52 protein-coding genes are annotated in these 57,671 nt (G+C 58.8%); 42 read left to right on the top strand and 10 right to left on the bottom strand.

Annotated features, from left to right (window positions below; all coding sequences use genetic code 11):
* Positions 1-32: 32 nt before the first annotated feature.
* The gene (locus ACO6VD_RS05510) at positions 33-1,655 is read right to left on the bottom strand and encodes an MFS transporter (protein ID WP_422417544.1); all 1,623 of its coding nucleotides are present in this window, start codon (positions 1,653-1,655) and stop codon (positions 33-35) included.
* A 100-nt stretch (positions 1,656-1,755) separates the two neighbouring features.
* Positions 1,756-3,405, bottom strand: coding sequence for a GMC family oxidoreductase (locus ACO6VD_RS05505; protein WP_422417542.1), 1,650 nt, complete (start codon positions 3,403-3,405; stop codon positions 1,756-1,758).
* A gap of 137 nt (positions 3,406-3,542) precedes the next feature.
* Between ACO6VD_RS05505 and ACO6VD_RS05500 the strand changes: the two genes are divergently transcribed.
* Positions 3,543-4,430, top strand: a complete 888-nt coding sequence (locus tag ACO6VD_RS05500) for a LysR family transcriptional regulator (protein WP_422417540.1) — start codon at positions 3,543-3,545, stop codon at positions 4,428-4,430.
* 3 nt (positions 4,431-4,433) lie between these two features.
* On the opposite strand, the gene ACO6VD_RS05495 is transcribed toward ACO6VD_RS05500, so the two are convergent.
* Genes ACO6VD_RS05495 through ACO6VD_RS05485 form a run of 3 tightly spaced genes read right to left on the bottom strand, consistent with a single transcriptional unit; the run spans position 4,434 to position 7,439 of the window.
* The gene (locus ACO6VD_RS05495) at positions 4,434-5,252 is read right to left on the bottom strand and encodes a sulfite exporter TauE/SafE family protein (protein WP_422417538.1); all 819 of its coding nucleotides are present in this window, start codon (positions 5,250-5,252) and stop codon (positions 4,434-4,436) included.
* On the bottom strand, positions 5,249-6,517 hold the full coding sequence (locus tag ACO6VD_RS05490) for an NAD(P)/FAD-dependent oxidoreductase (RefSeq protein ID WP_422417536.1): 1,269 nt from the start codon (positions 6,515-6,517) through the stop codon (positions 5,249-5,251). The genes ACO6VD_RS05495 and ACO6VD_RS05490 overlap by 4 nt, the downstream gene beginning before the upstream one ends.
* A 37-nt stretch (positions 6,518-6,554) precedes the next feature.
* Positions 6,555-7,439, bottom strand: coding sequence for an MBL fold metallo-hydrolase (locus ACO6VD_RS05485; RefSeq protein WP_422417534.1), 885 nt, complete (start codon positions 7,437-7,439; stop codon positions 6,555-6,557).
* A 246-nt stretch (positions 7,440-7,685) separates the two neighbouring features.
* On the opposite strand from ACO6VD_RS05485, the gene ACO6VD_RS05480 reads away from it, so the two are divergent.
* The 3 genes from ACO6VD_RS05480 (at position 7,686) to ACO6VD_RS05470 (ending at position 11,634) form a co-directional block, all read left to right on the top strand.
* Complete coding sequence (locus ACO6VD_RS05480; protein ID WP_422417532.1) at positions 7,686-9,002, top strand: sigma-54 interaction domain-containing protein; 1,317 nt, start codon at positions 7,686-7,688, stop codon at positions 9,000-9,002.
* Between the two features lie 197 nt (positions 9,003-9,199).
* Entirely contained in the window at positions 9,200-10,729 is a 1,530-nt protein-coding gene (locus ACO6VD_RS05475; protein WP_422417530.1) for a DUF3300 domain-containing protein, read from the top strand.
* A 14-nt stretch (positions 10,730-10,743) separates the two neighbouring features.
* Positions 10,744-11,634: a DUF2950 domain-containing protein gene (locus ACO6VD_RS05470; RefSeq protein WP_422417528.1), complete on the top strand. Its 891-nt coding sequence runs from the start codon at positions 10,744-10,746 to the stop codon at positions 11,632-11,634.
* A 78-nt stretch (positions 11,635-11,712) separates the two neighbouring features.
* Here the strand turns inward: ACO6VD_RS05470 and gyrB are convergent, their stop codons facing one another.
* The 4 genes from gyrB to dnaA are packed head-to-tail and all read right to left on the bottom strand — an operon-like array spanning position 11,713 to position 17,915.
* Entirely contained in the window at positions 11,713-14,130 is a 2,418-nt protein-coding gene (gyrB, locus tag ACO6VD_RS05465) for a DNA topoisomerase (ATP-hydrolyzing) subunit B (RefSeq protein ID WP_400171447.1), read from the bottom strand.
* A 4-nt stretch (positions 14,131-14,134) separates the two neighbouring features.
* Positions 14,135-15,238 (bottom strand): DNA replication/repair protein RecF, encoded by a 1,104-nt coding sequence (gene recF, locus ACO6VD_RS05460; RefSeq protein ID WP_400171448.1) that lies wholly within the window; start codon positions 15,236-15,238, stop codon positions 14,135-14,137.
* 19 nt (positions 15,239-15,257) lie between these two features.
* Entirely contained in the window at positions 15,258-16,361 is a 1,104-nt protein-coding gene (dnaN, locus tag ACO6VD_RS05455; protein WP_422417526.1) for a DNA polymerase III subunit beta, read from the bottom strand.
* Positions 16,362-16,400: 39 nt separating this feature from the next.
* Positions 16,401-17,915 (bottom strand): chromosomal replication initiator protein DnaA, encoded by a 1,515-nt coding sequence (dnaA, locus tag ACO6VD_RS05450; RefSeq protein ID WP_422417524.1) that lies wholly within the window; start codon positions 17,913-17,915, stop codon positions 16,401-16,403.
* Positions 17,916-18,496: 581 nt separating this feature from the next.
* Between dnaA and rpmH the strand changes: the two genes are divergently transcribed.
* The 27 genes from rpmH (at position 18,497) to hcnC (ending at position 45,486) form a co-directional block, all read left to right on the top strand.
* Positions 18,497-18,631: a 50S ribosomal protein L34 gene (gene rpmH / locus ACO6VD_RS05445; RefSeq protein WP_002551315.1), complete on the top strand. Its 135-nt coding sequence runs from the start codon at positions 18,497-18,499 to the stop codon at positions 18,629-18,631.
* 13 nt (positions 18,632-18,644) lie between these two features.
* Complete coding sequence (gene rnpA, locus ACO6VD_RS05440; protein ID WP_400171467.1) at positions 18,645-19,049, top strand: ribonuclease P protein component; 405 nt, start codon at positions 18,645-18,647, stop codon at positions 19,047-19,049.
* The gene (gene yidD, locus ACO6VD_RS05435) at positions 19,042-19,287 is read left to right on the top strand and encodes a membrane protein insertion efficiency factor YidD (RefSeq protein WP_400171451.1); all 246 of its coding nucleotides are present in this window, start codon (positions 19,042-19,044) and stop codon (positions 19,285-19,287) included. The genes rnpA and yidD overlap by 8 nt, the downstream gene beginning before the upstream one ends.
* A 2-nt stretch (positions 19,288-19,289) precedes the next feature.
* On the top strand, positions 19,290-20,972 hold the full coding sequence (gene yidC / locus ACO6VD_RS05430; protein WP_422417521.1) for a membrane protein insertase YidC: 1,683 nt from the start codon (positions 19,290-19,292) through the stop codon (positions 20,970-20,972).
* A gap of 84 nt (positions 20,973-21,056) precedes the next feature.
* Complete coding sequence (gene mnmE / locus ACO6VD_RS05425; RefSeq protein ID WP_422417519.1) at positions 21,057-22,427, top strand: tRNA uridine-5-carboxymethylaminomethyl(34) synthesis GTPase MnmE; 1,371 nt, start codon at positions 21,057-21,059, stop codon at positions 22,425-22,427.
* A gap of 516 nt (positions 22,428-22,943) precedes the next feature.
* The gene (gene mnmG, locus ACO6VD_RS05420; RefSeq protein WP_422417517.1) at positions 22,944-24,836 is read left to right on the top strand and encodes a tRNA uridine-5-carboxymethylaminomethyl(34) synthesis enzyme MnmG; all 1,893 of its coding nucleotides are present in this window, start codon (positions 22,944-22,946) and stop codon (positions 24,834-24,836) included.
* Positions 24,833-25,477, top strand: a complete 645-nt coding sequence (rsmG, locus tag ACO6VD_RS05415) for a 16S rRNA (guanine(527)-N(7))-methyltransferase RsmG (protein WP_400171455.1) — start codon at positions 24,833-24,835, stop codon at positions 25,475-25,477. The genes mnmG and rsmG overlap by 4 nt, the downstream gene beginning before the upstream one ends.
* Positions 25,478-25,495: 18 nt before the next feature.
* Complete coding sequence (locus ACO6VD_RS05410) at positions 25,496-26,287, top strand: ParA family protein (protein ID WP_422417515.1); 792 nt, start codon at positions 25,496-25,498, stop codon at positions 26,285-26,287.
* Between the two features lie 9 nt (positions 26,288-26,296).
* Entirely contained in the window at positions 26,297-27,169 is an 873-nt protein-coding gene (locus tag ACO6VD_RS05405; protein ID WP_400171456.1) for a ParB/RepB/Spo0J family partition protein, read from the top strand.
* A gap of 149 nt (positions 27,170-27,318) precedes the next feature.
* On the top strand, positions 27,319-27,726 hold the full coding sequence (locus ACO6VD_RS05400; protein ID WP_010222722.1) for a F0F1 ATP synthase subunit I: 408 nt from the start codon (positions 27,319-27,321) through the stop codon (positions 27,724-27,726).
* A gap of 16 nt (positions 27,727-27,742) precedes the next feature.
* On the top strand, positions 27,743-28,612 hold the full coding sequence (gene atpB, locus ACO6VD_RS05395; protein WP_010222723.1) for a F0F1 ATP synthase subunit A: 870 nt from the start codon (positions 27,743-27,745) through the stop codon (positions 28,610-28,612).
* Between the two features lie 143 nt (positions 28,613-28,755).
* Positions 28,756-29,013, top strand: a complete 258-nt coding sequence (gene atpE / locus ACO6VD_RS05390; RefSeq protein WP_003097235.1) for a F0F1 ATP synthase subunit C — start codon at positions 28,756-28,758, stop codon at positions 29,011-29,013.
* 57 nt (positions 29,014-29,070) lie between these two features.
* A complete protein-coding gene (locus ACO6VD_RS05385; RefSeq protein ID WP_422417512.1) occupies positions 29,071-29,541 on the top strand; it encodes a F0F1 ATP synthase subunit B in 471 nt (156 codons plus the stop codon).
* 12 nt (positions 29,542-29,553) lie between these two features.
* Positions 29,554-30,090, top strand: coding sequence for a F0F1 ATP synthase subunit delta (locus ACO6VD_RS05380; RefSeq protein ID WP_400171457.1), 537 nt, complete (start codon positions 29,554-29,556; stop codon positions 30,088-30,090).
* 21 nt (positions 30,091-30,111) lie between these two features.
* Positions 30,112-31,656, top strand: coding sequence for a F0F1 ATP synthase subunit alpha (atpA, locus tag ACO6VD_RS05375; RefSeq protein WP_028942551.1), 1,545 nt, complete (start codon positions 30,112-30,114; stop codon positions 31,654-31,656).
* Between the two features lie 50 nt (positions 31,657-31,706).
* Positions 31,707-32,567, top strand: a complete 861-nt coding sequence (gene atpG / locus ACO6VD_RS05370) for a F0F1 ATP synthase subunit gamma (protein WP_028942550.1) — start codon at positions 31,707-31,709, stop codon at positions 32,565-32,567.
* Between the two features lie 27 nt (positions 32,568-32,594).
* Entirely contained in the window at positions 32,595-33,971 is a 1,377-nt protein-coding gene (gene atpD, locus ACO6VD_RS05365; RefSeq protein WP_028942549.1) for a F0F1 ATP synthase subunit beta, read from the top strand.
* Positions 33,972-34,015: 44 nt separating this feature from the next.
* Positions 34,016-34,435: a F0F1 ATP synthase subunit epsilon gene (locus ACO6VD_RS05360; RefSeq protein WP_045186333.1), complete on the top strand. Its 420-nt coding sequence runs from the start codon at positions 34,016-34,018 to the stop codon at positions 34,433-34,435.
* Between the two features lie 123 nt (positions 34,436-34,558).
* Positions 34,559-35,926 carry a bifunctional UDP-N-acetylglucosamine diphosphorylase/glucosamine-1-phosphate N-acetyltransferase GlmU gene (gene glmU, locus ACO6VD_RS05355; protein ID WP_422417509.1) on the top strand — a complete coding sequence of 456 codons (1,368 nt, stop codon included), beginning with the start codon at positions 34,559-34,561 and terminating at the stop codon, positions 35,924-35,926.
* A gap of 233 nt (positions 35,927-36,159) precedes the next feature.
* Complete coding sequence (locus tag ACO6VD_RS05350; RefSeq protein ID WP_400171459.1) at positions 36,160-36,939, top strand: DeoR/GlpR family DNA-binding transcription regulator; 780 nt, start codon at positions 36,160-36,162, stop codon at positions 36,937-36,939.
* Positions 36,939-38,774, top strand: coding sequence for a glutamine--fructose-6-phosphate transaminase (isomerizing) (gene glmS, locus ACO6VD_RS05345; protein WP_422417507.1), 1,836 nt, complete (start codon positions 36,939-36,941; stop codon positions 38,772-38,774). The genes ACO6VD_RS05350 and glmS overlap by 1 nt, the downstream gene beginning before the upstream one ends.
* A 468-nt stretch (positions 38,775-39,242) precedes the next feature.
* Positions 39,243-39,968, top strand: a complete 726-nt coding sequence (locus ACO6VD_RS05340) for an asparagine synthase-related protein (protein ID WP_422417506.1) — start codon at positions 39,243-39,245, stop codon at positions 39,966-39,968.
* Entirely contained in the window at positions 39,952-40,674 is a 723-nt protein-coding gene (locus ACO6VD_RS05335; protein ID WP_422417505.1) for a lasso peptide biosynthesis B2 protein, read from the top strand. Before ACO6VD_RS05340 ends, ACO6VD_RS05335 begins: the two co-directional genes overlap by 17 nt.
* Entirely contained in the window at positions 40,671-42,416 is a 1,746-nt protein-coding gene (locus tag ACO6VD_RS05330; RefSeq protein WP_422417503.1) for an ATP-binding cassette domain-containing protein, read from the top strand. The genes ACO6VD_RS05335 and ACO6VD_RS05330 overlap by 4 nt, the downstream gene beginning before the upstream one ends.
* A gap of 104 nt (positions 42,417-42,520) precedes the next feature.
* A complete protein-coding gene (gene hcnA, locus ACO6VD_RS05325; RefSeq protein ID WP_400171461.1) occupies positions 42,521-42,835 on the top strand; it encodes a cyanide-forming glycine dehydrogenase subunit HcnA in 315 nt (104 codons plus the stop codon).
* Positions 42,832-44,226 carry a cyanide-forming glycine dehydrogenase subunit HcnB gene (gene hcnB / locus ACO6VD_RS05320; protein ID WP_422417502.1) on the top strand — a complete coding sequence of 465 codons (1,395 nt, stop codon included), beginning with the start codon at positions 42,832-42,834 and terminating at the stop codon, positions 44,224-44,226. The genes hcnA and hcnB overlap by 4 nt, the downstream gene beginning before the upstream one ends.
* A 3-nt stretch (positions 44,227-44,229) precedes the next feature.
* Positions 44,230-45,486 (top strand): cyanide-forming glycine dehydrogenase subunit HcnC, encoded by a 1,257-nt coding sequence (gene hcnC / locus ACO6VD_RS05315; protein ID WP_422417501.1) that lies wholly within the window; start codon positions 44,230-44,232, stop codon positions 45,484-45,486.
* A 17-nt stretch (positions 45,487-45,503) separates the two neighbouring features.
* On the opposite strand, the gene ACO6VD_RS05310 is transcribed toward hcnC, so the two are convergent.
* A complete protein-coding gene (locus tag ACO6VD_RS05310; RefSeq protein ID WP_422417500.1) occupies positions 45,504-46,379 on the bottom strand; it encodes a LysR family transcriptional regulator in 876 nt (291 codons plus the stop codon).
* 129 nt (positions 46,380-46,508) lie between these two features.
* Here ACO6VD_RS05310 and ACO6VD_RS05305 point away from each other — a divergent pair, with 129 nt between their 5' ends.
* The 11 genes from ACO6VD_RS05305 (at position 46,509) to catA (ending at position 57,645) form a co-directional block, all read left to right on the top strand.
* Positions 46,509-47,465, top strand: coding sequence for an AraC family transcriptional regulator (locus ACO6VD_RS05305; RefSeq protein WP_422417499.1), 957 nt, complete (start codon positions 46,509-46,511; stop codon positions 47,463-47,465).
* Between the two features lie 147 nt (positions 47,466-47,612).
* Positions 47,613-48,944, top strand: a complete 1,332-nt coding sequence (locus ACO6VD_RS05300) for an aromatic acid/H+ symport family MFS transporter (RefSeq protein WP_422417498.1) — start codon at positions 47,613-47,615, stop codon at positions 48,942-48,944.
* 122 nt (positions 48,945-49,066) lie between these two features.
* Entirely contained in the window at positions 49,067-50,320 is a 1,254-nt protein-coding gene (locus ACO6VD_RS05295; RefSeq protein WP_422417497.1) for an OprD family porin, read from the top strand.
* A 141-nt stretch (positions 50,321-50,461) separates the two neighbouring features.
* Positions 50,462-51,418, top strand: coding sequence for an AraC family transcriptional regulator (locus ACO6VD_RS05290; RefSeq protein WP_400173156.1), 957 nt, complete (start codon positions 50,462-50,464; stop codon positions 51,416-51,418).
* A 106-nt stretch (positions 51,419-51,524) separates the two neighbouring features.
* Positions 51,525-52,883: a benzoate 1,2-dioxygenase large subunit gene (gene benA, locus ACO6VD_RS05285; RefSeq protein ID WP_400173157.1), complete on the top strand. Its 1,359-nt coding sequence runs from the start codon at positions 51,525-51,527 to the stop codon at positions 52,881-52,883.
* Positions 52,880-53,368 (top strand): benzoate 1,2-dioxygenase small subunit, encoded by a 489-nt coding sequence (gene benB, locus ACO6VD_RS05280; RefSeq protein WP_038616069.1) that lies wholly within the window; start codon positions 52,880-52,882, stop codon positions 53,366-53,368. Before benA ends, benB begins: the two co-directional genes overlap by 4 nt.
* A gap of 25 nt (positions 53,369-53,393) precedes the next feature.
* Complete coding sequence (benC, locus tag ACO6VD_RS05275) at positions 53,394-54,404, top strand: benzoate 1,2-dioxygenase electron transfer component BenC (RefSeq protein WP_400173158.1); 1,011 nt, start codon at positions 53,394-53,396, stop codon at positions 54,402-54,404.
* Positions 54,405-54,469: 65 nt separating this feature from the next.
* The gene (locus tag ACO6VD_RS05270; protein ID WP_422417495.1) at positions 54,470-55,231 is read left to right on the top strand and encodes a 1,6-dihydroxycyclohexa-2,4-diene-1-carboxylate dehydrogenase; all 762 of its coding nucleotides are present in this window, start codon (positions 54,470-54,472) and stop codon (positions 55,229-55,231) included.
* Between the two features lie 19 nt (positions 55,232-55,250).
* Positions 55,251-56,372, top strand: coding sequence for a muconate cycloisomerase family protein (locus tag ACO6VD_RS05265; RefSeq protein WP_422417494.1), 1,122 nt, complete (start codon positions 55,251-55,253; stop codon positions 56,370-56,372).
* An 11-nt stretch (positions 56,373-56,383) separates the two neighbouring features.
* Positions 56,384-56,674, top strand: a complete 291-nt coding sequence (catC, locus tag ACO6VD_RS05260) for a muconolactone Delta-isomerase (protein WP_133213657.1) — start codon at positions 56,384-56,386, stop codon at positions 56,672-56,674.
* A gap of 38 nt (positions 56,675-56,712) precedes the next feature.
* A complete protein-coding gene (gene catA / locus ACO6VD_RS05255; protein WP_400173163.1) occupies positions 56,713-57,645 on the top strand; it encodes a catechol 1,2-dioxygenase in 933 nt (310 codons plus the stop codon).
* Positions 57,646-57,671: the final 26 nt, after the last annotated feature.

Here is a 57,671-nt window from a genome sequence, read left to right as displayed (position 1 = left end):
CACTTACGCCGGTTTTTTTGTACCTGTGGAAATCAGACCTTATCGATGTCCACATCACGGGTTTCTTTCAGGCAGAACAGCCCGACCACAAGGCTGATACCGGTGATCAGCACCGGATACCACAGCCCGTAGAAGATGTCGCCGGTGTACACCACAAGAGCGAACGACACTGTCGGCAGGAAGCCACCGAACCAGCCGTTACCGATGTGATAGGGCAGTGACATCGAGGTGTAGCGGATCCGGGTCGGGAACAGCTCGACCATCACCGCCGCCAGCGGGCCATAGGTCATGGTCGCGATCAGGATCATCGCCACGATCAGCACCACCACCATGGTTTCGTTGACGCTGGCAGGATCCGCCTTGGCCGGGTAACCGGCCTTTTCGATCGCAGCCCGCAGCGCCACTTCATCGAAGCCGTTGATACGCTGGTCACCGACGGTCACCACCACTTCGCTACCGGCAGCCGCAGATTCAGAGCTGTAAGGCAGGCCTTGCTTGACCAGGAAGGTCTTGGCCTTGTCGCACGGACTGTCGAAGCGCGCCTTGCCGACCGGGTCGAACTGGAAGGTGCAGCTTTGTGGATCGGCCATGACCACAATTGGCGATTGCCGGCTGGCGGCGTCGATTTGCGGGTTGGCGTAATGGCTGAGGGCTTTGAACAGCGGGAAGTAGAGCAGGGTGGCCAGCAGCAGGCCGAGCATCAGGATCGGCTTGCGGCCAATGCGGTCCGACAGCCAGCCGAAGAACACGAAGAACGGCGCGCCAATCACCACGCTGATAATCAGCAGGGTATTAGCCTGGGCCGGGTCCATCTTGAGCATCTGGGTCAGGAAGAACAGCACGTAGAACTGCGCGGTATAGAAGGTCACCGCTTGCCCTGCGTTAATGCTGAACAGGGCGGTGAGGACGATCTTGAGGTTGGCCCAGGAACCGAAGGACTCACGGATCGGCGCTTTACTGGTTTTGCCCTGGGCCTTCATTTTCACGAAGGCAGGCGATTCATGCATGCTCATGCGAATCCAGGTGGAGATCGCCAGCAGCACAATCGACAGCAGGAACGGCAGGCGCCAGCCCCAGACTTCGAACTGGTCACCACTGATGTAGCGGCTGCCCAGCACCACCAGCAGCGACAACAGCAAACCCAGTGTCGCCGTCGACTGGATGAAGCCGGTATGGAAGCCGCGCTTGCCCGGTGGCGCATGCTCGGCCACATAGGTTGCCGCGCCGCCGTACTCGCCGCCCAGCGCCAGACCCTGAAGCATGCGCAGGATCACCAGAATGATCGGTGCGGCGATCCCAATGCTGGCGTAAGTCGGCAGCAGGCCGACCGCAAAGGTCGACAAGCCCATCAGCACGATGGTCACCAGGAAGGTGTACTTACGGCCGATCATGTCCCCCAGGCGACCGAACACCAGTGCACCGAAGGGCCGCACCAGGAAGCCTGCGGCAAAGGCCATCAAGGCGAAGATAAAGGCAGTGGTGTCGTTCACCCCGGCAAAGAACTGCTTGCTGATGACCGCGGCCAGTGCCCCGTAAAGAAAAAAGTCATACCACTCGAAGACCGTCCCGAGGGATGAGGCGAAAATGATCTTGCGCTCTTCACGGCGACTGTTGCTGACCGTAGCGGCGCCCTGCTCCTGAATGTAATCCGACATCGTTGCTGTCCTCGGCCTCAAGGCCCCAGTGATTATTCTTGTTGTTCCACTGTCGACGCCGGCAGACCGCGTCCGGCGTCGTTGTTGCTACGCACCCTGGTCAGGGCGTCGGTATTGCGCTTTCTTCATCGGTCCGAGCTGTGGATAACATCCCCCGGGTAATCAGTTGTGCCGCCTTTTCGGCAATCATCAAGGTTGGTGAGCAGGTATTGCCGGAGACAATTTGCGGCATGATCGAGGCATCAGCGATGCGCAGCCCCGGCACGCCATGCACGCGCAACTGGTCGTCGACCACATCCAGCGGGCCATTGCCCATCCGGCAGGTTCCGACCGGATGGAAAATCGTGGTGCCGATCTGGCCGGCGGCTTCGTGCAGTTGTTCTTCGCTTTGCAGGTCTGGCCCGGGCAGGTATTCGCGCGGGCTGAACGCCGCCAGGGCAGGGGCCTGGACAATCTTGCGGGTGATGCGAATGGCCTGCGCGGCAACGCGCAAGTCTTCCGGGTCGCTCAGGTAGTTGGGATCGATCAGCGGCGCATCGTCCGGATTGGCCGAGCGGATGTCGATGCGGCCTCGGCTCGCCGGGCGCAGGTTGCACACAGAAGCGGTAAAAGCCGGGAAGCGGTGCAGCGGTTCACCGAAGCGCTCAAGCGATAGCGGCTGCACATGGTATTGCAGATTGGCTGAAGCCTGCTCCGGTCCGGAACGGACAAACGCGCCCAGCTGACTCGGGGCCATGGCCAGCGGGCCGCTGCGGTCATACAGATAGCGCAGCCCCATGCCCAGCTTGCCCCAGGCACTATTGGCGACCTGGTTGAGCGTGCGCGCACCGCTGACCTGGTAGATCAGGCGCAGTTGCAAGTGATCCTGCAGGTTACCGCCAACCCCCGGCAACTCGTGACGGACAGTTAACCCCAGGCTTTCCAGCAAACCACGCGGGCCAATTCCGGAGCGTTGCAGGATACCGGGCGAGCCGACGGAACCTGCGCAGAGGATGATCTCGCGGCGGGCGCTGAAGTCCTGCCAGCTGCCTTGCCAACGCGCTCTTACCGCCGAGGCGCGACCGCCATCGAGGATCACCTGGTCGACCAGCACATCGGTCAGTACGGTCAGGTTAGGGCGCTTGAGTACGGGACGAAGAAAGGCCTTGGACGAATTCCAGCGAATCCCGGAGCGCTGGTTGACCTGAAAGTATCCACAGCCCTGGTTATCGCCGCCGTTGAAGTCGGGCACGCTGTCGATGCCGCTCTGTGCGGCGGCTTCGCGGAAAGCATCGAGGATCGGCCACGAATAACGTTGCTGTTCAACCCGCCACTCGCCTTCATTGCCGTGCGCATCACTGGCACCGGCAAAATGGTTTTCGCTAGCCTTGAACAGCGGCAACACGTCTTTCCAGGCCCAACCGGCGTTGCCTTGCTCGGCCCAGCGGTCATAGTCACCGGCCTGGCCACGCATATAGATCATGCCGTTGATAGAGGAGCAGCCGCCGAGCACCTTGCCCCGTGGATAACCCAGGGCACGGCCTTGCAGGCCAGGCTGGGCTTCGGTCTTGAAGCACCAGTCGGTACGCGGGTTACCGATGCAATACAGGTAACCCACCGGAATATGAATCCAGGGATAGTTGTCTTTGCCGCCCGCTTCGAGCAACAACACCCGACAGCCAGGATCGGCAGACAAACGATTGGCCAGAAGGCATCCGGCAGGACCGGCACCGACCACCACATAGTCGTAGACAGGATCGGCTGATGGCATGGGCAACCTCGCGCCTGATTATTATTCTTGTCCTGGTCCATGTTATTGATTAATTTCGAGATGAAAACGTTAGATTTCACTCAAGTGCTGTGCGTTTTAACACAACGTCTGTGAACACCCGATTCACAAGGAAAAGCATGTTCGACTGGAATGATCTGCGGTTTTTTCTCGAGTTGCAGCGTAGCGGTCGCCTGCTGACTGCGGCCAAGCGACTCAACACTACCCACAGCACCGTGGCCCGGCATATCGACAATATCGAGCAGAGCCTGGGCACCGCCTTGTTCGTCCAGCACGCTCAGGGCTACGAACTGACACCCTCCGGCCAGGCCTTGCTCAAACATGCCGAAGCGATGGAAAACGTCGCCCTGCTGGCCCAGGAAGAAATCACCCAGGCCATCACGCCGTTAGGCAAGATCCGCCTGGGCGTCACCGAAGGCATCGGCATCATGTTCTTCACCCCGCGCATGGGCAGCCTGTTCGAGCGCTATCCAGGACTGGAAGTGGAACTGGTCGCCGTGCCGCGCTTTGTCAGCATCCTCAACCGTGAGGCAGAAATCAGCATTCACCTTGAGCGGCCCAATGCCGATCTGCTGATCACCCGTAAGCTCACCGACTACCGCCTGGCGCTGTACGCCAGTCCCGAGTATCTGGCCCAGGCGCCAGCACTGCATCACCGCGAGGACCTGGCCAAGCACAGCTGGATCGGCTACGTCGACGACCTGCTGTTCAGTCAGGAACTGTTGTTTCTCAACAGCTTCTGCCGGGCCCCGAATGTGGTGTTTCGCAGCACCAGCGTAATAGCCCAGCAACAAGCGGCCCGTGCAGGACTGGGTATTGCCGTGCTGCCCAACTACATGGCCCGGCATGATCCGGCGCTGGTTCGGGTACTGCCCAGTGAAACCATCCAGCGCAGCTACTGGATCTGCACCCGCCGCGAACTGCACAAGTCAGTCCGTTTGCGGGTGGTCTGGGATTTTCTCCTGGCGCTGTGCGCGCAGGAGCAGGAAGCGTTGCTGGCGGAGTAGGGCTCAACCGCCAAGTGTCTTCACCACCAGCAGCACTGCGGCACAGATCCCGACGACGGCGAACAGCTGCTGCAACCGCGGACCGGCCAGGTGATGGGCAAATTGCCGGGCTATCAACAACCCCACTACAGCACCGCCGGCAAAGGGTGCGCCTACGGCCCAATGCATGACCCCGCCGACGCTGGCGCTGACTACGCTACCGGTGGAGACCAGCGCAATCACTGCCAGCGAAGTGGCGACGATGCTTTTTATGTCCAGGTTGGTGTAGCGACTCAATGCCGGGATGATCACAAAACCACCGCCGACACCGAGCAAGCCCGAAAGCATTCCCGACAACACTCCGGTGAACGCCAGAGCGCGGGCGCAGGGCAGGGTCCAGCGCAGGCGCCCTTGCAAGGGGTTGAGCACACACGGCATGACCGTGCGTTTGCCCAGCGGAGGCTCGCCGCGCAGCTCGCGACGCGCCTTGAGCAGCATGCGCCCGCAGGCATACACCAGCACCAAAGCGAAGGTCAGGGCCAGCGGTGCGTTGGGAAGCTGATGCGCCAGCGTCAGTCCAAGCGGCGCCGCAGCGATACCGATCACCGCAACAAACACGGCAGCCCGATAACGCACCACTCCTTGGCGCAACCCCAACAGCGCACCGACAGCCGCCGCCATCCCCACGGCAAGCAGACCAACCGGCGCAGCCTCGACCATCGACAGGCCAAGGCCGAAGACCAATAGTGGCACGGCCAGAATGCCGCCTCCCGCGCCGGTCAACGCCAGTACTGCACCAATGATCGCACCCAGCCCTGCAGCAATGAATGGCTGTTCGATCACTGCCTGACCTCAACTGCTGCTTGGGGTTTGGCCAGCCACTCGCGGCCCTTGAGCATGCAGCGCCAGTACAGCGGCGGCAGGATCTGCGCTTTGAGAAGCCAGGCCAGGCGGGTAGGGCGGCGACCATCGAGCAGCCAGCGTGGAAAGCTCGGCGCCAGCTTGCCGCCATAGGTGAACTCGGCGAGCACGATCTTGCCGCGCTCGACGGTCAGCGGGCAGGAGCCATAACCATCGTAGTGTGCCAGCTTCGGCAAACGACCAAGCGCGACCAGCAGGTTGTTGGCCACCACCGGCGCTTGCTTGCGCGCAGCTGCTGCGGTCTTGGCGTTAGTGGTGTTGATGCCATCACCCAAGGCGTGGATGTTGGTGAACTGACGATGACGCAGCGTCGCCGGGTCGACATCAATCCAGCCGGCAGCATCGGCCAGGGGGCTGTTGCGGATGAAGTCAGGAGCTACTTGTGGCGGAACCACATGCAGCATGTCGAACGGTTGCACACAGGTTTCGCTGCTGCCATCGGGCAAGGTTCGAACAAAGGTCGCCCGCTTGCCCGGACCATCAACTGCAACCAGGCGATGGGAGTACTGGAGGTCCACGGCGTACTTGTCGATGTACTCCATCAGCGCGGGGACATAGTCCGCCACCCCGAACAGCACTGCACCCGCATTGAAGAACTGCGCCTGGATGTTGCCCAGGCGGCCATTGCGCAACCAGTGATCGCACGACAGGTACAAGGCTTTCTGCGGTGCACCTGCACATTTGATCGGCATTGGCGGTTGGCTGAACAGCGCGCGGCCCTCGCGAAGGTTCTGCACCAACTGCCAGGTGTACGGGGCCAGATCATAGCGATAGTTGGAGGTTACGCCATTGCGGCCCAGGGTTTCGCTAAGGCCGTCGATGGCTTCCCAGTCAAGCTTGAGTCCGGGGCACACCACCAATTGCTCGTAGCTCATCACCCGTCCGTCGTTCAACGTCACGGCCTGCGCCTGAGGATCAAAGCTTTCAACCCTGGCCTTGATCCAGCGCACACCGGCAGGGATGGTCGCCTCCATGTTCCGCGCGGTGCTGGGCGCATCGAAGATACCGGCACCGACCATCGTCCAGCCGGGCTGATAGTAGTGCGTGTCGGAAGGATCGATCAGGGCGATATCCAGCGACGGGTCGCGGCACATCAAGCTTGAAGCCACGGCGATACCGGCAGCCCCCGCGCCGACAATCAGGACCTTGTGATGATCGCCTTTCGGCGATGTGGTGTGAGCAGGCATGGCAAGGTGTTCCTTTAATAATAATTCTGGGTACTGCTCAGAGCGCGTTGAGCGGGATCTTCAGGTAGCGCACTCCGTTGTCTTCAGGTTCGGGTAACTGGCCGCTGCGCATGTTGATCTGCACCGACGGCAGGATCAGTACAGGCATCTCGAGGGTGGCATCGCGAGCTTCGCGCATGGCCACGAAGCTGTCTTCGCTGATGCCTTCGCGCACATGGATGTTGCTGGCGCGCTGTTCGGCCACGGTGGTCATGTAGCGCAGCTCACGGCCACCGGGCAGGTAGTCATGGCACATGAACAGTCGGGTATCAGCGGGGAAGGCGAGTATGCGCTGGATCGAGCGGTACAAGGTGCGGGCGCTGGCACCGGGGAAGTCGCAACGGGCGGTGCCGTAGTCGGGCATGAACAGAGTGTCGCCGACAAAGGCGATGCTCTGGCCATCGACCTCCACCACATAGGTCATGCATGCCGGGGTGTGCCCAGGGGTGTGCAACGCGCGCGCCTGCAGCGTGCCGATGGCAAAAGCCTGCTCATCGTCGAACAGCACATCGAATTGACTGCCATCGCGGGCGAAGCCACTGTCGGCATTAAACAGCGCGCCGAAGACTTTCTGCACCTGGGTGATCTGGCTACCGATTGCAATCTGCCCACCCAGCGCCTCTTTGAGGTAGGCCGCGGCGGACAGGTGATCGGCGTGTACATGGGTTTCCAGTATCCACTGGACCTTGCCACCGAGCGCTTTCACCCGGCTCACCAACTGGTCCGCCGACGCGCTGCTGGTGCGCCCGGACTTGGGATCGTAATCCAGGACACTGTCGATCAATGCACAGTGTCCGCTGCCACGGTCCATCACCAGATAGCTGATGGTCGAAGTCGCACTGTCGAACAGTGCCTCCACATACAGGTTACCGCCGATGATCATTACCGCTCTCCAGATATTCCGTCTGCCATGGCATTGAGCCGTGTGCGCATTGGCCAAGCTGTCATCAAGATGCGTGCCAGGGTGCAACTGCCCATTTTCAGGGCTCAGGCACCGATTTCATTGGCTGCCAGGGAGCAAGCCTGACGCAGACTGCCGATAATGCTGTCAGGTCATGGCAGTCCCTGGCAGTCTTTGGCAGTCCCTTCGCCTTCAGTTAAGCTGCTCGCGTGCTTCTCCTGGTGCCTTATGTCTTATTCCTCGCGAAATATTCCCGCCCCCGCTGTCCAGGCGCTGGTGTCTTATCTCGAACACGACGCTCAACCGACCATCGTGCTGGATACCGACTACAACATTCTCGCCGCCAACGCTGCCTACCAGCGCCAGTTCGGGGTTGAAGGCCAGCCGCCCATCGGCAGTAAATGTCACCGGGTTTCCCATCACTACGCGGTGCCGTGCGATCAGGCCGGCGAGCTGTGCCCGATGCGCAAGGCCTGGGACAGTCGCGCGCCAGAGCGTGTGTTGCATGTTCATCACACTCCGCGCGGCCCTGAACACGTGGACGTCGAACTTCGCCCGATCCTCGATCAGCAGGGAGAAGTGGTGGCCTTTGTCGAACGTCTCACCAGCATCGCCGTGGCATCCGCGCAACCTCAGCAACAAGGCCTGGTAGGGCGCTCGGCAGCTTTCCAAGCGTCGTTGTCGAGCTTGCAGCGGGCGGCACCGGCTCAGATCCCGGTGCTGTTGCAGGGTGAGTCCGGCACCGGCAAAGAACTCTTTGCCCGCGCCTTGCACCTGGGCAGTCCTCGCGCCAATGGTCCGCTGGTGGTGGTCGATTGCACCGGCCTGACCGAATCGTTGTTCGAGAGCGAGCTGTTCGGTTACGAGAAGGGCGCTTTCACCGGGGCACTGCAGCGCAAGATCGGCCTCGCCGAAGCGGCCCATGGCGGTACCTTGTTCCTTGATGAGATCGGCGAAGTACCGCTGGCCATGCAGGTCAAATTGCTGCGCCTGATCGAGTCCGGGAGCTTTCGTCCGGTTGGCAGCCTGCGCACGGTTCACTCGGACTTCCGCCTGGTCTCGGCCACCCACAAGCCGCTCAAGGAAATGGTCGCGGCAGGCAGCTTTCGTGAAGACCTCTATTACCGCATCAGCGGATTCCCCATCCGTTTACCTTCGCTGCGCGAACGCGTCGATGATCTGCCACTGCTGATCGACAGCCTGCTGCAGCGCCTGGCTGGCAAGGCAGCACCTCAGGTCGATGGCGAAGTATTAAAGCTTCTCGGCCTGCACAGCTTTCCCGGAAACATCCGTGAGCTGCGTAACATCCTTGAGCGGGCGCGACTATTCGCCGATGACGGCGTTATCCGTACCGAACACTTGCCGGCAGATCTACTCGGCGGGATGGATAATCCGCAAACTTCAGTGCGGCGACGCAGCAAAGAAAACCTTGGGCAGCTGGCCCAGGCCCTGGAGAGCTTTGACGGCTCGCGTAGCGAATTGGCCCGGCATCTGGGCTTAAGCGAGCGGACCCTCTACCGCCGCTTACGTGAACTTGGGCTTTGATCCCGCAGGGCATGGACCGAGGATGAACAAGCGGTTTCATTTGATCGTGATCATCCGGCAGAGCACTTTTTCTTCTACGCTGAAACTGCTCACCCGCTGCGGAGAGCTTTCCATGCGTCGATTGCCGAGTCGGTAACCAGTTGGGTGCAAGGGCGCCTGACGTTCCGCTCTGTCTTTTCTGCCACAGGAGCATCGTCATGTCTGCCTGCCTTCACAAGGCGATCCTGCTCACCATCGCCATGCTCACGCTCTTTGGCTGTTCCGATGAGGATCCACCCAAGGCAACGACCACGCCGCCCGCGACGACCGCACCGGCTGCCGCACCAGCTGCAGTACCTGCTGCTGTACCGGCCGCTCCGACGACGCCAAGCGAGGCGGTGTTCAGCACCGAACAACTGGATCAAATGCTTGCACCGCTGGCGCTGTATCCAGACGCTTTGCTGGCTCAGGTGCTGATGGCCACCACCTATCCAGGCAATGTCGCCGACGCGGTTGCCTGGTCCAAGGCGCATCCGAACGTCAGCGGTGATGCCGCCGTCAAACAGGTCGCTGACCAACCCTGGGACCCCAGCGTGCAATCGTTGGTGGCGTTCCCACAGGTGCTGGCCACACTTGGCCAGGACCCGGTCTGGGTGCAGCGAGTCGGCGATGCCTTCCTCGCCCAGCCCGACGCGGTGATGAACTCGGTGCAGCGCCTGCGCGCCAAGGCCAAGGCCGCTGGCCACCTGGAGTCCAACGAACAGCAGACCGTTATCGTGCAACCCTCAAGCGCCCCCGCGAGCGGCACGACCACGGTGGTACAAGGTGCCGCGCCGGCACAAACCATCGTTATCCAGCCGACCAACCCGCAGGTTGTCTATGTCCCAAGCTACAACCCCTCAGTGGTGTACGGCAGTTGGCCCTATCCATCCTCCCCACCGGCGTATTACCCGCCGTCACCGGGATATGCCATCGGTACGGCATTGGCGACCGGCCTAGCTTTCGGTGCTGGCGTAGCGATCGTCAATTCGCTGTGGGGGGATTGCGACTGGGATGATCATGATGTCGATATCAACGTCAATCGCTACAACAATATCAACAACGTCAACCGCAGGCTCGATGCCAACCAGAACAACTGGCGCCATAATCCCGCATATCGCGACGGCGTCCCATACCGCGACCAAGCCAGTCGCGCCCAGTTCGACCGCCGCTTACCCGGCAGCGCACAGCGCACAGCCTACCGCGGTGACACGCCGGCCCGTGTCGAAGACCGCGCGCGAGCCCGTGAAAGCCTCGCACAACGTGGCATCGAAGCACCGGCAACCACTAACCTTGAAGCCCGCCAACGGGTGCAGAGTGCCGACCGCGAGCGCGCCCAACAAAGCCTGGAAAAACGTGGCATCAACGAGTCCGGCAGCGCGCGCGAGCGCGCCCAGGTTGCAGACCGCCAACTGAAGAATGACGGCCAGGCCCGCCAGCGTGCGCAAGCACCGTTGCAGAATCGCCAGCATCAGCAGCCAGTGCGCAACCAACAAGCACGCCAGCAAGTCCGCCAGCAACATGCTAGCGCCCAGGCGCCGCGCAACAATGCGTTGGCCGGTGTGCGCAACCCTTCGCAGTCACGCATCGCGAGCAATCGTGGCCAGATCAGCCAACGGAGCGCCAGCCGACCGTCCGCAGCGCATGCGGGCCACCAGGTACAACGACCCGTGCGGATGCAATCCAGCGGTGGCGGCCGTCGCCGTTGAGAGGAGAGTCAGTCATGAATGCTGCTAGTCGAATTGCGCTGGTTCTGCTCCTGTTGTGGACGTCCAGCAGTTACGCTCAAAAACATTTCCAAAATCCGGAAGCCGCCGGCGAAGCGCTGGTGCAGGCGCTTGGTAGCGAAAAGGCCGATGACCAACAGTTGGCCAACTTGCTTGGCAACGACTGGAAAAGTTACATCCCGACCAAGAACGTCGACCGTAAAGATGTCGACGCCTTTCTCTCCCTCTACAAGGAAAAACATCAGGTTCAACCCGACAGCCCGGAACGTGCGCATCTGGTCGTCGGCAGCACGTCCTGGGTATTCCCGATTCCCATCAGACACAGTACTGGCGGTTGGGCATTCGACACCAAAGCTGGCGCCAAGGAAATCCGCCTGCGCCGCATCGGACGTAACGAACTGGCGACCATTCAATCGGTGCGCGCTTATCACGACGCGCAAATGGATTACGCCGAGATTGATCGCAATAACGATGGCATCCTCGAATACGCGCAGAAATTCATCAGTAGCGACGGGCAGTTCGACGGCCTGTACTGGCCGGAAGAGGAGGGCGTCGAGGAAAGTCCACTCGGACCTCTATTCGGTGATGCCGCGAAGGGTGACGACTGGCACGGCTATCACTACCGTATTCTCACTGCCCAAGGCCCTTCGGCGCCGGGCGGCACCTACGGCTACAAGATCGGCGAGCACATGACCCGCGGTTTTGCCGTGATCGCCTGGCCGACGGAATACGGGGACACTGGCGTGATGAGCTTCATGATCAGTCACGACGGCGAATTGTTCCAAAAAGATCTCGGCCGAGACAGTGCCAAGTTAGCGACTGCGTTTATGCGTTTCGACCCCGACAGCAGTTGGACTGAAGTAAAGGACGAGGAGGACGCGCGCTGAACCAAGTGGAAATCAACGCAAAAAAAAGCCCGCGTAAGCGGGCTTTTTCTTGCGACTTTTCGGTGAACCTACACCTGGTCAGAAGTCCAGGTTAGACACCGCCAAGGCGTTGCTTTCGATGAACTCACGACGTGGCTCAACTGCATCGCCCATCAGGGTGTTGAAGATCTGATCGGCAGCGATCGCGTCTTCGATGGTCACCTTGAGCATACGGCGTACGGTTGGGTCCATGGTGGTTTCCCACAGCTGGTCAGGGTTCATCTCACCCAGACCTTTGTATCGCTGGATGGTGTGGCGCTTGGTGCTTTCAGCCATCAGCCAGTCGAGTGCTTCCTTGAACTCGTTGATTGCCTTCTTGCGCTCGCCACGTTGCACGTAAGCACCTTCGCCGAGCAGGGTGCTCAACTGGGCGCCCAGGGCGGTGACGGTGCGGTAGTCGTTACTGCCGAAGAAGTCACGGTTGAAGGTGACGTAGCTGGCCAGGCCATGGGAGGTGATTTCCACTTCCGGAAGCCAGACATTACGTTCTTTGTCTTCACGCAGGCTGGCCTTGTACAGCAGGCCCGACTTCTCGCTGGTACGCAGACGCTCTTCGAATTTACCCAACCACTCCTGCATGGCAGCGTGGTCACCCAGCTGCTCCAGGGAGACGGCCGGCAGGTAAACGAAGTGCTCGGTCAGCTCCTGTGGGTACAGGCGCGACAGACGCTTGAGGGTCTTCATCACGGTACGGAATTCGTTGACCAGGCGCTCCAGCTCCACGCCGGAAACCGGTGGTGCCGATTCGTCCAGGTGCAGGCTGGCGTCTTCCAGAGCCGACTGGGTCATGTACTCTTCCATGGCCTCGTCGTCTTTGATGTACTGCTCCTGCTTGCCTTTCTTGACCTTGTACAGCGGCGGCTGAGCGATGTAGATGTAGCCGCGCTCGACCAGTTCCGGCAACTGACGGAAGAAGAAGGTCAGCAGCAGGGTACGGATGTGCGAACCGTCAACGTCAGCATCGGTCATGATGATGATGTTGTGATAACGCAGTTTGTCGATGTTGTACTCTTCGCGACCGATACCACAGCCCAGTGCGGTAATCAGGGTGCCCACTTCCTGGGACGAGATCATCTTGTCGAAACGCGCTTTCTCGACGTTGAGGATCTTGCCCTTGAGCGGCAGGATGGCCTGGGTCTTGCGGTTACGGCCTTGCTTGGCCGAACCACCTGCGGAGTCACCCTCCACCAGGTACAGTTCCGAGAGGGCAGGGTCCTTCTCCTGGCAGTCAGCCAGTTTGCCTGGCAAGCCGGCGATATCCAGCGCACCTTTACGGCGGGTCATTTCCCGCGCCTTGCGCGCTGCTTCACGGGCACGCGCGGCGTCGATCATCTTGCCGACGACAGCCTTGGCTTCGTTCGGGTTCTCCAGCAGGAAGTCGGAGAAGTACTTGCCCATCTCCTGTTCCACGGCAGTTTTCACTTCCGAAGAAACCAGCTTGTCTTTGGTCTGCGAGCTGAACTTAGGATCTGGCACTTTCACCGAGATGATCGCGGTCAGACCTTCACGGGCGTCGTCGCCGGTGGTCGCAACCTTGTTCTTCTTGGCCAGGCCTTCCTGCTCGATGTAGTTGTTCAGGTTACGGGTCAACGCCGAACGGAAACCGACCAGGTGAGTACCGCCATCGCGCTGCGGAATGTTGTTGGTGAAGCACAACAGGTTCTCGTTGAAGCTGTCGTTCCACTGCAGGGCGATTTCAACCCCCACGCCATCTTCACGCTGAACACTGAAGTGAAACACCTGGTTGACCGGGGTCTTGTTGGTGTTCAGGTATTCAACAAAAGCACGCAGACCGCCTTCGTATTTGAAGTGCTCTTCCTTGCCCGAACGCTCATCCTTCAGGAGGATACCGACGCCGGAGTTAAGGAACGACAGTTCACGAATCCGCTTGGCCAGGATGTCCCAGCTAAAGTGGATGTTCTTGAAGGTTTCGGACGACGGCTTGAAGTGGATATGGGTACCGGTGGTTTCACTGTCACCGACGATGGCCATCGGAGCTTGAGGAACACCGTGAACATACGTCTGTTCCCAGATCTTGCCGCTACGGCGAACAGTCAGGATCAGCTCTTCGGAGAGGGCGTTAACTACAGACACACCTACACCGTGCAGACCGCCGGATACTTTGTAGGAGTTGTCGTCGAACTTACCGCCAGCGTGCAGGACGGTCATGATGACCTCGGCGGCGGATACGCCTTCCTCTTTATGCACGTCGACTGGGATGCCGCGACCGTTGTCGCGAACACTGATGGATTCGTCCGGGTGGATAGTTACGGTAATGTCATCACAGTGGCCGGCGAGTGCCTCGTCGATCGAGTTATCGAGCACCTCGAACACCATGTGGTGCAGGCCGCTACCATCATCGGTGTCGCCAATGTACATACCGGGACGCTTGCGCACGGCATCTAGCCCTTTCAGCACTTTAATGCTGGAGGAGTCGTACGTTTGATTTTCGCTCATGCCTTCACTCCCGATGGTCGTGGGTCTGGGTGATACGGCCCTGTTCCACGTGGAACAAAGCAACTGGCGTTTCCGTCTGCCAGCCTTCCCTCAATAATTCGTGATCTACACAGGTGATAAACACCTGGCAGCGTAAGTCTTCCAACAAGCGACAAAGTGCGCGGCGATGTTGCTCGTCCAACTCGGACGGCAAGTCATCCACCAGATAAATACATTGGCCGCGACGAGCCTGGCTGACCAGGTGCCCCTGGGCTATGCGCAATGCACAGACCACAAGTTTCTGCTGGCCCCGAGACAATATGTCGGCGGCGTTATGAGCGCCGAGTCTCAAGCGCAAATCAGCGCGTTGTGGTCCGGCCTGGGTGTGGCCCATCTGCTGATCTCGTTGCAAGGATGAAGCGAGGACTTCACTGAGTTCTCGATCCTTATCCCAGCCACGGTAGTAACTCAGGGTCAGCCCTTCGAGTTCGACCAAATCGCTCAGGGTTTGCTCAAAGACGGGCTTCAAGGCCTTGATGTAATTTCGGCGGTATTCATCTATTTCAGCACTGGCCAGGCACAGTTCCCGGTCCCAGGCCGCTTGCGAAACAGCGTCAAGTGTACCATGCCGCAACCATGAGTTCCGCTGCCGCAAAGCCTTCTGCAGGCGTTGCCATGTGGCCATGAAGCGTGGTTCCACGTGGAACACACCCCAATCCAGGAACTGTCGGCGAATTTTCGGCGCACCTTCGAGCAAGCGAAAGCTGTCCGGGTTGATCAATTGCAGTGGCAGAATCTCTGCCAGTTGTGCGGCACTACGGGCATTCTGCCCGTCGATGCGAATGGTGAACTCACCTTGCCGATCCCGCGAAATGCCCAGGTTGCTCGAACCTCCTTCGCCAAGTTCGACCTGCCCGAAAACCGTACAAGCCAACTGCTCGTACTGAATCACTGGGGTCAGGCGTGTACTGCGAAAGGATCGGGCCAGGCCCAATAGATGAACGGCTTCCAGCACGCTGGTTTTTCCGCTGCCGTTGGCGCCGTACAGAATATTGATGCGGGGGGAGGGAGAGAAGGTCACCGGGTGCAGGTTACGCACCGCGGTGACAGAAACGCGACTGAGGGACATCTAGAGTCTGCTGAACAAATTACAGACGCATCGGCATGACAACGTAAGCGGAGTCGTCGTTGTCAGCTTCCTGCAGCAGGGCACTGCTGTTGGAATCCGACAGGATCAGGCGAACTTGCTCAGTAGTCATGACACCCAGTACGTCGAGCAGATAGCTGACGTTGAAGCCGATTTCCAGCGAGCTACCGTTGTAGTCGACGCTGATTTCTTCTTCCGCTTCTTCCTGCTCAGGGTTGTTCGCCTGGATCTTCAGCTGACCATTGGCCAGTTGCAGACGAATACCACGGTATTTCTCGTTGGACAGAATGGCGGTACGGCTAAACGCTTCACGCAGTGCCTGACGATCACCAATCACCAACTTGTCGCCACCTTTAGGCAGCACACGCTCGTAGTCCGGGAATTTGCCATCGACCAGCTTGGAGGTGAAGGTGAACTCACCGGTAGTGGCGCGGATGTGGTGTTGACCCAGGACGATGCTGACCATGCCATCCGGCTCGGTAAGCAAACGCGCCAGCTCAAGGATACCTTTACGCGGCACGATGACCTGATGACGATCGGCCTGGCCGATATCGGCACTCATCGAGCACATGGCCAAGCGGTGACCGTCAGTGGCCACGGCACGCAGGGTGTTGCTGGAGACTTCCAGCAACATGCCGTTGAGGTAGTAACGCACGTCCTGTTGGGCCATGGCGAAGCTGGTGCGCTCGATCAGGCGACGCAGGCGGCTCTGCTCAAGGCTGCAGGTCAGCGAACCCGGGCCTTCCTCGACAGTCGGGAAGTCATTGGCTGGCAAGGTCGACAGAGTAAAACGGCTACGCCCGGCCTTGACCACGATCTTCTGCTCGTCGAGCTTGATGTCGATCAGCGCGTCGTTTGGCAGGCTTTTGCAGATATCCATCAGCTTGCGCGCAGGAACGGTGATCTCGCCTGGCTCGGCAGGCTCTTCCAGTTGAACACGGCCAACCAGTTCCACTTCCAGGTCAGTACCGGTAAGTGAAAGCTGCTGACCCTGAACAACCAGCAGTACGTTGGACAGTACCGGCAAGGTCTGGCGGCGCTCGACGACGCCTGCGACCAGTTGCAGGGGTTTCAACAGGGCTTCGCGTTGAATGGTGAAGTGCATGGTCTAGTCCCTTGCCTTAATAAGCTGCGCTGACGTCAATCACGTCGTCAGAGTCCGCAGCAGGTTCTTGTAGTCCTCGCGGATATCCGCGTCGGATTCCTTGAGTTCGTTGATCTTGCGGCACGCATGCAACACGGTGGTGTGGTCGCGGCCGCCAAAGACGTCACCGATTTCCGGCAGGCTGTGGTTGGTCAGCTCCTTGGACAGGGCCATGGCGACTTGACGCGGCCTGGCAACCGAACGAGAGCGACGCTTGGACAGCAGATCGGAGATCTTGATCTTGTAGTACTCGGCAACCGTGCGCTGGATGTTATCCACACTCACCAGTTTGTCCTGCAGTGCCAGAAGATCCTTGAGCGATTCACGAATCAGCTCGATGGTGATGTCACGTCCCATGAAGTGCGAGTGGGCGATGACCCGCTTCAGCGCACCTTCAAGTTCACGGACGTTGGAGCGAATACGCTGAGCAATAAAGAAGGCAGCGTCATGCGGCAAGTCTACCTTGGCCTGGTCGGCCTTCTTCATCAGGATCGCAACACGGGTTTCCAGTTCCGGTGGCTCGACCGCTACGGTCAGGCCCCAGCCGAAGCGCGACTTCAGGCGCTCTTCCAGTCCTTCAATCTCTTTCGGGTAACGGTCACTGGTGAGAATCACCTGCTGACCGCCTTCGAGCAAGGCGTTGAAGGTGTGGAAAAACTCTTCCTGGGAACGCTCTTTACGGGCAAAGAACTGAATGTCATCGATGAGCAGTGCATCCACCGAGCGGTAGAAGCGCTTGAACTCGTTGATGGCATTGAGCTGCAGTGCCTTGACCATATCGGCAACGAAACGCTCGGAATGCAGGTAGACCACCTTGGCATTCGGATTTTTCTTGAGCAGGTGGTTACCCACAGCGTGCATCAAGTGCGTTTTACCCAGACCTACACCGCCGTAAAGAAACAGCGGGTTGTAGCCATGCTTGGGATTGTCGGCGACCTGCCAGGCAGCCGCGCGGGCCAGCTGGTTGGACTTACCCTCGACGAAGTTCTCGAAGGTAAAGGTACGGTTCAGGTAGCTGGTGTGCTTGAGCGCACCTTCGACCTGCACGGTACGTTGTTCGGTACGGCCACTTGGCGCCGGGGCGGAGTTGGACTCGCCCATCGAATCAAAGCTGTCCCGCGAAGGCGCAGGCTCAACTTCAGCCACGGCTGGCGCGGCAACAGGCGCAGCAACCGGTTCGTTGACCACGGCCGTATGTGCAGCCTGTGCCTGGGAGGCGGCAACTGCCGCAGCCAGCGGTGCATTGGGAGCGGCACGAGGCGCCGAACTGCGTCTGCTGCCTATTAATAAGGAAAGGGCAGGCGCAATGCCGTTGCCATGCTCGCCGAGCAGCTCGAGCAGACGGCTCAGGTATTTTTCATTGACCCAATCGAGAACGAAACGGTTGGGCGCGTAGACGCGCAACTCGTCGCCTTCGGCTTCGACCTGTAGCGGACGGATCCAGGTGTTGAATTGCTGGGCAGGCAGTTCATCGCGCAGAAGCTCCACGCACTGCTGCCAAAGTTCCACTGACACGGATATCCCCTGAGTTGAAAGCCGGTGAGGCAAAAACAAGCCCCCATTGTACCGAGCGGCAGCGCAGTTATCCACATGCAGGTGCGTTGAGGATGGCGATAAATCAGCAGCTTAGTGGCCAAAATGACCTTTTGGTGCTGTGAATAAGCTCTGTGGATAACCGCACCTGAGGTCTTTGCACAACTGGGGGTTGAAATCGGTGGATAACCGCCCTGTGGATAACCATCGATTTGATCCACAGCTTTTCCGAGGCTTCGACACAGTCAGAGCACCTCTTCTCGACAAGGTTTCAATTCTCTGTACATAAGGTAGATAAAGGGCTGTAGCGTTCTATCCACAGATATCGTCGACATAAGCTTTATAAGATTTACAGAAAAGCTTTAAATAATTCCTCTCTCTTTTTTTTATGTTTAAGCGTGTGCCGATTCTCCACCTTGACCCCCTGACCTGAAAAGGCGGATTTCCCGTCTATAAGGAAAAGCTGGTTGGAAATTGACCTATGGCCGCGCTTTCTCTAGAATCGCCGGTCTCTTAAAACGGGGGCCATTCCGGCCCGTAGTCGACGAACCAGGTAACACGCCATGAAACGTACTTTCCAACCAAGCACCATCAAGCGCGCTCGCACTCACGGTTTCCGTGCCCGTATGGCCACCAAGAACGGTCGTGCCGTTCTGTCGCGTCGCCGTGCCAAAGGCCGTAAGCGCCTGGCAGTTTGATTTTTCGGCACTGGTGGTGAGTCAGGACTTCAGTCGGGAAAAGCGCCTGCTTGTTCCCCGACAATTCAAAGCGGTCTTCGACTCCCCAACCGGCAAGGTTCCAGGGAAAAACCTGCTGCTCCTTGCTCGCGAGAACGGTCTGGATCACCCCCGCCTGGGGCTTGTGATCGGGAAAAAGAGCGTCAAGCTCTCCGTTCAACGCAATCGCCTGAAACGCCTGATGCGCGATTCGTTTCGCCTGAACCAGCACTTGCTTGCAGGTTGGGATATCGTGATCGTCGCGCGCAAAGGGTTGGGCGAGATTGAAAACCCAGAATTGCACCAACATTTTGGCAAGCTCTGGAAGCGCCTCGCACGCAGTCGGCCCGCTCCAGTGGTGAACACCGACTCTGTGGGGGTAGACAGTCAAGATGCGTAAACTGGCACTCGTTCCGATCCAGTTTTACCGTTATGCCATTAGTCCTCTGATGGCCAGTCACTGTCGTTTCTACCCCAGTTGCTCCTGTTATGCGTTAGAAGCCATCGAAAACCATGGTCTTTTACGTGGCGGGTGGCTAACCGTTCGTCGCCTGGGGCGTTGTCATCCGTGGAATCCCGGTGGTTTTGACCCGGTTCCGCCAGCTCCCTCTTCCCGTTCTTCTTCGATAGCCGAGTAATCATGGATATTAAACGCACGATCCTGATCGTCGCCCTGGCAATCGTGTCCTATGTCATGGTCCTTAACTGGAACCAGGACTACGGCCAAGCTGCCCTGCCGACTCAGAATACTGCTGCCAGCAACGCTGCCCCGGCTTTGCCGGACACCGCGCAGGCCGGCAACACTGGCGCCAGCGCCGATGTGCCAAGCGCCAACGCTGAATCCAGCCCTGCCGAACTGGCTCCGGTTGCCGTCAGCAAAGACCTGATTCGGGTCAAAACTGACGTCCTCGACCTGGCTATCGATCCAAACGGTGGTGACATCGCCCAGCTGATGCTGCCCAAGTATCCGCGCCGTCAGGATCATCCGGACATTCCGTTCCAGCTGTTCGACAACGGTAGCGAGCGTACTTATCTGGCCCAAAGCGGCCTGACCGGCACCAATGGTCCGGATGCACGCCCAACCGGTCGTCCGCTGTACGCCGCCGATCAGAAAAGTTATCAACTGGCTGATGGCCAGGAGCAACTGGTCGTCGACCTGAAGTTCAGCGATAACGGCGTCAACTACATCAAGCGCTTCAGCTTCAAGCGCGGTGAGTACGACCTGACCGTTACCTACCTGATCGACAACCAGAGCGCCCAGCCCTGGACCGGTAACCTGTTCGCGCAACTGAAGCGCGATGCAAGCTCGGATCCGTCCTCGAGCACTGCAACCGGTACTGCGACTTACCTGGGTGCGGCCCTGTGGACAAGTTCGGAACCCTACAAAAAAGTGTCGATGAAAGACATCGACAAGGGAAATCTGAAAGAAAATGTTTCCGGTGGCTGGGTAGCCTGGCTGCAGCACTACTTCGTTACCGCCTGGATTCCAAACAAGTCTGACAACAACATCGTCCAGACTCGTAAAGACAGCCAGGGTAACTACATCATCGGTTTCACTGGCCCGGCGCTGAACGTAGCGGCTGGCGCCAAAGGTGAAACCAGCACCGTGCTGTACGCCGGTCCGAAGATCCAGGACAAGCTCAAAGAGTTGTCCCCAGGTCTGGAATTGACTGTCGACTACGGCATTCTGTGGTTCATCGCTCAGCCAATCTTCTGGCTGCTGCAACATATCCACAGCCTGCTCGGCAACTGGGGCTGGTCGATCATCGTCCTGACCATGCTGATCAAGCTGCTGTTCTTCCCGCTGTCCGCCGCCAGCTACAAGTCGATGGCGCGCATGCGTGCCGTGGCACCAAAACTGGCAGCGCTGAAAGAACAACATGGCGATGACCGGCAGAAAATGTCGCAAGCCATGATGGAGCTGTACAAGAAAGAGAAGATCAACCCGCTGGGTGGCTGCTTGCCGATTCTGGTGCAGATGCCGGTCTTCCTCTCGCTGTACTGGGTTCTGCTGGAAAGCGTCGAGATGCGTCAGGCGCCGTGGATGTTCTGGATCACCGACCTGTCGATCAAGGATCCGTTCTTCATCCTGCCGATCATCATGGGCGCGACCATGTTCATTCAGCAGCAGCTGAACCCGACGCCGCCGGATCCGATGCAGGCCAAGGTGATGAAGCTGATGCCGATCATCTTCACCTTCTTCTTCCTGTGGTTCCCGGCTGGTCTGGTGCTGTACTGGGTTGTGAACAACTGCCTGTCGATCGCACAGCAGTGGTACATCACCCGCAACATCGAAAATGCAGCCAAGAAAGCCGCTGCATAACGGGTTAGCCAGCTAACCTGTGGATAAACGCCCCCTCGTGGGGCGTTTTGCTATCTGTCGTTTTTTGTCGTGAGGCCTTCGAGCATGAACACTGTGCGTGAAACCATTGCCGCCATCGCTACCGCCCAGGGACGTGGGGGCGTGGGGATCGTACGGCTCTCCGGACCCTTGGCACAGCAAGCCGGGTTGGCGATCTGCGCAAAGTCACTGACGCCACGGCATGCCCACTATGGACCGTTTCGCGCTGACGACGGGCTGGTCATCGATGAGGGCATTGCGCTGTTTTTCCCCGGACCGAACTCGTTCACCGGCGAAGACGTGCTCGAACTCCAGGGCCACGGTGGCCCGGTCGTGCTGGATATGCTCCTGCAGCGCTGTGTACAACTGGGTTGCCGACTGGCCCGTCCAGGTGAATTCAGCGAACGCGCATTCCTCAATGACAAGCTTGACCTGGCCCAGGCCGAAGCGATTGCCGACCTCATTGAAGCCAGTTCCGCACAGGCGGCGCGCAATGCGTTGCGCTCGCTACAGGGTGAATTTTCCCGCCGTGTGGATAACCTCACCGAGAAATTGATCAGCCTGCGCATTTACGTTGAAGCGGCTATCGACTTCCCCGAGGAAGAAATCGACTTTCTCGCCGATGGCCATGTGCTGGGCATGCTCGATGACGTACGCGCGAATTTATCCACAGTGCAGCGTGAGGCCGGGCAGGGTGCATTACTACGCGATGGCATGACCGTGGTTATCGCCGGCCGGCCGAATGCCGGTAAATCGAGCTTGCTGAACGTATTGGCGGGGCGCGAGGCGGCCATTGTCACTGACATTGCCGGCACTACCCGGGACATTCTGCGCGAACATATCCACATCGACGGTATGCCGCTGCACGTTGTGGATACGGCCGGGCTGCGCGACACCGATGACCATGTGGAAAAAATCGGGGTCGAACGTGCGCTCAAAGCGATCAACGAAGCCGATCGCGTGCTGTTGGTCGTCGACTCGACGGCGCCGGAGGCCAGTGATCCCTTTGCCCTTTGGCCGGAATTCCTCGACCTGCGTCCGGATCCTGCGAAAGTTACGCTGATTCGTAACAAGGCCGACCTCAGCGGCGAGGCAATCACCATGGAGGAGAGTGAAGATGGCCATGTCACCATCACCCTCAGCGCCAAGGATTCCGATACGGGGCTCGAGCTGCTGCGCGAACACCTCAAGGCCTGCATGGGTTACGAACAGACCGCTGAAAGCAGCTTCAGCGCCCGTAGGCGCCACCTGGAGGCGTTGCGCCAGGCCAGTGCCCACCTGGAACACGGTCGCGCCCAGCTGACCCTGGCAGGTGCCGGTGAACTTCTGGCTGAGGATTTGCGTCAGGCGCAGCAAGCTTTGGGCGAAATCACCGGTGCATTCAGCTCCGACGACCTCCTGGGCCGTATCTTTTCCAGCTTCTGCATCGGTAAGTAAGCGTCTTTATCCACAGCCGGGCCTGCAACGGGCCTGGCTGCTGTCTTTCTTCCTTCACTTTTTCCCGCCTTTCAGGACTGCCAATGCGCAGGTCCTGTCTTCTCGCCTGCGCGACTATCCACAAATCTGTGGAATAAGCCCTGTGGAAAACCCACCTTCAGCTCCGTTGATAACTGGCCTTGAAAGCTGGAGATAACGGCGCCTGTGGGTAAGTAGGCATTTAATCCACAGGCTTAAAGCGCTTATCCAGAACGCTCATGGCCACTAGACCACAGGGTTTTGAATCTCTGTACATAAGGTAAATAAAGGCCTGTAGAACTTTATCCACAGAAAGGTGGGTGCATAAGAATAAACATAAAAACAAAGCTTTAATAAATTTCTCTCTCTTTATTTCTATTGCTCGCCACTCATCCACAGCCTGGTTAAATTTTGTGCAAAAGGTTCCTTTAGAGGGGGGTAAGTCCCTATACTTGTGCGTTATCCCTATCTATTCCCGAAACAGGCACGAGGTGCGTGGTGGATTTCCCTTCCCGTTTTGAAGTGATCGTCATCGGCGGCGGCCATGCCGGTACCGAGGCTGCGCTTGCGTCTGCACGCATGGGCGTAAAAACCCTGCTGCTGACCCACAACGTGGAAACCCTCGGTCATATGAGTTGCAACCCAGCCATCGGTGGCATCGGCAAGAGCCACCTGGTCAAGGAAATCGATGCGCTCGGCGGCGTCATGGCGCTCGCCACCGACAAGAGCGGTATCCAGTTCCGCGTTTTGAACAACCGCAAAGGCCCGGCTGTGCGCGCTACGCGTGCCCAGGCCGACCGCGCCATCTACAAAGCGGTGGTACGCGAAGTTCTCGAGAACCAGCCCAACCTGTGGATATTCCAGCAGTCCTGCGATGACCTGATCGTCGAGCAGGACCAGGTGCGCGGTGTGGTGACACAAATGGGTCTGCGCTTTTTCGCTGACTCCGTGGTGTTGACCACCGGTACCTTCCTCGGCGGACTTATCCACATTGGTCTGCAGAATTATTCCGGTGGTCGCGCCGGTGATCCGCCAGCAATCGCCCTGGCCCATCGCATGCGTGAATTGCCGCTGCGTGTCGGGCGGCTGAAAACCGGCACCCCGCCTCGCATCGACGGCCGTTCTGTGGATTTCTCGGTCATGACCGAGCAACCAGGCGATACGCCGATCCCGGTGATGTCGTTCATGGGCGACAAGGCCATGCACCCGCGGCAGGTCAGTTGCTGGATTACCCACACCAACGCCCGTACCCACGAGATCATTGCCTCGAACCTGGATCGTTCGCCGATGTACTCCGGGGTCATCGAAGGCATTGGCCCGCGCTATTGCCCGTCGATCGAAGACAAGATCCATCGCTTTGCCGACAAGGAAAGCCACCAGGTGTTCATCGAGCCGGAAGGCTTGAACACCCACGAGCTGTACCCGAATGGGATATCCACATCCCTGCCGTTCGATGTGCAACTGCAGATCGTCCGTTCGATTCGCGGCATGGAGAATGCCCATATCGTGCGCCCGGGCTACGCCATCGAGTACGACTACTTCGATCCGCGTGATCTCAAGTACAGCCTGGAAACCAAAGTCATCGGCGGCCTGTTCTTCGCCGGACAGATCAACGGCACCACTGGCTACGAAGAAGCCGGTGCGCAAGGCCTGCTCGCCGGTACCAACGCCGCACTGCGTGCGCAGGGCCGCGAAAGCTGGTGCCCGCGTCGCGACGAGGCGTACATCGGGGTGCTGGTCGACGACCTGATTACCCTGGGTACCCAGGAGCCGTACCGCATGTTCACCTCGCGCGCCGAATACCGGCTGATCCTGCGCGAAGACAACGCCGATCTGCGCCTGACCGAAAAAGGTCGCGAGCTGGGTCTGGTCGATGACCAGCGCTGGGCTGCGTTCTGCGCCAAGCGCGAAGCAATCACCCTGGAAGAGCAGCGTCTGAAATCCACCTGGGTACGTCCGGATACCGCTCAAGGTCAGGCCATTGCCGAGAAGTTCGGCACGCCGTTGAGCCATGAATACAACCTGCTCAACCTGCTGACCCGCCCGGAAATCGACTACGCTGGCCTGATGGAAGTGACCGGCGGCAGCGAGATTGACCCGCAAGTGGCTGAACAGGTCGAGATCAAGACCAAATACGCCGGTTACATCGACCGGCAACAGGAAGAAATCGCCCGGCTGCGTGCCAGCGAAGATACCCGCCTGCCCGACGATATCGACTACAGCGGTATTTCCGGGCTGTCCAAGGAGATTCAGAGCAAGCTCGGCCAGACCCGCCCTGAAACGCTGGGCCAGGCATCGCGTATCCCCGGTGTGACCCCGGCGGCGATTTCCCTGTTGCTGATTCATCTGAAAAAACGCGGCGCAGGCCGCGAGTTGGAGCAAAGCGCTTGAGTTCTCAGGTCACCCCTCAACACGCCGAAGAGTTGTCCACAGGTGCCCGCCAGCTCGGTGTCGAGCTGAGCGAGGCGCAGCATGCGCAATTGCTGGCCTACCTGGCCCTGCTGATCAAGTGGAACAAGGCCTACAACCTGACCGCCGTGCGTAATCCGGACGAAATGGTTTCCCGCCATCTGCTCGACAGTCTGAGCGTCATGCCGTTTATCCACAGCGAGCGCTGGCTCGATGTCGGCAGCGGTGGCGGCATGCCCGGTATTCCCCTGGCGATCCTGCACCCGGACAAAAAAGTCACGGTACTCGACAGCAACGGCAAGAAAACCCGCTTCCTGACCCAGGTGAAGCTGGAACTGAAACTGGACAACCTCACAGTTATCCACAAGCGGGTCGAAGAGTTCCAACCGCAACAGCCTTTCACAGGAATTGTTTCCCGTGCTTTCAGCAGCATGGAGAACTTCACCAACTGGACGCGCCACCTTGGCGACGAGCAGACGCAGTGGTTGGCAATGAAAGGGCTGCATCCTGCCGATGAGCTGGTAGCATTGCCGGCAGATTTCAGAGTAGATAGCGAGCAGGCCTTGACCGTTCCGGGTTGCCAAGGCCAGCGCCATCTGCTGATACTGCGCCGCACGGCATGATTGGGAACACAAGCAAGAATGGCTAAGGTATTCGCTATCGCGAACCAGAAAGGTGGTGTGGGTAAGACCACCACCTGTATCAACCTCGCAGCATCGCTGGTCGCGACCAAGCGCCGGGTGCTGCTGATCGATCTCGATCCACAGGGCAACGCCACCATGGGTAGCGGTGTGGATAAACACGTCCTGGAACATTCGGTCTACGACCTGCTGATCGGCGAATGCGATCTGGCCCAGGCCATGCACTTCTCCGAGCACGGCGGTTATCAACTGCTGCCGGCCAACCGCGACCTGACCGCTGCGGAAGTGGTGCTGCTGGAAATGCAGATGAAGGAAAGTCGCCTGCGTACCGCGCTGGCGCCGATCCGCGAGAATTACGACTACATCCTGATCGACTGTCCGCCGTCGCTGTCGATGCTGACCCTCAACGCCCTGGTCGCCGCCGATGGCGTGATCATTCCGATGCAATGTGAATACTTTGCCCTGGAAGGCTTGAGCGACCTTGTGGATAACATCAAGCGCATCGGTGAACGCCTGAACCCGCAGCTCAAGGTCGAAGGCCTGCTGCGGACCATGTACGACCCGCGCCTGAGCCTGATCAACGATGTCTCTGCGCAGCTCAAGGAGCACTTTGGCGATCAGCTCTACGACACGGTGATCCCGCGCAACATTCGCCTGGCCGAGGCGCCGAGTTTCGGCATGCCGGCCCTGGCGTATGACAAGCACTCGCGCGGCGCACTGGCTTACCTGGCCCTGGCCGGGGAACTGGTACGCCGTCAGCGCCGTCCATCACGCACTGCACAAACAACTTAAGGAATCCGCATGGCCGTTAAGAAACGGGGTCTCGGACGTGGGTTGGATGCACTGCTCAGTGGTCCTACCGTCAGCGCGCTCGAAGAGCAGGCTGTAAAGGTCGACCAGAAAGAACTGCAACATCTGCCGCTCGACCTGATCGAGCGCGGCAAATACCAGCCACGTCGGGACATGGACCCGCAAGCGCTGGAAGAGCTGGCTCAGTCGATCAAGAGCCAGGGCGTGATGCAGCCGATCGTGGTACGCCCGATCGCCGACAACCGCTTCGAAATCATCGCCGGCGAACGTCGCTGGCGCGCCAGCCAGCAGGCCGGCATGGATACCATTCCGGCCATGGTCCGCGATGTGCCCGATGAAGCGGCCATTGCCATGGCCCTGATCGAGAACATCCAGCGCGAAGACCTCAACCCGGTGGAAGAGGCCATCGCCCTGCAGCGCCTGCAGCTGGAGTTCCAGCTGACTCAGCAGCAGGTCGCTGACGCTGTGGGCAAGTCGCGGGTAACCGTGGCCAACCTGCTGCGGCTGATCTCGCTGCCGGAAGTGATCAAGACCATGCTGTCCCACGGCGACCTGGAAATGGGTCACGCCAGGGCTCTGCTCGGTTTGCCGGAAGAACAGCAGGTCGATGGGGCGCGTCATGTTGTCGCACGTGGACTGACCGTGCGCCAGACCGAAGCACTGGTACGCCAGTGGCTCAATGGCAAACCTGAACCGGTCGAACCGGCCAAGCCAGACCCGGACATTACCCGCCTTGAACAGCGTCTGGCAGAGCGTTTGGGCTCGGCAGTACAGATACGTCACGGAAACAAGGGCAAAGGTCAGTTAGTTATCCGGTATAACTCGTTAGATGAGTTGCAAGGTGTGCTAGCTCACATCCGCTGAAACAATTCCTTTTGTAGCGCGTAGTCGGAAATCACTACCCGGCAGTTGAATAGGGGTTAAACCGCCCCTATACTCTGCGCGCATTTTGTCGGCACAAATTATGCCAAGTCATAGCTGACTGGTTGGTCGACTTTCGAGGAGCAGTTGTGATGGAAACCCGCACGCCAAACCGCTTGCCTTTCCATCGCTGGGCGGTTTTTCCGGTACTGTTGGCTCAATGTGTCGTGTTTCTGCTGGCAACTTTGGCGTTGTGGCAGTGGCACGGGGCGGTCAGTGGATATTCAGCACTCTGCGGAGGACTGATTGCCTGGCTGCCAAATGTGTATTTCGCCTGGAAGGCTTTTCGTTACACAGGAGCCAGGGCAGCGCAGGCTATCGTCAAGTCGTTTTACGCTGGCGAAGCAGGCAAATTGATTTTGACGGCAGTGTTGTTTGCACTGACGTTTGCAGGAGTGAAGCCATTGGCGCCGTTAGCAGTCTTCGGTGTCTTTCTGCTGACCCAGTTGGTCAGCTGGTTCGCGCCCCTGCTGATGAATATAAGACTTTCGAGACCTTAGGGCGTTTGAGGCAACCATGGCAGCAGAAACCGCTTCGGGCTATATCCAGCACCACTTGCAGAACCTGACCTTCGGTCAACTACCAGACGGCGGTTGGGGCTTTGCCCATTCCGCAGCAGAAGCCAAAGCAATGGGCTTCTGGGCATTCCACCTGGATACCCTGGGTTGGTCGGTCGCACTGGGTCTGCTTTTCGTATTCCTGTTCCGCATGGCAGCCAAGAAGGCGACTTCCGGTCAGCCTGGCGGCCTGCAGAACTTCGTTGAAGTGCTGGTTGAGTTCGTCGACGGCAGCGTCAAGGACAGCTTCCACGGTCGTAGCCCGGTGATCGCCCCACTGGCGCTGACCATTTTCGTCTGGGTCTTCCTGATGAACGCCATCGACCTGATCCCGGTCGACTGGATTCCTCAGCTGGCCATCCTGATCTCCGGTGATCCGCACATTCCGTTCCGCGCGGTCTCGACCACCGACCCGAACGCGACCCTGGCCATGGCCTTCAGCGTGTTCGCCCTGATCATTTTCTACAGCATCAAGGTCAAGGGTATCGGCGGCTTCCTCGGCGAACTGACCCTGCACCCGTTCGGCAGCAAGAACATTTTCGTTCAGATCCTGCTGATTCCGGTCAACTTCCTGCTTGAATTCGTCACCCTGATCGCCAAGCCGATCTCGCTGGCCCTGCGTCTGTTCGGCAACATGTATGCCGGCGAGCTGGTGTTCATCCTGATCGCGGTAATGTTCGGCAGCGGCCTGCTGTGGCTGAGCGGCCTGGGTGTGGTGCTGCAATGGGCGTGGGCGGTGTTCCACATCCTGATCATCACCCTGCAAGCGTTCATCTTCATGATGCTTACCATCGTCTACCTGTCGATGGCTCACGAAGATAACCATTAAGACCGCCTGGCGTGTCTGATGACCCTTCCGCAGGTGCTGGGGAGGGTCGAAATCGTCCGCAAGGGCAGCTGTACCAAACGATTTTGTTTTACCGCTTCAAACTAAAAAACCTAACCAATACGACGTAAAAGTCGGGAGGAAAGATGGAAACTGTAGTTGGTCTTACCGCTATCGCTGTTGCTCTGCTGATCGGCCTGGGTGCCCTGGGTACCGCCATTGGTTTCGGCCTGCTGGGCGGCAAGTTCCTGGAAGGCGCTGCTCGCCAGCCAGAGATGGTTCCAATGCTGCAAGTTAAAATGTTCATCGTTGCCGGTCTGCTCGACGCCGTAACCATGATCGGTGTTGGTATCGCTCTGTTCTTCACCTTCGCTAATCCCTTCGTTGGTCAAATCGCCGGCTAATCACTCGAATTCTCGAGTGGTTTGGTGTGATGGACAAAGAACGAGCGAGGTGTTGGCGTGAACATTAATGCAACCCTGATTGGTCAGTCCGTTGCGTTCTTCATTTTTGTGCTGTTCTGCATGAAGTTCGTGTGGCCTCCGGTCATCGCGGCATTGCAAGAACGTCAGAAGAAGATCGCGGATGGACTGGACGCTGCCAACCGAGCAGCTCGCGACCTGGAGTTGGCCCAAGATAAAGCGGGTCAGCAACTGCGCGAAGCGAAAGCTCAGGCAGCCGAAATCATTGAGCAAGCCAAGAAGCACGGTGCTCAGATCGTCGAGGAAGCCCGTGATCAGGCCCGCGTCGAAGCTGACCGTGTGAAGGCTCAGGCTCAGGCCGAGATCGAACAGGAAATTAACAGCGTCAAAGACGCGCTGCGCGCCCAAGTGGGTAGCCTGGCCGTTGGCGGTGCTGAAAAGATCCTTGGCGCCACAATCGATCAAAACGCGCATGCGGAGCTGGTTAATAAACTGGCCGCTGAAATTTAAGCGAGGGCGATCATGGCAGAACTGACCACGTTGGCCCGACCTTACGCTAAGGCGGCCTTTGAGCACGCCCAGGCCCATCAGCAACTGGCCAATTGGTCAGCCATGCTCGGCCTGGCTGCTGCAGTGTCGGAAGACGGCACTATGCAGCGCCTGCTCAAGGCCCCGCGACTGACGAGCGCAGAAAAGGCCGCCGCGTTTATTGACGTGTGCGGTGACAAGTTCGACGCACAGGCACAGAATTTCATTCATGTTGCCGCGGAAAACGACCGTCTCCTGCTATTGCCGGAGATTTCGGCTCTGTTCGAGCTGTACAAAGCCGAACAAGAGAAATCCGTGGACGTGGAAGTCACTAGTGCTTTTGCGTTGGACCAAGAACAGCAAGACAAACTCGCCAAGGTTCTCAGTGCACGGCTCAGCCGGGAAGTGCGCCTGCATGCGACGGAGGACGCCTCCCTTATCGGTGGTGTCGTGATCCGCGCCGGCGACCTGGTAATCGATGGCTCGGTTCGCGGCAAAATCGCGAAACTGGCCGAAGCATTGAAATCTTGAGTTTGAAGGGGCAGCAGAGCAATGCAGCAACTCAATCCTTCCGAAATTAGTGAAATCATCAAGGGCCGCATCGAGAATCTCGATGTAGCCTCTCAAGCCCGCAACGAAGGTACCGTCGTCAGCGTTTCTGACGGTATCGTGCGGATTCACGGTCTGGCCGACGTAATGTACGGCGAAATGATCGAGTTTCCAGGTGGCGTGTTCGGTATGGCCCTCAACCTGGAGCAAGACTCCGTTGGTGCGGTAGTACTGGGCGCATACGACACCCTCGCTGAAGGCATGAGCGCCAAGTGCACTGGCCGCATCCTCGAAGTTCCAGTTGGTAAGGAACTGCTGGGTCGCGTTGTCGACGCACTGGGCAACCCAATTGATGGCAAAGGCCCACTGGGCAACACCGAGACCGATGCGGTCGAGAAAGTTGCTCCGGGCGTGATCTGGCGTAAGTCGGTAGACCAGCCTGTACAGACTGGCTACAAATCCGTCGACGCCATGATCCCTGTCGGCCGTGGCCAGCGTGAGCTGATCATCGGTGACCGTCAGATCGGTAAGACCGCCATGGCCATCGACGCCATCATCAACCAGAAAGACTCCGGTATTTTCTGTGTTTATGTTGCTGTCGGCCAGAAGCGTTCCACCGTTGCCAACATCGTTCGCAAGCTGGAAGAAAACGGCGCCCTGGCCAACACCATCGTGGTGGTTGCCAGTGCTTCGGAATCCGCCGCACTGCAATTCCTGGCGCCATACGCCGGTTGCACCATGGGCGAGTTCTTCCGTGACCGCGGTGAAGACGCACTGATCGTATACGATGACCTGTCCAAGCAGGCCGTTGCCTACCGTCAGATCTCCCTGCTGCTGCGCCGTCCACCAGGACGTGAAGCGTACCCAGGTGACGTGTTCTATCTCCACTCCCGTCTGCTGGAGCGTGCATCGCGCGTTTCCGAAGAGTACGTCGAGAAGTTCACCAACGGTGCTGTAACTGGCAAGACCGGTTCCCTGACCGCACTGCCGATCATCGAAACCCAGGCTGGCGACGTTTCCGCGTTCGTTCCGACCAACGTGATTTCCATCACCGACGGTCAGATCTTCCTGGAATCGGCCATGTTCAACTCGGGCATCCGCCCTGCAGTTAACGCCGGTGTTTCGGTATCCCGTGTGGGTGGTGCCGCTCAGACCAAGATCATCAAGAAGCTCTCCGGTGGTATCCGTACCGCTCTGGCTCAGTACCGTGAACTGGCGGCATTCGCCCAGTTCGCTTCTGACCTGGACGAAGCCACCCGTAAGCAACTCGAGCACGGTCAACGTGTTACCGAGCTGATGAAGCAGAAGCAATACGCTCCAATGTCCATCGCGGACATGGCGCTGTCGCTGTATGCCGCTGAGCGTGGGTTCCTGACCGACGTTGAAATCGCCAAAGTCGGCAGCTTTGAACAAGCGCTGATTGCTTACTTCAACCGTGATCACGCCGAACTGATGGCGAAGATCAACGTGAAGGGTGACTTCAACGACGAAATCGACGCTGGCATCAAAGCCGGTATCGAGAAGTTCAAGGCCACCCAAACCTGGTAAGCCGCAGCGGGGGCTTTGCAGCCCCCGCTTGCTAACCTGATAGGTGTTACATGGCAGGCGCAAAAGAGATTCGCAGTAAGATTGCGAGCATCAAAAGCACGCAAAAAATTACCAGCGCCATGGAAAAAGTGGCGGTCAGCAAGATGCGCAAGGCTCAAATGCGCATGGCTGCTAGCCGTCCTTATGCGGAGCGTATCCGCCAGGTTATTGGTCATCTGGCCAACGCTAACCCGGAATACCGCCACCCGTTCATGATCGATCGCCCTGTAAAGCGCGTCGGTTATGTCGTCGTGAGCAGTGACCGTGGTCTGTGCGGTGGCTTGAACACCAACCTGTTCAAGGCCCTGGTCAAGGACATGGCGGTCAACCGCGAGCAAGGTATCGAGATCGATCTTTGCGTGGTTGGCAGCAAAGGTGCGGCGTTTTTCCGCAGCTTCGGCGGTAACGTCGTTGCAGCAATCAGCCACCTGGGCGAAGAGCCGTCGATCAATGATCTGATCGGCAGCGTCAAGGTCATGCTGGACGCTTACCTGGATGGTCGTATCGATCGTCTGTCCGTGGTATCGAACAAGTTCATCAATACCATGACGCAAACGCCAACGGTCGAGCAGTTGATTCCGTTGGTTGCAACCCCGGATCAAGAACTCAAGCACCACTGGGACTACCTCTACGAACCTGACGCCAAAGAGCTGCTGGACGGCCTGATGGTGCGTTACGTGGAGTCGCAGGTCTACCAGGCGGTGGTCGAGAACAACGCGGCTGAACAAGCTGCGCGGATGATCGCGATGAAGAACGCCACCGACAACGCCGGTGACCTGATCAGCGAATTGCAGCTGATCTACAACAAGGCGCGTCAGGCTGCGATCACCCAAGAGATCTCGGAAATCGTCGGCGGCGCTGCCGCGGTTTAACGGTTCAAATATTCAGAGGATCCAGCTATGAGTAGCGGACGTATCGTTCAAATCATCGGCGCCGTCATCGACGTGGAATTCCCACGTGACAGCGTTCCGAATGTCTATAGCGCGCTGAAAGTACAAGGCGCGGAAACTACTCTGGAAGTTCAGCAGCAGCTGGGCGACGGCGTAGTTCGTTCCATTGCGATGGGTTCGACCGAAGGCTTGAAGCGCGGTCTGGACGTTGTCGACACCAAGGCTCCTATCTCGGTACCGGTCGGTAAAGCGACCCTGGGCCGTATCATGGACGTCCTGGGTAACCCGATCGACGAAGCTGGCCCGATCGGTGAAGAAGAGCGTTGGGGTATTCACCGCCAAGCGCCTTCCTTCGCTGACCAGGCAGGCGGCAACGACCTGCTGGAAACCGGCATCAAGGTTATCGACCTGGTTTGCCCGTTCGCCAAGGGTGGTAAAGTTGGTCTGTTCGGTGGTGCCGGTGTAGGCAAAACCGTAAACATGATGGAACTGATCCGTAACATCGCCATCGAGCACAGCGGTTATTCCGTGTTCGCCGGTGTGGGTGAGCGTACTCGTGAGGGTAACGACTTCTACCACGAGATGAAGGATTCCAACGTACTGGACAAGGTTGCTCTGGTATACGGCCAAATGAACGAGCCACCAGGAAACCGTCTGCGCGTAGCGCTGACCGGCCTGACCATGGCTGAGAAGTTCCGTGACGAAGGTAACGACGTTCTGCTGTTCGTCGACAACATCTATCGTTACACCCTGGCCGGTACCGAAGTATCCGCACTGCTGGGCCGTATGCCTTCGGCAGTAGGTTACCAGCCGACCCTGGCTGAAGAGATGGGCGTTCTGCAAGAACGTATCACTTCGACCAAGGAAGGTTCGATCACCTCGATCCAGGCCGTATACGTACCTGCGGACGACCTGACCGACCCGTCGCCAGCGACCACCTTCGCCCACTTGGACGCCACCGTCGTACTGTCCCGTGACATCGCCTCCCTGGGTATCTACCCAGCGGTCGATCCACTGGACTCGACTTCGCGCCAGCTGGACCCGAACGTCATCGGCAACGAGCACTACGACACCGCTCGCGGCGTCCAGTACGTGCTGCAGCGCTACAAAGAGCTGAAGGACATCATTGCGATCCTGGGTATGGACGAACTGTCCGAATCCGACAAGCAGCTGGTATCCCGTGCTCGTAAGATCCAGCGCTTCCTGTCCCAGCCGTTCTTCGTGGCAGAAGTCTTCACTGGTTCTCCAGGTAAATACGTTTCCCTGAAAGACACCATTGCTGGCTTCAGCGGCATCCTCAAAGGTGACTACGACCACCTGCCAGAACAAGCGTTCTACATGGTCGGCGGCATCGAAGAAGCGGTCGAGAAAGCCAAGAAACTGTAATCCCGGCGCCCCGCAAGGGGCGCTAATCAGGTTGAGGCAAGCAGATGGCTATGACAGTCCATTGCGATATCGTCAGCGCGGAAGGAGAGATTTTCTCCGGCCTGGTCGAGATGGTGGTTGCGCACGGTAACCTGGGTGATCTTGGTATCGCTCCAGGCCACGCGCCGCTGATCACTAATCTGAAGCCAGGTCCGATCACGCTGACCAAGCAGGGTGGCGCCCAAGAGGTGTTCTACATCTCTGGTGGTTTCCTCGAGGTCCAGCCGAACATGGTCAAGGTGCTTGCCGATACCGTGCAACGTGCTGCTGACCTGGACGAAGCTCAGGCTCAGGATGCCCTCAAGGCTGCTGAGAACGCCCTGCACGAAAAAGGCGCGGAGTTCGACTACGGCGCCGCTGCCGCACGTCTGGCCGAGGCCGCAGCCCAGCTGCGTACCGTCCAGCAAATGCGCAAGGGCAAGTAATCTGGCTCTGGCCGATCACTTCTGTTGCGATTGAGTTAAAGGGTAGCCTCGGCTACCCTTTTTCTTTTTCTGCGTTTCATATTCTGGTCACATCGCTGGCCTTCTAGGATTGGTAGCCCGTCAATGTCTCTCGATATCGTTATTCTCGCCGCAGGCCAAGGTACCCGGATGCGTTCAGCGCTGCCCAAGGTACTGCACCCGGTCGCTGGTGATTCCATGCTTGGCCATGTTATCCACAGCGCGCGTCAACTACAGCCGCAAGGCATCCATGTGGTGATCGGGCACGGTGCTGAGCTTGTGCGTGAGCGTCTGGCGGCAGATGACCTGAATTTTGTCCTGCAAGACAAGCAGCTGGGTACCGGTCACGCTGTGGCTCAAGCGCTGCCAGCCTTGAGCGCTGAGACCGTGCTGATCCTCTACGGTGATGTGCCGCTGATTGAAGTCGATACCCTCAAGCGCTTGCTGGCCAAGGTCACCCCTGAGCAACTGGGCCTGCTGACGGTCAACCTTGATGACCCAACGGGTTACGGTCGCATCGTCCGTGACGCCCAGGGCCAGGTGGCAGCCATCGTTGAGCACAAGGATGCCAGCCACGCGCAAAAGGCTATCAAGGAAGGCAACACCGGCATTCTGGCAGTACCGGGTGCACGCCTGGCCGAGTGGCTGGGTCGCCTGTCGAACAACAACGCCCAGGGTGAGTACTATCTGACCGACGTAATTGCCATGGCCGTTGCCGATGGCCTGGTGGTCGCCACCGAGCAGCCACTGGACCCGATGGAAGTGCAGGGCGCCAATGATCGTCGTCAGTTGGCTGAACTGGAGCGTCACTACCAGCTGCGTGAAGGTCGTCGTCTGATGGCTCAGGGTGTGACTCTGCGTGATCCGGCGCGTTTTGATGTGCGTGGTGAAGTGACCGTTGGTCGCGACGTGCTCATCGACATCAACGTCATTCTCGAAGGCCGTGTGGTTATTGAAGACGACGTGGTGATCGGGCCGAACTGCGTGATCAAGAACAGCACCCTGCGTAAGGGTGTCGTGATCAAAGCCAACAGCCATCTTGAAGGCGCGATCATGGGTGAAGGCAGCGATGCCGGTCCGTTTGCCCGCCTGCGTCCTGGCAGCGTGCTGGAAGCCCGGGCCCATGTGGGTAACTTTGTCGAGCTGAAGAACGCCCACCTCGGTGAAGGCGCCAAGGCCGGTCACCTGACCTACCTGGGCGATGCCGAGGTAGGAGCACGGACCAACATCGGTGCCGGTACCATTACCTGCAACTATGATGGTGCGAACAAGTTCAAGACCGTCCTCGGTGAGGACGTGTTCATCGGCTCCAACAACTCTCTGGTTGCGCCTGTGGATATCCGTGACGGCGCTACTACTGCCGCTGGTTCGACGATCACCCAGACCGTTGAGGCTGCTCAGTTAGCCGTTGGCCGTGCTCGCCAGCGCAACATCGATGGCTGGAAACGGCCGGAGAAGATCAAGAAGAGCTGAGTTATGCACAGCTGAGCAGAAAGGCCGACTTGATTGTGCATAAGTCGGCCTTTTTGTTTCTTGTGGATATGTTTTCGCGGGGCAAGCCCGCTCCCACAGAGGAGTCAATTCTTGGTGGGAGCGGGCTTGCCCCGCGAAGCTGTGGATAAAAATTATCAACGCCTGCTTGACGGCTCGAAGTCTTTAGGTTTTGATTGGCATCACTAACTTTCGAAACGAAACTTAAAGACGCCATGTCGAAACGTAACACCCCTCAGCGCCGCCACAATATCCTCGCCTTGCTCAACGAGCAGGGGGAAGTGAGCGTTGATGCGTTGGCCAAACGTTTCGAAACCTCGGAAGTCACCATTCGCAAGGACCTTGCCGCCCTGGAAGCCAACGGCTTGTTGCTGCGCCGCTACGGTGGTGCCGTGACCATGCCTCAGGAACTGATCGCCGATCAGGGCCAGCCTGTCTCACTGTACAAGCAGGCAATTGCCCGGGCTGCAGTGGGGCGCATCCGTGAACATGCACGCATCATCATCGACAGTGGCAGTACCACCGCAGCGATGATTCCCGAGCTGGGCCATCAGCCCGGCCTGGTAGTGATGACCAACTCTCTGAATGTTGCCCGTGCCCTGAGCGAGCTGGAGCACGAACCTGTGCTGTTGATGACCGGCGGCACCTGGGACCCGCATTCCGAATCCTTCCAGGGCCAGGTCGCCGAGCAGGTACTACGCTCCTACGATTTCGACCAGTTGTTCATTGGCGCCGATGGCATCGACCTGGCGCGCGGAACCACCACCTTCAATGAGCTGCTTGGCCTGAGCCGGGTGATGGCCGAAGTGGCCCGTGAAGTGATTGTGATGGTCGAGTCGGACAAGGTCGGGCGCAAGATTCCCAACCTCGAGCTGCCCTGGGGCAGCGTCAATACCCTGATTACTGATGAGCGCTTGCCCGATGAGGCGCGTGAACAAATTGAAGCCCGCGGCGTCCATGTGATCTGTGCCGCACTCTCCAAGGAGCATATCTAATGTGTGGAATCGTTGGCGCCGTCGCCGAACGTAATATCACCACTATCCTGATCGAAGGCCTCAAGCGCCTGGAATATCGCGGTTATGACAGCGCAGGTCTGGCGGTCTACACCCAGCAAGGGACCCTGGAGCGTCGTCGCCGCATCGGCAAGGTCAGCGAGCTGGAAGCCGCTGTAGCCGCCGACCCGCTGGCAGGCCAGCTGGGTATTGCCCACACCCGTTGGGCAACCCACGGCGCGCCGACCGAGCATAATGCCCACCCGCATTTCTCCGGCCAGGATCTGGCGGTGGTGCACAATGGCATCATCGAGAACCACGAAGAACTGCGTGAAAAGCTCAAGGGCCTGGGTTACCTGTTCAGCTCTGAGACAGACACCGAAGTCATCGTCCACCTGCTGCACCACACCCTGAAGACCGTCCCGGACCTGGCCGACGCCCTCAAGGCTGCAGTCAAGCAGCTGCACGGTGCTTATGGTCTGGCGGTAATCAGTGTGCATCAGCCGGACCGTCTGTTGGCCGCCCGCAGCGGTAGCCCGCTGGTGATTGGCCTGGGTCATGGTGAGAACTTCCTGGCTTCCGACCAGTTGGCCCTGCGTCAGGTGACCGACCGTTTCATGTACCTGGAAGAAGGCGACATCGCCGAGATCCGCCGCGACCAGGTGACCATTTGGGATCTGGCCGGTACCCAGGTCCAGCGCGAAACCGTGCAGTACCACGAAGGCGCCGAAGCCGCCGACAAGGGCACCTATCGTCACTTCATGCTCAAGGAAATCCACGAGCAACCAACCGTGGTGCAGCGCACCCTGGAAGGGCGTCTGGGCAAAGACCACGTCATGGTCCAGGCCTTTGGCCCGCAAGCCGCCGAGCTGTTCGCCAAGGTCCGCAATGTGCAGATCGTCGCCTGTGGTACCAGCTACCACGCCGGTATGGTTGCCCGTTACTGGCTTGAAGAGCTGGCAGGGATTCCGTGCCAGGTAGAAGTGGCCAGCGAGTTCCGTTACCGCAAGGTAGTGGTGCAGCCGGATACCCTGTTCGTGTCGATTTCCCAGTCCGGTGAAACCGCCGACACCCTGGCCGCCTTGCGCAACGCCAAGGAACTCGGCTTCCTCGGTAGCCTGGCGATCTGCAACGTTGGTATCAGCTCGCTGGTGCGCGAGTCGGACCTGACCCTGCTGACCCAGGCCGGTCCGGAAATCGGTGTGGCCTCGACCAAGGCATTCACCACCCAGTTGGTGTCGCTGATGCTGCTGACCCTGTCCCTGGGCCAGGTCCGTGGCACCCTGAAGGCGGGTGTCGAAGCCGAGCTGGTTGAAGAACTGCGCCGCTTGCCTACGCGCCTGGGCGAAGCCCTGGCCATGGACGCCATCGTCGAGAAGACCGCCGAGCTGTTCGCCGACAAGCACCACACTCTGTTCCTGGGCCGTGGCGCACAGTTCCCGGTGGCAATGGAAGGCGCGCTCAAGCTCAAGGAGATCTCCTACATCCACGCCGAAGCTTATCCGGCCGGTGAGCTCAAGCATGGCCCGCTGGCCCTGGTCGACAGCGACATGCCAGTGGTCACCGTGGCGCCGAACAACGAACTGTTGGAGAAGCTCAAATCAAACCTGCAGGAAGTGCGCGCCCGTGGCGGTGAGCTGATTGTCTTCGCCGACGAAAACGCCGGTATGAGCAATGGCGAAGGCACCCATGTGATTGCTGTGCCGCACATCATCGATGCCCTGGCACCAATCCTCTACACCATTCCGCTGCAACTGCTGTCGTACTACGTGGCCGTGCTCAAAGGCACCGACGTCGACCAGCCGCGGAACCTGGCGAAATCGGTAACGGTTGAGTAACGATCGCTGTTGTTACCTCAGAGCTGGTCTGCAGGTAATTGATAACTCTTGAACCCCCGTATTTACGGGGGTTTTTTTTGAGCTGATCCACGGGTCTGGATTTCACACGTCATTCGCCGCGCGTGGCGCCCATGTTGGCACCTTCTGCCTCGGTTTACGGATTGTGGATGAGCCGGCGTAATAGCATCAATATCACTATTTCGTATTGATTACACTTGTAATATTCAAAAATAATATATGCACATGCTCTGTGCATGCTACGTTTAATTTGCGAATCTTAGTGATTCGCATTCAGCTCAATACAAGGAACCGTACTATGAGTTTTAAGAAAATCGTCACATTGACCGCATCCATCAACATCCAGGGACCAGCAGGCGGCCCTGACATGGAGCCCCCTATTTGGGCAAAGTATATTATTAACTCTTGAGCATAGCGACGTTAACTTAGCCGCCCCAACCACAAAAATCCTTGGCATATGAACTATTTAAATCAGGGCGGTTATTACGCGCCGCTGCCAACCTCAATCATCTGTCTAATTACTATCGAAGTCCGTTAATCACGACGCTCAGAGAAGCCATAGGCGAGTACAAAAAGCTCACCAAAAAACTGGACTTCCCCAAGGAGTTCATGCTTCAAGAAGTTGGCTGCATCGGCATTATCAACCCTCAGTACCTGACTGAAGACTTAACCTATAAGCAACTGATCGGCATGCCGGCTGGCGAGCAGGTTACGAAAAGCGATCGGCGCTTCGGCGCGCTGGTCAACCAGTACGAAATGGCAACCAGCCCTTTGTCCGCGCTACCGGGGCGGTATGTCTACCCGTTCCTCTCGTCAGCAGTCCTCAAGTTGGGTTTGAATGTGGCCCCAGAGCAGCTATTAAAAGGAAAAATTGACAGGTACTTTCTGCGTAAAGCCGCCTATGAGAGATACGCTGAAAAGACCTTATGGAATACGAGAAAAGGTGGAGTTACAGGATTGACCCAACGTGCGATCTCCCACAACAAAAGAGACATTACCGATGTCTTGCTCAGTGGCCCGTTGATCGACAAAGGCATGATTGAGAGTGACCAGGTGGAACGTTTGATTGATGAAATTTCTGTTGGCGCAAAAAAATGCCCGCACTTTTTGGTCCACCTGTTTTCAGCGAATCTCTTCATCCGACACTGGGAGAGTCTTTATGCCAAAGGCCAATGAGGGTGGATACGTGGCCTGGGCGGAAAATCTTCACCGGGTTATGTATAATTCCAAGATGATTCTGTTGGCTGAGTGCAGGAATGACTTCATATTCTTTGACACAGACCAGACTGCGTTCGTTTCAACTGTACTTGGTAAACACGCCTCGCAACTAGACAGCGAGGCGGAGAAGCTCGTCGATGAGTTGATCGGGCTCGAGATTCTAACCCTCGCACAAGTCCCGGATTTCTCGAAAAAATTTTCCGATATCAAAACATCCATAGGAACTGCCCGTTGCGCATGGCAAGGTGGCCGAGACGGCTGGGTGCTTTCATCTATCCGCCTGCATACCTTATTGAAAGCGATGAAGTACCTGAAGCACGCCAAGTGTGAGTCGCAGGTCGGTCACCTACAGGGGCTGCTTGATCACCTACGGAAAAGCGTTCCCACCGTCCCACTTACCAATCAAGCCAGATTGATTTCCCTGGGCAGTAATATCAACCTGGCGATCAAGCTTTTAAATACCGAGGTGAAATGCCTTGAGTTTGCCTACTGCCTGGCGAGCATGGCATTTGAAGAAAACCTTTCCTGTAGTTTCTGCATTGGCGTTCAATCCTATCCCTTCATATCTCACGCTTGGGTCAGAGGTCCGGAGGGAGTGGTGCTCGACAGTGACGAACTTGAAAAAGACCTGGCGTTGATGGTGGTCATAGGAGCCACATCATGAAAAAAAGTGAGTTTCTGAACACCACGAGGGTGTGTGCTGACATCCTCTGGAACTCGAACAGGCACCTGCGGATCTGTTTCATTATTTCGGTGCTGCTGGACTTATTGGTGGTGGCATTTTCTGTCGCTGCGCCTACCGTGCTCAAAAATTTGATCGACTCGTTCAATAGTGGTGAGACAGGCAATAACCTGGCGCTCCTAGGCGTTGGGTATGGCCTGACATGGTTGGCCGCTGAAGTATTCGTGCGAATAAAAGTAGTTATAGGCACTGAGGTCATTGAGGAGGTCAAGAAGCAGGCGAGCAGCAGATTTTGCATGAATACCATCTTCGAGTGGCATGCCGCGAGGCCCGGTTTTTCACCCGGCGTCTTTTCCACCAAGCTCAATCAAATCAACTCGGCTATTCCGGTTTTCCTGGATGGGTTGATGGGGCAAGTATTGCCATTGATCGTAAGGCTGTGCTTGTCAGTGGCGATTTTAGTTCAGTTCGTTCCTGATATTTATTCTATTGCCCTCATCGTGGTGGTGGGCTCGTTTGCAGGTGTCTCCTTATTCACCTTCAGCATCATCGGGGACAGGCAACGGGCTGCTAACGGTGCCCTGCAGTCCGCATTCGGTCTAATCTTGGACGTTCTCAAAAATCGTGAGCTTATTATCGCTCATGCCGAAGAAGAGAAGGAAATCACCCACATCGAGCAGTCACTCGGGCAGTCCAAAAAATCGATCGTCAGTAATGTATATGTCCAACAACTCGTCAGCACAGTGCAGATAGTACTGTTAGGTGCAGGTTTGGCAGGCATTACCGCCTTAGCGGCTTATGATCTCGCCGCTAAAACAATTACGCTGGGTGACTTCGTCCAAGTCAACGCGTATCTCCTGCAATTTGTGCTTCCTGTCAGTTACTTTGGAATGGTGATAAGCGGAATTAAACGGTCCTCCGTGACGCTGGGTGAAAATAGTCACCTGCTGGAGAGAAACCTGAGCGATTTCAGTACGCCTTCCGGGATTGATCTCGGGAGCGCACCTCGTGTGTCGTTGTCGAATGTTTCCCTCCATGACAGCTTGGGTGTGTCGGTTCTGAATGACGTTTCATTCGAAGTCGAATCCGGACGATCGCTTGCAATCGTCGGTCCTTCAGGCGCAGGGAAAACGACGCTTATTAAAACGCTGGTGGGGCTTAGTACGCCAACCACAGGAGAAATAGCGTTTGATCGCGTCCAACTAACCCCGTCGAACATCAGGCAATCGCGAAAAAACGTAGGGTACGTACCTCAGGACGATTACTTGCTGGACCGTAGCGTTTACGAAAACGTTTCTAGTCGAGAATGCAAGGACGACAGTGCAATCTATAAGTGTCTGAATGATGTCGGTTTGAAATTAGATGCCCGTCAGGACGCCAGAGCCATCAGCGTGAAGATACTTTCCGGGGGAGAAAAACAACGGGTTTCACTGGCTAGAGCCATCGCGCGAAAAGCAAAGGTCATTATTTTTGACGAGCCCACGTCTTCCCTGGATATCGACTCCAAGAAGATTATCGAACAAGTATTTTTTGGTTCGTTGGCTGGCGAAACGACCCGAATTATCGTCACTCACGATTTGAACGAGGCCAAGAAGGCGGACGCCATTGTCGTTCTGGAGGGAGGATGCGTTTCGGCAACGGGCGACCATGCTACGTTGATGCTGCGCCCTGGGTGGTATCGGCGCCAATGGCTTCAACTCAACCCCAGTGTTCGAGAGTACTGATAGCAACTGTTCAAGTCAGCCGAAAGCTGGCCTGGATCAATAGCTGCCGTGTCTGCTTGGCATACTGTGAAAAATCCATTTTCCCTTTTCACGGATGAAAGGCTATGCAAACACTGGATCGAAAACTCGATATCCAGCCCCTGTCGCGGGCTGACATGACCATCCAACTCAACGGCCAACCGGTCGAAGTCGCCTCCGGTGAGACGGTGCTTACCGTGCTCAATGCCGTGGGCATTCGCCAGGTGGCGCGCAACGATCACGCGCAACTGACGGGCGCTTTTTGTGGCATGGGCGTGTGCCACTGCTGCCTGGTTTCAATCAACGGGCGGCCCAAGCGTCGCGCCTGCCAGACCGTGGTCCAGCCTGGTATGCAGGTAGACACCCTGAGCAACCGCTTTGCCGGGCAGGAGGCGCCATGAGTCTGCGTCCTGTAATTGTCGGCGGTGGTTCGGCAGGCATGGCGGCCGCCATTGAACTGGCGCGCCACGGTGTATCTAGTGTGCTGTTCGATGAAGCCTCGCGGCCAGGTGGAGTGGTGTATCGCGGGCCGCTGCGCGCAGGTGTTGATCTGGGGTATCTCGGCGCGCGCTACAGCAAGGCCCTGAACACCCTGCACAAGGAATTTGCCGCCTGCGCCGGGCAGATCGACCTGCGCCTGAACAGCCGGGTGGTAGGCGGTGACGAGCAGCGCCTGATGGTGCTCGATGAACAAGAGTGTCTGCACCAGATCGACTACTCGCACCTGGTGCTGTCGGCCGGATGCCACGAGCGCAATGTGCCGTTTCCAGGCTGGACGCTACCCGGTGTGCTGTTGCTCGGTGGTTTGCAACTGCAGATCAAAAGCGGCGTGGTCAAACCCTTGGGCAGCACAGTGATTGCCGGCACCGGTCCGTTGCTGCCGTTGGTGGCCTGCCAGTTGCACGCTGCCGGGGCGAAAGTGGTCGGCGTCTATGAAGCCTGCGCCTTCGGCAAGATCGCCAAGGAAAGCCTGGCGCTGTTGAACAAGCCACAGCTGTTCCTCGATGGCCTGAGCATGCTCGGCTACATGAAGCTCAATGGCATTCCGATGTATTACGGCTGGGGCGTGGTCGAGGCCAAGGGCGAAGGCGAACTCGGACAGGTGATCCTGGCGCCGTATGACAACAACTGGCAGCCCGATCACAGCCGCGCCCAGCGTGAGCCTGCGCAGACCCTGGCGGTGGGCTACGGCTTTATCCCGCGAACCCAGTTGAGCCAGCAGCTGGGCCTGGAACATGGCTTCAATGACGATGGCTACCTGCGTGCCACGTGCAACGTCTGGCAACAGAGTAGTCAGCCGCACATTCATCTGGCGGGTGACATGAGTGGTATCCGCGGCGGTGAGGCCGCGATGCTGACCGGGCGTATCGCCGCCGTATCGATCCTGCTGCAGCGCGAAGTGCTGAATGCCGAACAAGCCATCGAGCTACGCGAGCAGTACCTTGGCCAGTTGGCAGCGATCAAACGCTTTCGTGCCGGGATAGAGCGCTACACCCAGCGTGGCACCCGGCAGATCGAATTGCCGCGCGCCGATACGGTGATCTGTCGCTGCGAACATGTCACCCGTGCGGATATCGACCTGGCCCTGGAGCAGGGTGTGCAAGACATGGCAGCCTTGAAGATGCGCACCCGGGTGAGTATGGGCGACTGTCAGGGACGCATGTGCGTTGGCTATTGCAGCGACCGCTTGCGCGAAGCCACGGGGCGCGCTGACGTCGGTTGGTTGCGCCCGCGTTTTCCGGTCGACCCGATTCCTTTCTCGGCATTCCAGCAACCCGGCGCGGAGGGCTGACCCATGAACAGAACCTATGATGTCGTGATTGCTGGCGGTGGTGTTATCGGCGCCTCCTGCGCTTATCAGTTGTCCAAACGCAAGAACCTGAAGATCGCCCTGATCGATGCCAAGCGCCCGGGCAATGCCACACGCGCTTCGGCCGGTGGCTTATGGGCGATAGGCGAGTCGGTTGGCCTCGGCTGCGGGGTGATTTTCTTTCGCATGATGTCCAGCCAGCACAAACGCCAGGCCCAAGGCGCTGCGGTGGCGGTGGATGCCAGTACGCCACACATCCTGCCGCAATCGTTCTTCGACTTTGCCCTGCAGTCCAATGCACTTTATCCACAGCTGCACCAGGAGTTGATCGAGCGTCACGGCATGGACTTCAAGTTTGAACGCACGGGCTTGAAGTATGTGATCTACGACGATGAAGACCAGCTGTATGCCGAGCATATCGTTGCGCAGATCCCGCACCTGGCCGAGCAAGTGCGCTGGCTCGACCGCGAGGCCCTGCGCCTGGCGGAACCTGCAGTCAGCCATTCGGCGCGTGGTGCGCTGGAGTTTCTCTGCGATCACCAGGTCAGTCCCTTCCGTCTGGCCGATGCCTATATGGAAGCGGCGCGGCAGAACGGTGTGGACCTGTTTCACAACACCAATGTCACCGGCGTGCTGCACCAGGGATCCCGGGTCAGTGGGGTGCAGACCGCCGAAGCGGGTACCTTTCATTGTCAGACCCTGATCAATGCTGCGGGCGCCTGGGCCGCTGAACTCAGCGAACAGGCGACCGGCCTGCGGATCCCGGTCAGTCCGGTGAAGGGCCAGATCATCCTCACCGAACGCATGCCCAAGCTGTTGAACGGCTGTCTGACCACCAGCGATTGCTACATGGCACAGAAGGACAACGGCGAGATCCTGATTGGCAGCACCACCGAAGACAAGGGCTTCGACGTCAGCAACACCTTCCCGGAAATCAATGGCCTGGTGCAGGGTGCCGTTCGCTGTATTCCGGAGCTGGCGCAGATCAACCTCAAACGTACATGGGCCGGCTTGCGGCCCGGGTCGCCGGATGAATTGCCGATCCTTGGGCCGGTGCCGGAAGTCTCCGGCTACCTGAATGCCTGTGGACATTTCCGCACGGGCATCCTGACCTCGGCGATCACCGGTGTGATGATCGACAAGGTTCTGCATGGGGAAAACTCACCTGTGGATATCACCCCGTTTCTAGCCGAGCGCTTCCACACCGGGGCTGTGGATAAACTCAAGACCGCGCAGGCATAAGCGTTGTATGACCGGCCTTATTGGCCGGTCATACGTTCGATCAGGTCCAGGCAATGCCGGACCTGTGGAGAGTTATCCCCAACCCTGCGACTGAGAATGATGGGGGAAACCGCCGCTGCTTCGCTCAGCGGTGCATAAACGATGTCGTCGCGATGCTGGCGTTGCACCGAGGCGGGTACCAAAGTTATCCCCAGGCCGGCGGCCACCAGTCCTAGAGCGGTCTGCAGTTCATTGGTCCACTGGATCACCTGTACGCTCAGCCCCTGGCTGGAGAACAACGCCATGATGTGGTCGGCGTAACTCGGGCGTGGTGTGGCGGGGTAGAGGACGAAGGGTTCAAAGGCCAGGCGCACCAGGTCAATGGGCTGGCCAATCAACGGATGTCCACAGGGCAGGGCGACCACCAGCGGATCTTCGCGCAATACCTGTTGATCGATGGCGGGGTCGTTGATGTGAATACGGCCAAAGCCGATATCGATGCGCCCGGCTTTCAAGGCTTCGACTTGTTGCAGGGTGATCATCTCCTGCAGGCCCAGCTCCAGTTCTTCAGTGCGTCGGAGTTGGCGAATCAAGTCGGGCAGCAAGTCATAAAGTGTCGAGGGGGCGAAACCGATACGCAGCCATTGGCGCTCGCTGTTGGCGATTCGCCGGGTACCTTCGGAAATCTGCTCAAGCTGGTCGAGCAACATTGCACTCTGCTCGTAAAAGTAGCGCCCGGCTTCAGTCAGGCGCAGCGGACGGCTGCGCTCCAGCAATTCGACCCCCAGGGTTTCCTCCAGCTGACGGATCTGCCGGCTCAAGGGCGGCTGGGCGATGTGCAGCTGTTCGGCGGCGCGGGTGAAGTTCAGGGTCTGCGCGAGCACCCGGAAGTAACGCAGATGGCGCAGTTCCATGATACCTCCAGGGTATTGTTGCCTACCCAACAGATATTGGACTGCCTGCCGGGGCTGACGCAAGCTGGCGTCCTGTGGATAACCAGACCCTGTGGATATCGTCCAGCAAGAACAAGAAGAGGGCAGCCCATGAGCAGCCACCTGTTGAGCGAGCGCAGCTGTGTGTTTGAGCGCGCCGACCCTTATGCCGTGTCCGAATACGTTAACCAGCATGTGGGTGGTCATAGCCTACGTCTGCCCAGAACCGGCGACCTGCAAGCGAGCATCAACCATCGCAAGTTTGCCAGCCTCGACCTGTGCCGCTTGAGCTATGGCGGCAAGGCGCGGATAACCTCGCCTGCTCTGGGTACCCTTTATCACCTGCAGATATTGCTCAAGGGCCACTGCCAGTCCAACTGTCGCGGCAATGAGCATTACTACGTGCCCGGTGAGCTGCTGCTGATCAACCCGGACGATCCGGTGGACCTGACCTACTCGGCCGACTGCGAGAAGTTCATCCTCAAACTGCCGGTCAGCCTGCTGGAGCAGGCGTGCCAGGAGCAGCGTTGGCAAGTGCCCGAGGGTGGCATCCGTTTCAACCGCGCGCGGCATGTCACTGGCGAGTTGGAAGGCTTTATCGGCCTGCTTGGTCTTGTGTGCGAAGAAGCGGAATCCACTCATTCATTGCTGCAGGTACAGGAGCATTACGGGCGCATCGTTGCGAGCAAGCTGCTCAGCTTGCTTGGCAATAATGTTCAGCGTGGCGAACCCGCGCAGCAGCCTCACTCGTTCGAGCAGCTGGCGGCTTACATCGACGCCCATCTGGATCAGGACATCAGTGTTGTCCAGCTGATGAATGTGGCGCGGGTCAGCGAGCGCTCCTTGTACTCGCTGTTCGAACGCCATGCCGGCTTATCGCCCAAAGGCTATGTGCGCCAGCGCAAGCTTGAGCGGATTCATGCGGCGTTGCAGGACCCGGCAAGCCCGGTGCGCAACGTTACCGAGATCGCGCTGGACTACGGTTTCCTGCACCTGGGGCGCTTTGCCGAAAGCTACCGTCAGCGTTACGGCGAGCTGCCCTCGGTCACCTTCAAGCGTCATCGCTGACCCCTGGTCAGCCCTTGCGCAAACTGGATAACGATTCGCAGGAAACGGCTATTGGCCCTTTTGTACTGCTCCTAACCTGAGATCGCGAACACTGCCCGGCAGGTTCGCCATTGGGTTTCGATAACAACAACAAAAGAGACACGCCACATGCGAGCTATCGATATCAACAGCCTGATCGATCAGGCGAAGTTCAATACTTTCCACTGGCGTGTGCTGTTCTGGTGCGCGCTGATCATCATCTTCGACGGTTATGACCTGGTCATCTATGGCGTGGTGTTGCCGGCGTTGATGCAGGAGTGGGGCATGACCCCGCTGCAAGCTGGCGCCCTTGGCAGCTATGCCTTGTTTGGCATGATGTTCGGTGCCCTGGTGTTCGGGCCCTTGTCCGACCGCATCGGGCGCAAGAAATCCATCATGATCTGCGTGATCCTCTTCAGCGGCTTTACCGTGCTCAATGGTTTCGCCCGCAACCCTACCGAATTCGGCATCTGTCGCTTCCTGGCGGGTTTGGGTATCGGCGGGGTGATGCCCAACGTGGTGGCGTTGATGAACGAGTACGCGCCTAAACGTATGCGCAGCACCCTGGTCGCCATCATGTTCAGTGGCTACTCGGTGGGTGGCATGCTCTCGGCGGGTCTGGGTATCGTGTTGTTGCCGGCCTTCGGTTGGCAGTCGGTGTTCTATGTAGCGGTCATTCCCTTGCTGCTGTTGCCGCTGATCCTGCGCTTTTTGCCGGAGTCCCTGGGTTTTCTGGTGCGCCAGGGGCGTACCGAACAGGCCAGCCAATTGCTGCAACGGGTCGAACCCAGCTACCAGCCACAGGCAGGTGACCGCCTGGAAGTGGTCACAGGCGTTGAGGCCGGTGGTTCTGTGCCGCAGCTGTTCCGTGAAGGTCGGGCATTGAGCACCTTGATGCTCTGGGTCGCGTTCTTCTGTTGCCTGCTGATGGTCTATGCCCTCAACTCCTGGCTGCCAAAACTGATGAGCAATGCCGGTTACGGCCTGGGATCGAGCCTGGCCTTCCTCCTGGTGCTCAACTTCGGGGCGATTTTTGGTGCGGTCGGTGGCGGCTGGATTGGCGATCGGTTCAAGCTCGACCGTGTGCTGGTGGTGTTCTTCGCGCTGGCAGCGTTGTCGATCAGCCTGCTTGGCTTCAAAAGCCCGACACCGGTGTTGTACTTGCTGATCGCGATTGCCGGGGCCACCACTATTGGTACGCAGATCCTGGCCTATGCCTGTGTCGCCCAGTTCTATCCGATGGGCATCCGCTCCACGGGGCTGGGGTGGGCATCGGGCATAGGTCGTAGCGGGGCCATCGTCGGCCCGATCCTCGGCGGCCTGTTGCTGGGTATCCAGTTGCCGCTGGCACTGAACTTCATGGCCTTCGCGGTGCCGGGTGCGGTGGCGGCGGTGGCGATGATGGTGTTTGCCAGCCGTAGTTCTGCGCAGGCCGGGGTAGGGCTGCAGTCGGCGGCTTAGTCTCATCGCGGGGCAAGCCCGCTCCCACCGGGACCGCGTTGAACCGGTGGGAGCGGGCTTGCCCCGCGATACAGACGCCACAGTTCTCAAGTCAAAAACAACAATAAAAAGAGCACGTCATCATGAACAACTTCCGTCCAACCGGGTTGCTGTCTTTGCTCGCCCTGAGTTTCACCACCCAGGCCGCCGAACCTGATTTCTTCAAGGACGCCACCGCCACTCTGCAGGCGCGCAACTACTACTTCAGCCGTGATTTTTCCGGCATCGTCGGCGCCAACCAGCAGTCCAAGGCCGAGGAGTGGGGGCAGGGCTTCATTCTCAATTTCAAGTCGGGCTACACCCCCGGAACCATCGGTGTGGGCGTCGATGCCATCGGCCTGCTCGGCCTCAAGCTCGACAGCAGCCCGGACCGTACCGGCACCGGCCTGCTGCCGGTACAGGATGACGGCCGTGCCGCTGACGAATACAGCCGCGCAGGGGCGACCTTGAAGCTGCGCTATTCGAAGACCGAACTGAAGGTCGGTGAACTGCAAACCAACCTGCCGATCCTCCAGTACAACGACTCTCGCCTGCTGCCGCCGACTTATCAGGGCGCCAGCATCAGCTCGGCCGAAATCGACGGCCTGACCCTGCAGGTCGGGCACCTGAGCTCCACCAGCCTGCGCAACGAATCGGGCGACGAAAAAATGATCGCCATGCTCGGGCACCTGCCTCAGCGTCAGGCTGACAGCGATGCCTTCAACTTTGCCGGTGGTGACTACAGCTTCAACGCTAACCGCAGCACCCTGAGCCTTTGGTATGGCCGTCTGGAGGATATCTATCAACAGGGTTTTGTCGGCCTCAAGCACAGCCAGCCGGTGGGTGATTGGGTGCTCGGCGCCAACCTTGGCTACTTCAGCGCCAAGGAGCAGGGCGAAAGCCGCATCGGCGATATCGACAACCAGGCGTTCTATTCGCTGTTGTCGGCCAAGCGCGGCGGGCATACCTTCAGCGTCGGCTACCAGGGAATCTTTGGCGAGAACGCGTTTCCACGAGTGTTTCCGAACATTTCACCGTTGGGTAACGAGGTGCCAACCTATGAGTTTTCCTATGCCGATGAGCGCTCCTGGCAGGTGCGCTATGACTACGACTTTGTGGCCATGGGGGTTCCGGGGCTGACGGCAACGGTGCGCTACCTGAAAGGCAATAATGTCGACACCGGGCTGGGCTTCGAGGGCAAGGAGCATGAGCGTGATCTGGACATCGGCTATGCGGTGCAGAGCGGTGTGTTGAAGGGGCTGGGGGTGCGCTTGCGCAATGCCATGGCGCGGTCCAACTACCGTTCGGATATTGATGAGAACCGGGTGATCCTGACGTATACCTGGACCTTGTTGTAACTGATCGCGGGGCAAGCCTGCTCCCACGGTGGGAGCGGGTTTGCCCCCGATGCTTTTGGAAACACACCGTCCATCCACGGATTGGTCGAAAACCCGTGCTATCGCTTAGACTCGCAGGATAACTACAACGAGTGTCCTGGTATGGAGAGTCCCCTGCTCAGTGAGCGCAGCCGGGTTTTCGATCGTGCCGATCCTTATGCCGTGTCGACCTACGTCAATCAGCATGTGGGGGTGCACCACATCCGCCTGCCGCGTTACGGGCATCCCGAGGCGTGCCTCGATCATCGCAAATTCGCCAGCCTTGATCTGTGCCGGATCAGCTACGGTGGCGAAGTACGGGTGATGTCGCCGGCGTTGGAAAACGTCTTTCACCTGCAAATCCTGCTGCGTGGCCATTGCCTGTGGCGGCGTGGTCGTGCCGAGCGTTTGCTCGGGCCGGGCGAGTTGCTGTTGATCAATCCGGACGAACCGGTCGACCTGGCTTATTCCGCCGACTGCGAAAAATTCATTCTGAAGCTGCCCAACCGCTTGCTGGAAAGTGTTTGCGATGAGCAACGCTGGCAGCGCCCAGGCGAAGGCGTGCGCTTTCTCCAAAGTCATTACCAATTGCTGGCGCTGGAAGGATTCGCCGGGCTGCTGGCCATGGTCTGCCATGAAGCCGAAGCCAGTGAGCCGCTGTTGCGGGTGCAGGAGCACTACAGCCAGATCGTCGCCAGCAAGATGCTGACCTTGATGCCGACCAACGTCAGTCGCGAGGCACTGACCAGCCAGGCCGTGACCTTTGACCGGATTGCCGGCTACATCGAGGGCAACCTCAAGCTGGATATCTGCAGTGAACAACTGGCGCGCCAGGCCAGCATGAGCCTGCGTTCGTTGTATGCGTTGTTCGAGCGCAATGCCGGAACCACGCCGAAAATCTACATACGCCAGAAGAAGCTCGAACGTATTCACGCCAGCCTCGCCGACCCCAACTGCCCGGTGCGCAGCATCACCGAACTGGCCATGGATTATGGCTTCGTGCACCTGGGCCGTTTCTCGGAAAACTACAAGTCGCTGTTCGGCGAACTCCCCTCCGACACCCTCAAGCGTCGTTCCTGACACTTTGCAGAAAACGGATAAAGGTCTGCACAAAGCGGATATTTGCCGTCCCCCTCGCTCCTTAACCTGACATGGCCTGAACACAATAACAACGGAGGCCCCGGCCATGTCCCTGGGATTCGATTACCTTAATTCCCTGCTTGAAGAAGATCAGGAGAAGGGCGTCTTTCGCTGCAAGCGCGAGATGTTCACCGACCCCCGTCTGTTCGATCTTGAGATGAAACACATCTTCGAGGGCAACTGGCTGTACCTTGCCCACGAGAGCCAGATTCCTGAAAAGAACGACTTCCTCACCACCACCATGGGGCGCCAGGCGATCTTCATCGCGCGCAACAAGGATGGTGTGCTCAATGCCTTCCTCAATGCCTGCAGCCACCGCGGTGCGATGCTCTGCCGGCACAAGAGCGGTAACCGCTCGTCCTACACCTGCCCGTTCCACGGCTGGACTTTCAACAACTCCGGCAAGCTGCTCAAGGTCAAGGATCCGGTCGATGCCGGCTACCCGGCGAGCTTCAACTGCGAAGGCTCCCATGACCTGACCAAGGTCGCGCGTTTCGAGTCCTATCGCGGCTTCCTGTTTGGCAGCCTGAACCCGGACGTCGTGCCGCTGGTCGAGCACCTGGGCGAATCGGCAAAGATCATCGACATGATCGTCGATCAGTCGCCGCAAGGTCTGGAAGTGCTGCGCGGTTCTTCCTCCTACATCTATGAAGGCAACTGGAAGCTGACCGCCGAGAACGGCGCCGATGGCTACCACGTCAGCGCCGTGCACTGGAACTATGCTGCCACCCAGAACCAGCGCAAGCAGCGCGAGGCGGGCAGCGAAGTGAAAACCATGAGTGCGGGCGGCTGGGCCAAGAGCGGTGGTGGTTTCTACTCCTTCGACAAAGGTCACCTGCTGCTCTGGACCCGTTGGGCCAACCCCGAGGACCGTCCGCTGTTTGAACGCCGTGACGAGCTGGCCGCCGACTTCGGTCAGGCCCGTGCCAACTGGATGATCGAGAACTCGCGCAACCTGTGCCTGTACCCGAACGTGTACCTGATGGACCAGTTCAGCTCGCAGATCCGTATTGCCCGGCCCATCGCCGTGGACAAGACCGAGATCACCATCTATTGCATCGCGCCGAAGGGCGAGAGCGCCGAGGCCCGCTCCCAGCGCATCCGTCAGTACGAGGACTTCTTCAACGTCAGCGGCATGGCCACTCCGGACGACCTCGAAGAGTTCCGCTCGTGCCAGATGGGTTATCAGGGCGGGCGTGGCTGGAACGACATGTCCCGCGGGGCCACCCATTGGGTCGACGGCGCCGATGCCGCTGCGCAGGAAATCGACCTGCATCCGCAAATGAGCGGTGTGCGTACCGAAGACGAAGGCCTGTTCGTGCTGCAACACAAGTACTGGCAGGAAACCATGCTCAAGGCCCTCGCCGACGAGCAACAGCTGATCCCAGTGGAGGCCGTGCAATGAGCATTTCCTTCGAGCAAGTACGCGACTTTCTCTATGAAGAAGCGCGTTACCTGGACGACAGCCAGTGGGACAACTGGCTGGAGTGCTACGCCGCCGACGCCACCTTCTGGATGCCGGCCTGGGACGACAACGACCAGCTTACCGAAGACCCGCAACGGGAAATCTCGCTGATCTGGTACGGCAACCGTGGCGGTCTGGAAGACCGTGTGTTCCGGATCAAGACCGAACGCTCCAGTGCGACCATGCCCGACACCCGGACCTCGCACAACATCAGCAACATCGAACTGCTGGAACAGAACGATGGCGTCTGCAAGGTGCGCTTCAACTGGCACACCCTGAGCTTTCGCTACAAGACAGTGGACAGTCACTTCGGCACCAGTTTCTACACCCTTGATGTGCGCGGCGAACGGCCGCTGATCAAGGCCAAGAAAGTCGTGCTCAAGAACGACTACGTGCGTCAGGTCATCGACGTTTACCACATCTGAATCCAGCTTTTCTGCGAGGTGCGCCATGCACAAGATCGCCTTGAATTTCGAAGACGGGGTTACCCGTTTCATTGACGCCACTGCTGACGAAACCGTGGCCGATGCCGCCTACCGCCAAGGCATCAACATTCCGCTGGACTGCCGTGATGGCGCCTGCGGTACCTGCAAGTGCTTTGCCGAGGCCGGTCGTTACGACCTGGGCCAGGAATACATCGAAGATGCCTTGAGCGAGGAAGAAGCCGCCCAGGGTTATGTGCTGACCTGCCAGATGCGCGCCGAAAGCGATTGCGTGGTGCGCATTCCGGCATCGTCGCAGGTGTGCAAGACCGAGCAGTCCAGCTACCAGGCCAGCATCAGCGCAGTACGCCAGCTGTCCGATAGCACCATTGCCCTGTCGATCAAGGGTGATGCCCTGAGCCGTCTGGCCTTCCTGCCCGGGCAATACGTCAACCTCGGCGTGCCCGGCAGCGAGCAGACCCGTGCTTATTCGTTCAGCTCGCTGCAAAAGGACGGCGAGGTCAGTTTCCTGATCCGCAACGTGCCGGGCGGCCTGATGAGCAGCTTCCTCACCGGCCTGGCCAAGGCTGGCGACAACATGACCCTGGCCGGCCCGTTGGGCAGTTTCTACCTGCGTGAAATCCGCCGCCCTCTGCTGTTGCTGGCGGGTGGTACCGGGCTGGCGCCGTTCACCGCGATGTTGGAAAAGATCGCCGAGGAGGGCAGCGAGCATCCGCTGCATCTTATCTACGGCGTGACCAACGACTTCGACCTGGTGGAGCTTGACCGCCTGCAAGCGCTGGCGGCACGCATCCCCAACTTCAGCTACAGCGCCTGCGTGGCCAACCCCGAGAGTCAGCACCCGCTCAAGGGTTACGTCACCCAGCACATCGAGCCGCGTCACCTCAACGAAGGCGATGTCGATGTGTACCTGTGCGGTCCGCCGCCAATGGTCGAAGCGGTCAGCCAGTACATCCGCGAACAGGGCATTACCCCGGCGAACTTCTACTACGAAAAATTCGCCGCCGCCGCTGCCTGAACCTGTTTTATGGGGCCGGTCGCATCGTGCGGGTACGGTCGGTCCCTTTTTTATTCGAGGTTGTCATGAACAACAGATTCGACAACAAGGTCGCGCTGGTTACCGGCGCGGCGCAGGGCATCGGCCGCCGCCTGTGTGAACGCTTGCTCGAAGAAGGCGCGACGCTGGTGGCCGTGGATCGTTCTGAGCTGGTCCATGAGCTGCAAGGCGAAGGTGTGCTGACCCTGACCGCAGACCTGGAGCAGTACGACGACTGCAACCGGGTGATGGCTGCTGCGGTGGAGCGCTTCGGTCGCCTCGATGTGTTGGTCAACAACGTTGGCGGCACCATCTGGGCCAAGCCTTTCGAGCACTACGAAGCGGCGCAGATCGAAGCCGAAGTGCGGCGCTCGTTGTTCCCCACCCTGTGGTGCTGTCATGCGGCATTGCCCTACATGCTTGAGCAGGGGCGCGGCGCAATCGTCAACGTTTCCTCGATCGCCACACGCAGCGTCAATCGCGTGCCGTACGGCGCAGCCAAAGGCGGAGTGAACGCCCTGACCGCCTGCCTGGCCTTTGAAACCGCTGGCCGCGGTGTACGGGTCAACGCCACGGCGCCCGGTGGCACCGAAGCACCGCCACGCCGGGTGCCACGCAACAGCGGCGAGCAGAGCGGCGACGAGAAAGTCTGGTACCAGCAGATCGTCGACCAGACCCTCGATAGCAGCCTGATGAAGCGCTACGGCAACCTCGACGAACAGGTTGGCGCGATCCTCTTTCTGGCCTCCGACGAGGCTTCCTACATCACCGGCACGGTGTTGCCGGTTGGCGGCGGCGACCTCGGCTGAGCGCCCCCTGGAGATCTCGATGAGTCATCCTTTGATTGAACGCATCTCGACGCTGATCGTCGACCTGCCCACCATTCGTCCGCACAAGCTGGCGATGCACACCATGCAGCAGCAGACCCTGGTGATCATCCGCCTGCAGTGTTCGGATGGCATCGAAGGCCTTGGTGAATCCACCACCATTGGTGGTCTGGCCTATGGCAACGAAAGCCCGGAAAGCATCAAACAGAACATCGACAGCTACTTCGCGCCACTGTTGATCGGTCAGAACGCCAGCAATATCAATGCGGCGATGCAGCGTCTGGACAAGGTCATCAAGGGCAACACCTTCGCCCGCTCCGGGATCGAAAGCGCCTTGCTCGATGCTCAGGGCAAGCGCCAGGGCCTGGCAGTCAGCGAACTGCTTGGCGGGCGTGTGCGCGACAGCCTGGAAGTGGCCTGGACCCTGGCCAGCGGCGACACCGCCCGCGACATCGCTGAGGCCGAGCAGATGCTCGACCTGCGCCGTCACCGCATCTTCAAACTGAAGATCGGCTCCAACGAAGTCGCCCACGACCTCAAACATGTGACCGCGATCAAACGTGCGCTGGGCGAGCGCGCCAGCGTGCGGGTCGACGTCAATCAGTACTGGGATGAGTCCCAGGCAATCCGTGCCTGCCAGGTGCTGGGCGACAACGGTATCGACCTGGTCGAGCAGCCGATCTCGCGCATCAACCGTGCCGGCCAGGTACGCCTGAACCTGCGCAGCCCGGCACCGATCATGGCCGATGAGTCGATCGAAAGCGTCGAGGATGCTTTCAGCCTGGCTGCCGACGGCGCCGCCAGCATCTTCGCTCTGAAGATCGCCAAGAACGGTGGCCCGCGTGCCGTGTTGCGCACCGCGCAGATCGCCGAAGCCGCCGGCATTGCCCTGTACGGCGGAACCATGCTCGAAGGTTCGATCGGCACCCTGGCCGCCGCTCATGCCTTTGTCACCCTGAACAAGCTGACCTGGCACACCGAACTGTTCGGCCCGCTGCTGCTGACCGAAGAGATCGTGAACGAAGCGCCGGTGTATCGCGACTTCGCCCTGCACGTACCACGCACCCCGGGCCTGGGCCTGACCCTGGACGAAGAGCGCCTGGCGTTCTTCAGCCGCAAGTAAGGAGAGATGCCATGTTGTTCCACGTGAAAATGACCGTGAACCTGCCCCTGGACATGGACCCGGCCAAAGCCGCGCAGCTCAAGGCCGACGAAAAAGAGCTGGCCCAGCGTCTGCAGCGCGAAGGCAGCTGGCGCCACCTGTGGCGCATCGCCGGGCACTACGCCAACTACAGCGTATTCGACCTGCCCAGCGTCGAGGCGCTGCACGACACCCTGATGCAGCTGCCGCTGTTCCCCTACATGGACATCGAGATCGATGGCCTGTGCCGCCACCCGTCATCGATCCACAGCGACGACCGTTGAACGTGTAACGCCGATAACAACAATTCGAGGTACATATCATGACCGTGAAGATTGCTCACACTGCCGATGTCCAGAAATTCTTCGAAGAAGTCAGTGGCCTGAACAACGACCTGGGTAGCCCGCGCATGAAGCTGGTGACCAACCGTATCGTCAACGACGTGGCCCGCATCATCGAAGACCTGCAAGTGACCCCTGATGAATTCTGGAAGGCGGTGGATTACCTCAACCGCCTGGGTTCGCGCCAGGAAGCCGGCCTGCTGGTGGCCGGCTTGGGCGTCGAGCACTACCTGGACCTGCAACTGGATGCCCAGGACGCCGAAGCCGGCATCAGTGGTGGTACCCCGCGTACCATCGAAGGGCCGTTGTATGTCGCCGGCGCACCGATGGCCGAAGGCGAAGTGCGCATGGACGATGGCCTGGATCCGGGCACGGTGATGTTCCTTCAGGGCCGCGTCCTGGACGAGCAGGGCCAGCCGGTGGCTGGCGCCGTGGTGGACCTGTGGCATGCCAATACTCAGGGCACATACTCGTACTTCGACAGCACCCAGTCGGACTACAACCTGCGCCGGCGCATCGTCACCGACGCCGAAGGCCGCTACCGCGCGCGCAGCATCGTGCCATCGGGTTATGGCTGCCCGGCTGATGGTCCGACCCAGGAGTTGCTCAATCAGCTCGGTCGTCACGGCAATCGCCCGGCGCATATTCACTTCTTTATTTCGGCACCGGGTTACCGGCACCTGACTACTCAGATCAACCTGGCGGGTGACGAGTACCTGTGGGACGACTTCGCCTATGCCACCCGTGACGGCCTTATCGGCGAGTTGCGCTTTGTCGAGGATGCGGCGGCAGCTGACGCCCGTGGTGTAGAAGGGCGCTTTGCTGAAATGGACTTCGACTTCCAGTTGCTCGGCGCACCTAAGCCTGCGAGCGAAGCGCGCAGCAAGCGGCCGCGGGCATTGCAGGACGCCTGAGAACCGGGTTGAATCCCTCGCGGGGG

This window comes from Pseudomonas sp. GZD-222 (genome assembly GCF_049310525.1).
Taxonomy (GTDB): domain Bacteria; phylum Pseudomonadota; class Gammaproteobacteria; order Pseudomonadales; family Pseudomonadaceae; genus Aquipseudomonas.
This window is presented reverse-complemented; position numbering and strand designations above follow the sequence as displayed.

Bases quoted from the DNA above. Each gene is read 5' to 3' on its own strand.
- ACO6VD_RS05500 (WP_422417540.1), top strand. From the start codon at position 3,543: ATGTTCGACTGGAATGATCTGCGGTTTTTTCTCGAGTTGCAGCGTAGC.
- recF (WP_400171448.1), bottom strand. From the start codon at position 15,238: ATGTCCCTCAGTCGCGTTTCTGTCACCGCGGTGCGTAACCTGCACCCG.
- catC (WP_133213657.1), top strand. From the start codon at position 56,384: ATGTTGTTCCACGTGAAAATGACCGTGAACCTGCCCCTGGACATGGAC.
- ACO6VD_RS05480 (WP_422417532.1), top strand. From the start codon at position 7,686: ATGTCTTATTCCTCGCGAAATATTCCCGCCCCCGCTGTCCAGGCGCTG.
- ACO6VD_RS05265 (WP_422417494.1), top strand. From the start codon at position 55,251: ATGAGTCATCCTTTGATTGAACGCATCTCGACGCTGATCGTCGACCTG.
- ACO6VD_RS05490 (WP_422417536.1), bottom strand. From the start codon at position 6,517: ATGCCTGCTCACACCACATCGCCGAAAGGCGATCATCACAAGGTCCTG.
- ACO6VD_RS05350 (WP_400171459.1), top strand. From the start codon at position 36,160: ATGTCGAAACGTAACACCCCTCAGCGCCGCCACAATATCCTCGCCTTG.
- hcnA (WP_400171461.1), top strand. From the start codon at position 42,521: ATGCAAACACTGGATCGAAAACTCGATATCCAGCCCCTGTCGCGGGCT.
- ACO6VD_RS05380 (WP_400171457.1), top strand. From the start codon at position 29,554: ATGGCAGAACTGACCACGTTGGCCCGACCTTACGCTAAGGCGGCCTTT.
- benB (WP_038616069.1), top strand. From the start codon at position 52,880: ATGAGCATTTCCTTCGAGCAAGTACGCGACTTTCTCTATGAAGAAGCG.
- atpB (WP_010222723.1), top strand. From the start codon at position 27,743: ATGGCAGCAGAAACCGCTTCGGGCTATATCCAGCACCACTTGCAGAAC.
- catA (WP_400173163.1), top strand. From the start codon at position 56,713: ATGACCGTGAAGATTGCTCACACTGCCGATGTCCAGAAATTCTTCGAA.
- ACO6VD_RS05295 (WP_422417497.1), top strand. From the start codon at position 49,067: ATGAACAACTTCCGTCCAACCGGGTTGCTGTCTTTGCTCGCCCTGAGT.
- ACO6VD_RS05470 (WP_422417528.1), top strand. From the start codon at position 10,744: ATGAATGCTGCTAGTCGAATTGCGCTGGTTCTGCTCCTGTTGTGGACG.
- ACO6VD_RS05300 (WP_422417498.1), top strand. From the start codon at position 47,613: ATGCGAGCTATCGATATCAACAGCCTGATCGATCAGGCGAAGTTCAAT.
- ACO6VD_RS05310 (WP_422417500.1), bottom strand. From the start codon at position 46,379: ATGGAACTGCGCCATCTGCGTTACTTCCGGGTGCTCGCGCAGACCCTG.
- atpE (WP_003097235.1), top strand. From the start codon at position 28,756: ATGGAAACTGTAGTTGGTCTTACCGCTATCGCTGTTGCTCTGCTGATC.
- ACO6VD_RS05305 (WP_422417499.1), top strand. From the start codon at position 46,509: ATGAGCAGCCACCTGTTGAGCGAGCGCAGCTGTGTGTTTGAGCGCGCC.
- hcnC (WP_422417501.1), top strand. From the start codon at position 44,230: ATGAACAGAACCTATGATGTCGTGATTGCTGGCGGTGGTGTTATCGGC.
- ACO6VD_RS05505 (WP_422417542.1), bottom strand. From the start codon at position 3,405: ATGCCATCAGCCGATCCTGTCTACGACTATGTGGTGGTCGGTGCCGGT.
- ACO6VD_RS05405 (WP_400171456.1), top strand. From the start codon at position 26,297: ATGGCCGTTAAGAAACGGGGTCTCGGACGTGGGTTGGATGCACTGCTC.
- atpA (WP_028942551.1), top strand. From the start codon at position 30,112: ATGCAGCAACTCAATCCTTCCGAAATTAGTGAAATCATCAAGGGCCGC.
- ACO6VD_RS05330 (WP_422417503.1), top strand. From the start codon at position 40,671: ATGAAAAAAAGTGAGTTTCTGAACACCACGAGGGTGTGTGCTGACATC.
- yidC (WP_422417521.1), top strand. From the start codon at position 19,290: ATGGATATTAAACGCACGATCCTGATCGTCGCCCTGGCAATCGTGTCC.
- ACO6VD_RS05400 (WP_010222722.1), top strand. From the start codon at position 27,319: ATGGAAACCCGCACGCCAAACCGCTTGCCTTTCCATCGCTGGGCGGTT.
- ACO6VD_RS05510 (WP_422417544.1), bottom strand. From the start codon at position 1,655: ATGTCGGATTACATTCAGGAGCAGGGCGCCGCTACGGTCAGCAACAGT.
- ACO6VD_RS05475 (WP_422417530.1), top strand. From the start codon at position 9,200: ATGTCTGCCTGCCTTCACAAGGCGATCCTGCTCACCATCGCCATGCTC.
- glmU (WP_422417509.1), top strand. From the start codon at position 34,559: ATGTCTCTCGATATCGTTATTCTCGCCGCAGGCCAAGGTACCCGGATG.
- ACO6VD_RS05290 (WP_400173156.1), top strand. From the start codon at position 50,462: ATGGAGAGTCCCCTGCTCAGTGAGCGCAGCCGGGTTTTCGATCGTGCC.
- mnmE (WP_422417519.1), top strand. From the start codon at position 21,057: ATGAACACTGTGCGTGAAACCATTGCCGCCATCGCTACCGCCCAGGGA.
- ACO6VD_RS05270 (WP_422417495.1), top strand. From the start codon at position 54,470: ATGAACAACAGATTCGACAACAAGGTCGCGCTGGTTACCGGCGCGGCG.
- glmS (WP_422417507.1), top strand. From the start codon at position 36,939: ATGTGTGGAATCGTTGGCGCCGTCGCCGAACGTAATATCACCACTATC.
- dnaN (WP_422417526.1), bottom strand. From the start codon at position 16,361: ATGCACTTCACCATTCAACGCGAAGCCCTGTTGAAACCCCTGCAACTG.
- gyrB (WP_400171447.1), bottom strand. From the start codon at position 14,130: ATGAGCGAAAATCAAACGTACGACTCCTCCAGCATTAAAGTGCTGAAA.
- ACO6VD_RS05360 (WP_045186333.1), top strand. From the start codon at position 34,016: ATGGCTATGACAGTCCATTGCGATATCGTCAGCGCGGAAGGAGAGATT.
- rpmH (WP_002551315.1), top strand. From the start codon at position 18,497: ATGAAACGTACTTTCCAACCAAGCACCATCAAGCGCGCTCGCACTCAC.
- ACO6VD_RS05485 (WP_422417534.1), bottom strand. From the start codon at position 7,439: ATGATCATCGGCGGTAACCTGTATGTGGAGGCACTGTTCGACAGTGCG.
- ACO6VD_RS05410 (WP_422417515.1), top strand. From the start codon at position 25,496: ATGGCTAAGGTATTCGCTATCGCGAACCAGAAAGGTGGTGTGGGTAAG.
- yidD (WP_400171451.1), top strand. From the start codon at position 19,042: ATGCGTAAACTGGCACTCGTTCCGATCCAGTTTTACCGTTATGCCATT.
- hcnB (WP_422417502.1), top strand. From the start codon at position 42,832: ATGAGTCTGCGTCCTGTAATTGTCGGCGGTGGTTCGGCAGGCATGGCG.
- benA (WP_400173157.1), top strand. From the start codon at position 51,525: ATGTCCCTGGGATTCGATTACCTTAATTCCCTGCTTGAAGAAGATCAG.
- benC (WP_400173158.1), top strand. From the start codon at position 53,394: ATGCACAAGATCGCCTTGAATTTCGAAGACGGGGTTACCCGTTTCATT.
- atpG (WP_028942550.1), top strand. From the start codon at position 31,707: ATGGCAGGCGCAAAAGAGATTCGCAGTAAGATTGCGAGCATCAAAAGC.
- ACO6VD_RS05335 (WP_422417505.1), top strand. From the start codon at position 39,952: ATGCCAAAGGCCAATGAGGGTGGATACGTGGCCTGGGCGGAAAATCTT.
- atpD (WP_028942549.1), top strand. From the start codon at position 32,595: ATGAGTAGCGGACGTATCGTTCAAATCATCGGCGCCGTCATCGACGTG.